Here is a 46,377-nt window from a genome sequence, read left to right as displayed (position 1 = left end):
GACTACGCACATCGCTGTGCGATTTATTTAAAACTTTGAATTAACAGGTACGTTTTGTCTTGTTTAGTTTTCAAAGAACTTTTCTCACTTCTCTCGAAGCGACCTCTTAATCATAACATTTTCAGTTTGCTAGGTCAATACTTTTTTAAAAAATATTTTCGCTAGGCTTGCCTTTCTATTAAAAAGACAACAAAAATGATTATATCAGCATCATCACTATGTGTCAAAGCTTTTTTTCATTTCTTTATATAGTAAAAGCGCAGCTGTAACAGGCTGCGCTTTTACGTTTATACTTCTTCCGTTTCTTCCGGCTCTTCTTCATTCTTTTCCACAAGCGCCACAGTGGCTACATGCTCTTGATCAGACATGCGGATCAGACGGACGCCTTGTGTTACGCGTCCCGTAGTGGAGATATCATTAATATCCATTCTGATTAACACGCCGCTTGCCGTAATAATCATTAAGTCCTCTTCGCCTTTTGTTGCTTTCACGGTTACTAACGGACCGTTGCTGTCAGTGATTTTACATGTTTTAAGGCCTTTTCCGCCCCGGCTTTGAACTCTGTATTCTGAAGCAGGTGTGCGTTTGCCGTAGCCGTTTTCTGTCACTATGAGGACGTGGGAGTCTTCTTCAAGAATCTCCATGCCTACAACGACATCATCGTCTGTCAGCGTGATGCCTTTAACACCCGCAGCTGTGCGTCCCATTTGTCTTACATCTTCTTCAGGGAAACGGATCAGCAAACCGTTCTTCGTTCCGATGATGATTTGTTTCTTGCCGTCAGTCAGGCGGACAGCCATCAGTTCATCGTCTTCCCGGAGACCTAGGGCGATCAGCCCGTTATTCCGTATATTCGCAAACTGGGACAGTGCCGTACGTTTCGACACCCCTTGTTTGGTCGTAAAGAAGAGATATTGCTCCTCATCAAACGTGCTGACCGGAATAATGGCATTAATCCATTCGCCTTTTTCAACTTCCAGAAGGTTAATAATCGGAATGCCTTTTGCCGTACGGCCGTATTCAGGGATTTCATATCCTTTAGAACGGTAGACCTTCCCTTTATTAGAGAAGAACAGGATCGTATCGTGCGTTGATGTGGAAATTAAGTGTTCCACAAAGTCATCTTCATTCGTTCCCATTCCCTGTACGCCTTTTCCGCCCCGTTTTTGGCTGCGGTATGTGGACGCCGGGAGACGTTTAACATAGCCGTTATGGGTCAGTGTGATGACGATATTTTCTCTCTCGATAAGATCTTCATCTTCAATTGTTTCAAGACCGGACGTCACGATTTCAGTGCGTCTCTCATCATTGAAACGCTCTTTGATTTCATTAAGTTCTTCACGGATGATCTCAAGAACTCTTTCTTCATTGGCTAAAATATCTTTCAGCTCGGCGATAAGCGCAACAAGTGATTGATATTCCTCTTCAATCTTTTCGCGCTCCAGGCCGGTTAATCGCTGAAGGCGCATATCCAGAATGGCTTGCGCTTGTTTTTCAGTCAGTGAGAATTGTTCGATCAAACCTGTTCTCGCAATTTCAGCCGTCTGGGAACTGCGGATAAGAGAAATAACAGCATCTAAATGATCGAGAGCGATTCTTAAACCTTCCAGAATGTGAGCTCTCGCTTCCGCTTTGCGAAGTTCGTACGCCGTTCTGCGCCGGATCACAATCTTTTGGTGATCAAGATAATGCTCCAGACATTGTTTCAGGCTCAGTACCTTCGGCTGTCCGTCAACGAGCGCCAGCAGGTTGATTCCGAAAGACGTCTGCAGGGCCGTTTGTTTGTACAGGTTATTCAAAATGACGTGAGCATTGGCGTCACGGCGGATCTCAATGACGATTCTCATTCCGTTACGGTCGGATTCGTCACGCAGATCGGTAATTCCTTCGATTTTTTTGTCCCGGACAAGATCTGCGATTTTTTCAATTAATCTCGCTTTGTTCACCTGATAAGGAAGTTCTGTGACAATAATTCTTTCTTTTCCCGATGATGTCTCTTCGATTTCAGCCTTAGCCCGGATCGTAATGGATCCCCGTCCGGATTCATATGCCTTGCGGATGCCGCTCCGGCCCAAAATCTGACCTGCAGTCGGAAAATCCGGGCCCGGGATGTATTCCATCAGCTCCTGGTTTGTAATTTCAGGATTCTCACTTACGGCAAGCACGCCTTCAATGACTTCCCCAAGCTGATGCGGAGGAATATTTGTCGCCATTCCGACCGCAATACCGGCAGCTCCGTTTACGAGCAGATTCGGAAATCTCGAAGGCATGACGACAGGTTCTCTTTCTGCGCCGTCATAGTTATCTTGATAATCAATCGTATCTTTCGTAATGTCCCGGAGGATTTCCATTGCGATTTTTGACATTCTCGCTTCTGTGTAACGCATCGCGGCCGCTGAGTCGCCGTCAACCGAACCGAAGTTGCCGTGTCCGTCAACAAGCATGTAGCGGTAGTTAAAATCCTGCGCCATTCTGACCATTGATTCGTAAACCGCTGAGTCACCGTGCGGGTGGTACTTACCGATAACTTCACCGACGATACGGGCAGATTTTTTATATGGTTTGTCACTGGTCATGCCTAAATCATTCATTGCGTACAAAATCCGTCTGTGAACCGGCTTCAGACCGTCACGCACATCCGGAAGCGCCCGGGATACGATAACGCTCATTGCATAGTCCAGGAAGGATGTCCGCATTTCCTGACTGATATTGACTTCACGTACTTGTGGTGTGTTTTGTTCACTCATTAAAAAAACCTCCCTGAAGTATCACATGAAATAATGTGGGAGTAGATTGTCCATTATGATCTTCAATACGATTTCACTATTCTCCATTATATCAATAAACTTGTGTTTATACACATTAATTTAGTAGAATATACGGGTTTTGCGGGTTTTCAGAGGCTTTAGAAGCCGCTTTGAGAAAAAAGCCTTATTTCTTAACGAAAATAAGGCTTTCTTGGTTAAATATCAAGATTTTTCACGTATCTGGCGTTTGCTTCTATGAAGTTTCTCCGCGGTTCTACTTTGTCACCCATCAGCATTTCAAAAGTTTCGTCAGCGTCCATTGCATCTTCAAGATTGACTTGCAGAAGCGTTCTGGTCGCAGGGTCCATTGTCGTTTCCCAAAGCTGAGTCGCGTTCATTTCTCCAAGACCTTTATAACGCTGGAGGCCGGGCTTAGGTGATTGCGGAAGTTCTTTTAACAGCTCATCAAGCTGCTTATCATTATAAGCGTATTCCACCCGTTTTCCCTGCTGCACTTTATAAAGCGGCGGCTGGGCAATGTAGACATAGCCGTTTTCGATGATTTCCCGCATGTATCTGTAGAAGAACGTTAATAAAAGCGTTCTGATGTGGGCGCCGTCAACATCGGCATCCGTCATGATGACCACTTTATGATAACGCGCTTTTTCAAGATTAAAATCTTCTCCGATTCCTGTTCCGAGGGCCGTGATCATTGATCTGACCTCATTGTTTGAGAGAATCTTATCAAGTCTGGCTTTCTCAACGTTCAGAATCTTACCGCGCAGCGGCAGAATGGCTTGGAAATGACGGTCCCGTCCCTGTTTCGCTGATCCGCCCGCAGAGTCACCCTCTACGATATACAGCTCGGAAATGCTCGGATCTTTAGAAGAACAGTCCGCCAGTTTGCCCGGCAGATTGGAAATCTCAAGCGCACTTTTGCGGCGGGTCAATTCCCGCGCTTTTTTCGCTGCCATCCGCGCTCTTGCGGCCATTAAACCTTTTTCAACGATTTTGCGGGCTGAGTCCGGATTTTCAAGAAGGAATGTTTCCAGCGCAGAAGAAAACAGCGTATCAGTGATCGTTCTCGCTTCGGAGTTGCCGAGCTTCGTTTTCGTCTGCCCTTCGAATTGCGGATCAGGGTGCTTAATTGAAATAATGGCAGTCAGCCCTTCTCTCACATCATCCCCGCTTAAATTCGGGTCATTTTCTTTGAAAATCCCTTTTCTTCTTGCATAGTCGTTTATGACACGGGTCAGACCGGTTTTAAATCCGGCTTCGTGCGTGCCGCCTTCGTATGTGTTGATATTGTTTGTGAAAGAATAAATATTGCTTGTATAGCTGTCGTTGTATTGCAATGCAACTTCAACCGTTATGCCGTCTTTCTCGCCTTCGATATAAATCGGCTCTTCATGAACGACTTCTTTGGAACGGTTTAAGTACTCAACATAGCTTTTGATTCCGCCTTCGTAGTGGTACTCGTTTTTCCGTTCTTGTCCTTCACGTTTGTCTTCAATCGTGATGTTTACGCCTTTTGTCAGGAAGGCCAATTCCCGGACACGGTTTGAAAGCAGATCATAGTCGTATTCGGTTGTTTCTTTGAAAATTTCCGGATCCGGAACGAAGTGCGTAATCGTTCCGGTCTTATCAGTATCACCGATCACTTCAAGATCGGCCACAGGTACACCGCGCTCGTACGCCTGATAGTGGATTTTTCCGTCACGATGAACCGTAACGTCAAGAGTGGTCGACAAGGCGTTTACGACAGACGCCCCTACACCGTGAAGACCGCCGGATACTTTATATCCGCTTCCGTCAAATTTACCGCCGGCGTGGAGAACGGTCATGATGACTTCAACCGCAGGGCGGCCCATCTTCTCCTGGATACCGACCGGAATTCCGCGTCCGTTGTCCTTAACGGTAATGCTGTTATCTTTTTCAATCTCGATGTTAATATCTGTACAATAACCGGCCAGGGCTTCGTCAATACTGTTGTCGACGATTTCCCACACCAAGTGGTGAAGGCCTTTGCTGTTAGTTGATCCGATGTACATCCCCGGTCTCTTTCGAACAGCTTCCAAACCTTCTAATACCTGTATCTGATTCTCATCATAACTATTTTGCTGCTGTTCCATAGCCATGCACATTCACCTACACTTTTCTTAAACGATATATTCATTGTAAAGATCCGCTAAGAATCTATTTCTAACATAAATTGCGCACGTTTCTTCAGTGTGCCGGAAGATAAGGGAGAGTAATATATATTCTCAGTCGTGACTACGATAGACTTTGGCGTGCCGTTTACGGACGGCACTACTTTTTCTTTCTGTCTGTCCAGAAATTCTTCAACGATCGGCGATACATTGACCTTGCAGTCAAAAATGCCGACGATATCGCGTGTTGAAACGACAAAGTCGTCACCTAAATGAATATACAATCGCTCACCTCATTTCTTCACTTCACTAACGTACCGTTTTCCACACGGAACATTCCTGCTTGATGTAAGGTATCGTGGTCAATGCCATCCACGCTTGTCGTGGTGACAAATGTCTGCACACGGCCTTGGATCGTATGAAGCAAATGGGACTGTCGGTAATCATCCAGCTCGCTTAGTACATCATCCAAAAGTAAAATGGGGTATTCTCCGATTTCTTCATGAATCAAATCTATTTCGGCCAGCTTCAAAGACAAAGCCGTCGTACGCTGCTGTCCCTGTGAACCGTACGTCTGCACATCGCGTCCGTTCACATAAAAAAGGACATCATCCCGATGCGGTCCGAATAATGTGACGCCTCGTTCTATTTCTTTTTCTTTTAATTTCGAAAAAGACTCCTGGTAGCTGTTACCTATTTTCGACAAATCTTTGGGATCTGATACATCAAGCGCCGTGTGATACTTAAGCGTCAGTTCTTCAAGTCCCCGGGAAATGCCGGAATGGATCGGCTGCGCCCATTTTTCAAGCTGCGCCGTAAACTGCAGACGTTTGGCGACAACTTTTGCGGCTGCTTCAATCAGCTGATCAGTGAGAACGTCAAGCATAGTCCGGTCAGTCTGTTTCCGGCTTTGCAGCTGTTTCAGAAAATGATTCCGCTGTGAAAGGATTTTTTGATAAAGAGATAAATCATACAGATAAACGGCAGAAACCTGCCCGATCTCCATATCGAGAAATCTCCTCCTCACCTGAGGGCTTCCTTTGACGAGATTTAAATCCTCAGGGGCAAACATAATGGTGTTCAGCGCTCCGACATACTGACTGAGTTTTTGCTGCTCTATATGATTGACCTTGCCCTTTTTACCTTTTTTGGAGATGACAAGCTGCATCGGGATGTCCCCGTTACGCTTCATCACTCTTCCTTCTATTTTAGCATAGTCTTCGTCCCACCGTATAAGTTCTTTGTCATTTGAGGTGCGGTGTGACTTTGCCATCGAAAGGACATAGATGGCTTCCATCAGATTGGTTTTGCCTTGGGCATTTTCCCCGATGATCACATTCACCTTGTTTTCGAATTGAAGCTCAGCGCGCTCATAATTACGGTAGGATGTTAACTCTAAATTTTGGATATACAACCGCTGTCACCCGCTTTAATTGACGACTTGAAATGAACCAAATCCTTCAATCGCGACCACGTCTCCAACGTAAAGCTTTCTGCCGCGGCGATTGTCAGGTTCATTATTGACAGTCACCTCATGCTCGCTCAGAAACCACTTCGCCATGCCGCCGGACTGAATCACATCGGCTAATTTTAAAAACTGGCCAAGCGTAATCATTTCTGTATCAATCGAAATCGGATTTGCCATATTATCGACCTCTTTCAAATATCACTAATATCTAATTGTACTAAAAAATCCTGAAATAAGGAAAGGGAAAACTTGAGGGAGCGGCTGATGAATAGAAAAGCTGCCGAACTAAGCCGGCAGCACATTCTGTTTGATTAATACGTTCTGACCGGAAGGATGAGCTGAACGATGGTTTCATCATTCGGCGTACGGATAAGAAACGGTCTCATCGCTCCCGTAAAGCTGATACGGATGTCCGCTCCTTCAAGTACTTTCAGTGCGTCCATCATATATTTTGGACTGAATGAAATATTTAATTCCTCGCCGTCAATCTGGTCAGCCAGCACAGCTTCGACCACTTTCCCGATTTCCGGAGAATTTGATGAAATCTCCAGCGAATCCGCCGGTTTGGCAGAAAGCTTTACAACGTTGTTTCGGCCTTCTCTCGCCAATAAAGAAGCACGGTCTATCGCCTGTAAAAATTCCTTCGTGTTCACGACGATTTCCGTTTTGCTTTCCTGCGGAATTAAGCTGGTCGTGTCCGGATAGTTTCCGTCAAGCAATCTTGAGAAGAACAATACGTTTTTCGCTTTGAACAGAACTTGGGTTTCTGTAATGACGATATCAACCAGTTCTTGGTTGTCATCAAGAATTTTGCTCAGCTCGGTTAAGCTTTTCCCGGGAATGACCACGTTATAAGAGCTGTCTTCCGGAATATCAAGCTTCGCCTTTCTTAAAGCGAGTCGATGGCTATCCGTGGCAGTGCATAATAATTCACCGTTTTCGACTTTCCAGTTTACACCTGTCAAGATAGGGCGTGTTTCTGAGGCGGACACAGCGAACACGGTTTGGCGGATCAGGTTTTTCAAAAGATCCGTCGGAATCTGAATGGCGTGATGCTCTTCGATTTGCGGTAGATGCGGATATTCATCTGCATCAAGGCCGTTTAAATTAAATTCGGCTTTTCCGGAACGGATAATCGTTAAATATTGATTTTGAACTTCGATTTCAACAGTCGCCATCGGCAGTTTTTTAACGATTTCACTGAAGAAACGCGCTTGCAGCACGATACTTCCCGGCTGATCGATCGTCACGATTTCTTTATCATCATCTTCTTTCGGAATGAATGACTCGATTGAAATATCAGAGTCACTTCCTGTGAAAGATACTCCTTCATCTGAGGCGACGATCTTAATACCGGTGAGAATGGGAATTGTGGTTCTGGATGAAACGGCTTTTAGAACGTCTTGTACACTTTCGACTAAACGATCTTTTTGAATCGTAAATTTCATGTTTATCCTCCTAACGGATAATATAATTATATATTTTAAAAATAGCAGTAGTAATAGTAGGGCCTGTGGATTTGTGGATAAGTTGTGAAAAAGACAGGAAACACAGCCTATCCACATGTGGACAGACTGTGTATGGCTATGAAAAAGTTATTCACACTTTCCCCGATTCATCCGAGGACACTATTATTTAAGAAGTTCTTTTATTTCTTTCACCTGCTGCTGAAGCTGCTCGTCATCAATCAGCAGCTTTGAAATCTTTTCATGAGCGTGAATGACGGTTGTATGGTCTCTGCCGCCAAATTCTTCCCCGATTTTAGGCAAAGAAGAATCCGTCATTTCTCTTGAAAGATACATCGCAATTTGTCTTGGGAACGCCACGGATTTCGTACGCTTTTTCGCTTTGAAATCTTCAAGCTTAATGTTGAACTGCTGTCCGACAATCCGCTGAATCTCTTTTATCGTAATGACCTTCGGCTTAGAAGACGGAATAATATCTTTCAATGCTTCTGCAGCCAGGTCTGCGTTAATGTCTTTATTGATTAAGGATGAATAGGCGACAACCCGGATTAATGCCCCTTCCAGTTCGCGGATGTTGCTGTCAATCTGATTCGCGATGTAAAGCATGACCTCGTTCGGAATATCAAGGCCTTCCGCCTTCGCTTTCTTTCTAAGGATGGCAATCCGCGTTTCCAGATCCGGCGGTGTGATATCCGTAATCAATCCCCATTCGAACCGCGAACGCAGGCGGTCTTCAAGGGTCGGGATCTCTTTCGGCGGTCTGTCGCTGGAAATCACGATTTGTTTGCTTTCTTCATGAAGCGTGTTGAATGTATGGAAAAACTCTTCCTGTGTTTGTTCTTTTCCGGCTAAAAATTGAATATCATCTATCAAAAGTACATCAACGTTCCGGTAGCGGTTGCGGAAATCAACGGCTTTATTATCGCGGATTGAGTTGATGAATTCATTTGTGAATTTTTCAGAAGACAGGTACACCACTTTGGCTGAAGGATTATGATCAATGACATAATGGCCGATCGCGTGCATTAAGTGGGTTTTTCCTAAGCCGACTCCCCCGTATATAAATAAAGGGTTGTACGCTTTAGCGGGTGCCTCCGCCACAGCCAGTGATGCTGCATGGGCGAATCGGTTTCCCGATCCGATGACGAATGTGTCGAATGTATATTTCGGGTTGAGCATGCTTTGGGGAAAATCAGACGGTTCCTCTTTTGCCGCTTTTTTCACTTGCGGTTTCGGTAGAAAGTTTTCTTCGTCCTGATTTTGAGGAATGACAAATTTGACGCTCAATTCTTCCCCGGTTAATTCGTATATGGTATCTGCAATGAGATGTAAGTACCTGGACTCCAGCCAGTCTCTGGCAAATTCATTGGGAGCGGTGATGGTTAAGGTATCCCCTTGCAGCGAATGGGCTTTCGTCGACTTCATCCAAGTTTCGAAACTCGGTTTGCTTAGCTTTTTCTCAATTTGAGCTAGAGCTTGATTCCAAAGATCTAATATATTCTCCATTATCCGGCACAGCCCTCCTTTTCTTTAAAAATCAGCGCCCTTTCCCTGTTATAGAACACAAAAAAAGAGCATATGGCTCTGACCATTCGTACACACGAAATGTTGAAAACATATAGTATAGTAGAAAAACAGCTTTTCGACAAATTCCACAAGTTGTGGACAACAATCTACACAAGCTGTGTGAAAACAATCCACAACTTATCCACAGTTTGTGGATAAAGAGAATGGGCTGGATAAGTAATTAAGAGTTAAAACACAAATATAATATCAAATTAAGCGAGGACTTGCAATGGTTCTCGTAATCTTATCCACAAACCTGACAACTTGTTGAAAAATCTTTGTCCACAGGGGTTAGCAATGTGAAAATGTTGTCGATAACGACTGTGGATATTAAAAAAAGGCCAAAAAATTATCCACATGTCGTTTTTTCGGGGGAGCGCGGCTTTTTTTTGCGTTAAAAAAAGGAATATGAAAAATAAGGTTTCTAAACTGGTTAAGGTATGTTATCCTATTATGGTTGTAAGAAATAAAAGCACTGCTGAAGTTGACAATGAATAGGCAGCACAAATATAATAAGTAAGACTGTCTTTAACAGCTATTCCTCGAGGGAGGTGTCATAAATGAAAAGAACATTCCAACCGAATAACCGTAAACGCAGTAAAGTTCATGGCTTCAGAAGCCGTATGAGTTCAAAAAACGGTCGTCTAGTATTAGCACGCCGTCGCCGCAAAGGCAGAAAAGTATTATCAGCTTAGGCCACTGAATAATGTCAGTGGTCTTTTTTCACATTAAGAGAAAAGTGATGTCATGCGTCGCCCGGTACTGGAGAAATTTCTTCAGTATTCCGGCGGCCCGTTTTTTTTAGATAGAAATAAAAGTTTCTGCGAGTGAATATCGGAGTGAATTAAAGTGAAGAAGCGAAATCGGTTAAAGAAAAATGAAGATTTTCAAAAAGTGTTTAAACGCGGAACGTCTATGGCAAACCGCCAGTTCGTGCTGTATACGCTTGATCAGCCGAAACAGGAAGAGCTCCGGGTAGGGCTTTCTGTCAGTAAAAAAATCGGCAATGCCGTCGTGCGCAATCGGGTGAAGCGGTTAATCAGACAGGCTGTTCAGGAGGAAAAAGAGCTGCTCAAGCCGAAAGATTTTATTATTATCGCAAGAAAACCCGCCGGCGACCTCAGTTTTGAAGAAACGAAAAAGAGTCTGCAGCACTTATTCAGAAAAACCTCATTATATAAGAAATCTTCGTCAAAATAGCTCATATTTTGTTTTCTTCACGTTTTTAAAAGCGCTTCCTTTTATTTGGCGAAAAATGAACGCCATTTGAAACTGAAAGATGCTAAAATACATACAAGGTTCATAAAGATTGGTATAGGAGGAAACGTTCTTGAAAAGGAGAATATGGTTACTACTGAGTATGGTCGGTATGCTCGTGCTGCTGGCCGGGTGCTCGAGTGTGAAAGAGCCGATTACGGCGAATAGTCCGCATTTCTGGGACAAATATGTTGTGTATCCATTGTCAGAAGTCATTACGTACGTAGCGAAACTGACGGGCGATAACTATGGTTTATCGATCATCATCGTTACGATTTTAATTCGTCTGCTGATTCTGCCGCTGATGATCAAGCAGCTTCGAAGCTCAAAAGCAATGCAGGCGCTGCAGCCTGAAATGCAGAAGCTCAGAGAAAAATACAGCTCTAAAGATCAAAAAACGCAGCAGAAGCTTCAGCAGGAAACGATGGCCCTGTTTTCAAAGCACGGGGTAAACCCGCTGGCGGGATGTTTCCCGATCCTGATTCAAATGCCGATTTTGATCGGATTCTACCACGCCATTATGCGTACGCAAGCCATTTCACAGCACAGCTTTTTATGGTTTGACCTAGGAGAGAAGGATCCTTACTATATTCTTCCTATTGTTGCCGGTGTGGCCACTTTTGTCCAGCAGAAGCTGATGATGGCCGGAAATCCGACTCAGAATCCTCAAATGGCAATGATGGTATGGATTATGCCGATTATGATTATCGTATTTGCGATCAACTTCCCGAGCGCGCTTTCTCTGTATTGGGTAGTCGGAAACCTGTTTATGATTGCTCAGACATTCCTTATTAAAGGACCTGACATTAAACACGATCCGGAAACGCAGAAAGCGGGAGGAAAGAAAAAGTGAAGAAGGTGACTGCTGCGGGACGGAATGTCGAAGAAGCAGTTCAATCAGGCCTTCAGGAACTTCAACTGACGAAAGATCAAGTAGAAATAACGGTGGTGCAAGAAGAATATAAAGGGTTTTTGGGTATTTTCGGGAAAAAGAATGCGATCGTAGAACTGGAAGAGAAAAGAAATCCTGTTCAGGAAGCGAAAGCGTATTTGGAAGAAATCATCCATTCCATTGCCGGGCCTTCTGAGATTGTTACGGAAGAAAACAAGAAAACAGTCTGTTTTCACATTAAAGGTGAAAAAGCGGCGCTGCTTATTGGCAAAAGAGGACAAACACTCAATGCCCTGGAAACATTGACGCAGCTTGTTTTGAACCGCGGCTCCGGCCAGTATCGCCAAGCTGTTGTCGACGCTGAGAATTATCGGCGGAAAAGAAGAGAAATTCTGGATCAGCTGGCAAACAGGCTGGCCAAGCAAGTGTCGAAAACGAAAAAAGATGTGCATTTAGAACCGATGCCGTCAGGTGAAAGAAAAATCATCCATGACGCGCTGTCAAAGCATCCAAATATCAAAACATTTTCTACCGGTGAAGGCCGGTACCGCCATCTCGTTATTTCCCATAAAGATAGCAGAAAACCGAAGTCCGGGTAAAATCGGAACTTCGGTTTTTTTATTGGTAAAAATGGCTCTATTCCTAAGCAGAATCGCATTTTTTGCGTTTAAGTTTTTTCTTTTTCGGTCTATGCTGTTGATAAAAAAGGTTTTAGGAAATAAAATTAATTGTTATTCACATGTGGATAAGTTAAAGTAATAAGGGATGAATTTCTGCCTTTGTGGATAACGTATCTTCCACTTCAAACCAAACTATGTTATCTTTTAATTTTGGCGTAAATAAAATTTTTTATATAGATGGAAACAGAGATAAAGAGAGGTGAACAGCATGGATACAATTGCAGCGATTTCAACTCCGATGGGTGAAGGCGCGATCGCGATCGTTCGGCTGAGCGGCCCGGAAGCCGTAAAGATCGCCGACAAAATGTACAAGGGTCCGAAAGGCAAAACGCTCAGTTCGGCAGAATCGCATACCATTCATTACGGGCATATCGCGGACAGCACGACGGGACGGATTATTGAGGAAGTCATGGTGTCTGTTTTAAGAGCGCCCAGAACATTCACAAGGGAAGATGTCATTGAAATCAATTGTCACGGAGGTATTGTGACGGTTAATCAGGTGCTCCAGCTTGCTTTAAGAGAAGGTGCGAGACTGGCAGAACCCGGTGAGTTTACGAAGCGCGCATTTTTAAACGGACGGATTGACCTATCACAGGCGGAAGCGGTGATGGATCTGATCAGGGCCAAAACGGACCGTGCCATGAATGTCGCCATGAACCAGATGGAAGGACGGCTTTCCGCGCTTGTCCGCCGTCTGCGTGATGAGTTGTTAGAAACACTTGCCCATGTTGAGGTTAATATAGATTATCCGGAATATGATGACGTCGAAGAAATGACGCATCAGCTTTTAGTGGAGAAGGCAAGCGGCGTGAAGAAAGAAATCGAGGCGCTGCTCCGTACGTCTGAGCAGGGGAAAATTCTGCGTGAGGGACTGTCTACCGTGATCATCGGCCGTCCGAACGTCGGAAAATCCTCTCTGCTTAACAGCCTTGTCCATGAAACGAAGGCGATCGTAACCGATATTCCGGGAACGACGCGTGATGTGATTGAGGAATATGTCAACGTGCGAGGCGTGCCGCTTCGGCTTGTCGATACCGCGGGAATCCGTGAGACAGAAGACATCGTCGAAAGAATCGGTGTGGAACGGTCACGGCAGGTTCTGAAGGAAGCGGATCTCATTTTGCTTGTGCTTAACCACAGCGAAGAGCTTTCTGAAGAAGATGTGAAATTGTTTGAAGCGGTTGAGGGAATGGACGTCATTGTGATTATGAATAAGACGGACCTTGAGGCTAAGATTGACGCTGAGCGCGTCAAGGAACTGGCGAAAGGCCGGCCTGTCGTCACGACCTCATTGCTGAAAGAAGAAGGCATTCAAGATTTAGAGGAAGCGATTCAGTCGCTATTTTATACAGGAGCGATCGAAAGCGGAGATCTCACCTATGTCAGCAACACCCGTCATATCTCGATTCTGCATCAGGCAAAGCAAGCGATTGATGATGCGCTGAACGGAATTGAACAGGATGTTCCGATTGATATGGTCCAAATTGATTTGACAAGGTGCTGGGAACTGCTGGGCGAAATCATCGGTGATGCCGTCCACGAAAGCTTAATTGATCAGCTCTTTTCACAATTTTGTTTAGGTAAATAAAAGGGAGGAAAAAACCATGGGGTATGAAGCAGGCCAATACGACGTGATTGTCATCGGCGCCGGGCATGCCGGTGTTGAGGCTGCCCTCGCATCCGCGCGCCAGGGAGCCAAAACGCTTGTTTTGACGATTAATCTTGATATGGTTGCGTTTATGCCATGTAATCCGTCTGTCGGCGGCCCCGCGAAAGGGATTGTCGTCCGCGAAATTGACGCGCTCGGCGGAGAAATGGCTAGAAATATAGATAAAACTCATATTCAAATGAGAATGCTGAATACAGGAAAAGGTCCGGCCGTACGGGCGCTGCGTGCGCAGGCGGATAAATTCCAATATCAGCACGAAATGAAGCATACGCTGGAAAAAACACCGAATTTGACACTTCTTCAAGGGATTGCCGAGCGTTTAATCATTGAAGACGGAGAGTGCCGCGGTGTCATTACGCAAACCGGTGCTGAATACAAGGCAAAAACGGTCGTGCTGACAACCGGAACGTATTTAAGAGGGCGGATCATTCTCGGTGATCTGTCTTACTCAAGCGGCCCGAATAACCAGCAGCCGTCTATTAAACTTTCTGAGCACTTAGAGGAGCTCGGTTTTGATCTCGTCCGTTTTAAAACGGGCACGCCTCCTCGTGTCTCAAGCGATTCCATTGATTACAGCAAAACAGAAATCCAGCCGGGGGACCCGGTTCCGCGCGCTTTCTCATATGAAACGGTTGAATACATTACCGATCAGCTGCCTTGCTGGCTGACTTACACGAGTCCTGAGACTCATGAGATCATCGACAGCAACCTGCATCGTTCGCCAATGTATTCCGGTATGATTAAAGGAACGGGACCGAGATACTGCCCTTCGATTGAAGATAAAGTCGTTCGGTTTAATGATAAACCGCGTCATCAGATTTTCCTTGAGCCGGAAGGCAGAAATACGCAGGAAGTATACGTTCAAGGTTTATCCACGAGTCTTCCTGAGGACGTGCAGCAGCGGATGCTGGCGACCATTCCGGGACTGGAAAAGGTGCAGATGATGAGAGCCGGATACGCGATTGAGTATGACGCAATTGTACCGACACAGCTCTGGCCTACACTGGAGACGAAAAAAATCCCTAACCTGTACACAGCCGGTCAAATTAACGGTACATCAGGTTATGAGGAAGCAGCCGGGCAAGGAATTATGGCAGGGATCAACGCAGGCCGCAAAGCGCTTGGAAAAGAAGAAGTGATCCTCAGCCGTTCCGATGCTTATATCGGTGTATTGATTGATGATTTGGTAACGAAAGGAACCAATGAACCGTACCGTCTGCTGACTTCACGGGCGGAATACAGACTGCTGCTCCGTCACGACAACGCGGATCTTCGTCTGACGGAAATCGGCCACGATATCGGCTTAATTTCTGATGAGCGCTATGAAGCGTTTGAGAAGAAAAAAGCGGCGATCGAGGCAGAGAAAAAACGTCTCTGGTCTGTTATTATCAAGCCGTCTCCTGAGAATCAGGAATATATCCGTTCACTCGGCGGAAGCGAGCTGAAAGACGGAGTGCGCGGCACAGATTTAATGAAACGTCCGGAAATGAACTATGAAACAGTGACAAAACTTGCGCCTGCAGATTCTCCGGTTCCGCAAGATGTGGCGGAACAAGTGGAAATTCAGGTGAAATATGAAGGATATATCGAAAAATCCTTGCAGCAAGTGGAAAAGCTGAAGAAAATGGAAAACAAAAAAATCCCTGATCGGATTGATTATGACGCCATTAAAGGAATTGCTACTGAAGCCCGTCAAAAGCTGAAAGAAGTGCGTCCTTTATCAGTTGCTCAAGCGTCCCGTATTTCCGGCGTCAATCCGGCAGACATTTCAATCCTGCTGGTATACCTGGAGCAGGGCCGTATTGCCAAGGTAGCTGAATAGAAAGGATGACGGCATGAATATAGAGGAATTTACATCCAGTTTAGCGGAGAAAGGGATTTCCCTTTCTGACCGCCAGCTGGAGCAATTCGAGTTGTATTACCGGATGCTTGTGGAATGGAACGAAAAAATGAATCTGACATCCATCACTGAGAAAAAGGAAGTTTATCTCAAGCATTTTTATGATTCGATAACGGCGGCATTTTATATTGATTTTGAAAAGGTCACCACTCTTTGTGATGTCGGCGCCGGCGCCGGTTTTCCAAGCCTGCCCATCAAAATCTGCTTCCCGCATCTGCATGTCACCATCGTCGATTCACTGAATAAGCGGATTACGTTTTTGGAAACTCTCTCTGATGCTTTACAATTAGAGCATACGACATTTGTCCATGACAGAGCGGAGACATTCGGACAGCGGAAAGACGTCCGGGAAAGCTTCGATCTCGTGACGGCCCGTGCGGTGGCGCGTCTGTCGGTCCTGAGTGAGCTTTGTCTGCCGCTGGCCAAGAAAAACGGCGTATTTGCGGCACTAAAAGCAGCAGCAGCTGATGAAGAGCTGAAAGCGGGGCAAAAGGCGATTAAAGTATTGGGAGGAGAGCTTGAACAAGTTCATTCCTTTACACTTCCTGTTGAAGAAAGTGAACGGAACATTATGATCATTCGCAAGACGAAAAGCACTCCGAAAAAATATCCGAGAAAACCGGGTACTCCAAATAAATCGCCAATTGAAGGGTAATTTAGACAGCCTGATGTGACAATTCCATCATATTTTCTGCAAAATTGATGAAGATACAGCAGGAAAAACCATGAGAAAATAGAATTATAAAAATGGCAGTTTTTAAAGGTGGTGTAGGTACATGAAGCATTCATTCTCTCGTTTCTTCGGGTTTGGTGAGAAGGAAGAGGAACCGGAGATAGCTGAGCATGATACAAACAAAGAAGAGATACTCGAAATACCGGTACATGCTATCGTTCCCAACCGTTTTCAGCCACGCACCATTTTCTCAGATGAAAAAATCAAAGAGTTAGCAATGACTATCCATACACACGGCATCATTCAGCCGATTGTTGTCAGACATACAGAAGATGAAGGACAATATGAGCTCATTGCGGGTGAAAGGCGCTGGAGAGCGGTACAGACGCTTGAATGGGAGAAGATTCCCGCAATTATTAAAGATTTTTCTGATACGGAAACAGCATCTGTCGCTTTGATTGAAAACCTGCAAAGGGAAGAATTGTCCTCCATTGAGGAAGCTCATGCGTACGCAAGGCTGTTAGAACTTCATGATTTAACACAGGAAGCCTTGGCGCAGCGCTTAGGAAAAGGCCAGTCAACGATTGCGAACAAGCTCCGATTGTTAAAGCTCCCGGAACAGGTCCAGGATGCGATTATGGAGAAAAAAATTACGGAACGTCATGCAAGAGCACTGATTCCGCTCAAACAGCCGGAGCTTCAGGTCACATTGCTTGCGGAAATCATTGAGAAAAGCTTAAACGTTAAGCAGACGGAAGACAGAGTGGTGAAAATGCTTGAACAGAATAAGCAGAAACCAAAGCCGAGACGCAAAGCGTTCAGCAGGGATACAAGAATTGCGATGAATACGATTCGTCAGTCACTGTCTATGGTAGAAGACAGCGGAGTCAGACTGAATACTGAAGAAGAAGAATTCGAAGAGTACATCCAGCTTACCATTCGGATACCTAAATAAAAACTCTCCTGATCAGCAGGGGAGTTTTTATTTTAATCAAAAAACTATTTTGAGATAATGATAGATTTATTGTGCACTATACATTGTATATGTAAAATTTTATCTTTTTGTGTCGTGAATTGTCTTTTTACAGTCAAAAAAGTCACTTTATCGGAGAACTTATATTAGAAAGTGTCTTTTTCGTTTACATTTTTTTCACTTGCTGATAAACAAATTATGAAAAAAATAAAACGCTTTACTCTTTTTTTGATAAGATAGAAACAAGACAGTACATGTTCATGTGAAGGTAGGTGACATCGTGGGAAAAATCATAGCAATTACGAACCAAAAAGGCGGAGTCGGGAAGACAACGACTTCTGTTAATCTGGGGGCTTGCTTGGCTTACATAGGTAAAAGGGTTCTTCTTGTTGATATTGATCCGCAGGGCAATGCAACGAGCGGATTAGGGATTGAAAAAGCCGATGTGGATCATTGTGTGTACGACATTTTAGTAGATGATGCAGATGTTACAGATATTATTAAACCGACTTCAGTAGAGAACTTAGATGTCATTCCGGCCACGATCCAGCTTGCGGGAGCGGAAATCGAATTGGTTCCGACGATCTCACGGGAGGTCAGGCTGAAAAGAGCATTAGAATCTGTGAAACAAAATTACGATTACATGATTATTGATTGTCCTCCGTCTCTCGGGTTATTAACGATTAATGCGCTTACCGCTTCAGATTCAGTCGTTATCCCGGTTCAGTGCGAATACTACGCTCTTGAAGGATTGAGTCAATTATTAAATACAGTTCGGCTTGTGCAAAAACATTTAAATACCGACTTAATGATAGAAGGAGTGCTTCTGACGATGCTTGATGCCAGAACGAATCTCGGCATTCAAGTGATAGAAGAGGTAAAGAAATACTTTAGAGATAAAGTGTATCAAACCATTATCCCTCGCAATGTCCGTTTAAGTGAGGCGCCGAGTCACGGCAAGCCGATCATATTATACGATCCGCGTTCGAGAGGTGCGGAAGTATATTTAGATTTAGCAAAGGAAGTGGCAGCGAATGGCTAAAGGCGGGCTCGGAAAAGGGATTAACGCGTTGTTTAATCAGGTTGATTTGTCTGAAGAGACAGTGGAAGAGATTAAAATCAGTGATTTACGTCCCAATCCTTATCAGCCAAGAAAACAATTTGATGATGAGTCATTAGCTGAACTGAAGGAATCCATCATTCAGCATGGCATTCTTCAGCCCATTATCGTGAGAAAATCATTGAAGGGCTATGATATTGTAGCCGGCGAACGCCGTTACCGCGCCGCAAAACTTGCCGGTAAAGAGACAGTGCCGGCTATCGTGCGGGATTTATCTGAATCGCTGATGCGGGAAATCGCTCTTTTGGAAAACCTTCAGCGTGAAGACTTATCACCGCTTGAAGAAGCTCTGGCATATGACTCACTGCTGAAGCATTTGGATTTAACCCAGGAACAGCTCGCTAAACGGCTCGGGAAAAGCAGGCCTCATATTGCCAACCATTTAAGACTGCTGACGCTGCCGGAAAGCATCCAGAACCTCATTGCAGAAGGTACGTTATCCATGGGACACGGCAGAACCTTGCTTGGTCTTAAAAATAAAAACAAGCTTGAACCCCTTGTGAAGAAAGTGGTTGAAGAACAGCTGAACGTCCGTCAGCTTGAGCAGCTGATTCAGCAGTTAAACAGCAATGTTCCACGTGAAACAAAGAAAAAAGAACCTGTTCAAGATGTTGTGTTAAAAGAGCGGGAATCGTATTTGCAAAATTACTTCGGAACAACAGTAAATATTAAGAGACAAAAGAAAAAAGGGAAGATTGAGATTGAGTTTTTCTCAAATGAAGATCTTGAACGTATTCTGGAACTATTGTCTGAAAGAGAAGCGTAAAAACCATCTTTTTATAAAAAGATGGTTTTTTATATACGTCTTGTCAGCTTATGAAACGGACTGAGCCGTTCCTGCCGGCCTTCTGATTTATCTGTCAGCTGTAACCCCTCTGCTAAAACATTTGCCATGCTCATAACAAGATGAAGCCTCGTATTCTGCAGGACAAAATATTCCATAAACCCGCTGACATTGACGATTCCATTGATATGGACGTCACCGATTTCAGGAAGGTCTTTTTGAACACCTGCTCCGGGCTTCAGCGGCCCATCGCCGATTTGAAATGACCCTACGCTTTTGACGCGGCCTAAACAAGCATCAACCGCTATAATAAACGGATTTTTATGTAGATGTTGAATATCTTTCAGCTTGTCTTTCATATTGACGGCGTGAACAGGATCTGACAGCGTGCCGTAAACGTGCAATCTGCCTAAATTCATTTTTTCTAACTTTGTTCCTACGAGCGGACCTAATGAATCTCCGGTCGACCGATCTGTACCGATACACACGGTGACTAACGGTCTGCCGGCTGCTTTACGTAAAGATGAAGTAAGGATCGCTTGTATTTGATTCGCAGCAGAAGAATCCGTATGAGAAACATATTGTTTTGCCCGTTCTTGAGAAAAAAGCCCGCCTTTTCGATTCATAAGGTTCACTTCCTTGTCATGTCATACGAGTAATACATTGTTGTTTTTGGTGTTGTATGGTTGTTTACAGTATATCCAGCGCTGCCTTTTTTTATGCTTATGTCATGATGAGCATGCCGGTTGTTTGAAAAGAGCGGGATAGAAAAAAGAACTCAGAGCAGTTATTCTCTAAGTTCATGAAAGAAATAAGACCATTTGATCTACGTCGACATATTGCTGATGATCTAATTTCAGCGCTCTTTTTTCTGTAGAGAAGGGGATAAATCCTAACTGAGCGTAGAGTTTTTTTGCGGGTTCATTTGTTGAAGTAACAGAGAGATGGAGCTGTTCTGTGTCTTTCATCTTTTTTGCCCGGCTGATGGCTTCCGTCAATATTGCTTTTCCCGTGCCTGACCCTCGGTGTTTGGGAGAAATATACATAGAACCGATAACCGCAATGTGTCTTAGTTTAAACAGCGGATGCTTGGAGATCTTGAGGATTCCTATCAGTCTGTCTTGTTCAAAGGCGCCAAGCACGATGGCATTGCCGGCTTCAAGCCTGGCTTTGAATTTTTCGGACGGCCATTCTTTCTCCTCCTCATAGCTGACGGCGAATGCGTCGGGGTGATCTTTTAAAGCTTTGAGTCTGATATCGGAGTAAGGCTGGGTATCACTTGCGGTTAAACGCCTGATGTACATGATTTGAGCTCCTTATATAAATAAAATTTTCTGAATAGTTAATCGTCGTTATCATACCATATTTGTCCCATTTGTATGAATGTTTGCCGCTGTCACTCAATATAGTAGCAATATGCAGAGATGATCAGAAATTTTATGAGGTGATGAGGGTGTGGAGAGCCGGGATGAAGTGGATGCTGCTCATATTAAGCAGCCAGATTGGGGCTGGATATGCAAGCGGGCAGGAAATATGGCAGTTCTTCGGTGTCGAAAGCGGACTGGCTATTGTATTGTTTACAGTCATGTTTACGATTTCGGCTTATATTGTGTTGAAGATCAGCTATCGGGTTCAATCAACGCACTTTTTACCTGTGCTTGAGCATCTGATGGGGCCGGCTCTTGCTAAAGTCTATGATGTGCTTATTATGTTTTATTTGTTTTCAATGACGATGGTTATGATTGCCGGCGGCGGTGTGACGCTGCAAATGTACAAGCTGCCGTTTTGGATCGGTATTTTTCTTCTTTGCATTGTGACCGTCGGTTTATTCTTTTGGGATATAAAAGGAGTATTATCTCTGAATAGTATTTTGATACCGATTCTTGTAGCGGGACTGTTATATGCATTGGTCTTTTTTCAGACAACCCATCATTACACGTGGACGATAGATTTGACCCGCCAGTATAATTGGCCGGCAAGCATTACCTTCACGTCCTTAAACATCCTTTCTGTTGTCGCTGTTCTTTCTTCAATCGGGAAAGATATGAAGGGACTGGGAGAAGCGAAAATCGCAAGCGTTGCAAGCGGACTGATTTTCGGTATGATTTCATTTGTTTACAATGAAACGCTTGTACAGCTTGCGGGCAGTCTTACACAATATGAGATTCCTCTTTTCGCCGTTCTTGAAGGCGCTCCTTATCCGTTATTTCTTTGTATGGCCGCCGTGCTTTTTTTAGCCATCTATACGACAACCGTGACCGGTTTGTTCGGGCTGTCCAGCCGCATGCTTGCATTTGTGAAATTGCCGAGATGGACGCTCGTATCTCTTCTTTTAGCTGTGATGGTGCCTTTTACGACAATCGGTTTTTCAGATTTGATCGCGATTTTATATCCCATTTACGGGCTTTTAAGTCTTTATTTGCTGGTATGTCTTCTTCTTTACCCTATTTTAGGGAGATGGAAAAAAGTATAATGCTCATTTTGAGTGCGGCCGTTGCTCTTATCCTGTCTTTTTTTGTACAATAAATAAAGCAGTCTATGGAGAGAGGTGAAGGGTCTTGGCGGATAAAGACTTTGGCCTGAATGATATTGTTGAAATGAAGAAACCGCATCCTTGCGGTGAAAACAGGTGGAAAATCATTCGGATGGGAATGGATATTCGGATCAAATGCACGGGTTGTTCCCACAGTGTCATGATTCCGAGAAGAGATTTTGAGAGAAAGCTGAAAAAAGTACTCGTCAAGCATGAGGAGCCTACATCATAAGGGCTGGCGCTCATGCTTTTTCATATAGAGGAGAGGAAGAGGCCCGATGAGCAAAGTGCATCAGTCAGCGTGCCCGCTGAATTGCTGGGACAGCTGCGGCTTTTTGGTGACAGTTGAGGATGGAAAGGTGACGAAAGTAGACGGAGACCTGAATCATCCCATTACAGAAGGGAAAATTTGCGGCCGGGGCAGAATGCTGGAGACGAAAACGAATGCGCCGGAACGGCTTCGTTTTCCTTTAAAAAAGAAAGACGGCGAATTTGTCCGCATTTCTTGGGAGCAGGCGTTAGATGAAATCGCGGAAAAAATGGCGGTGATTAAGGAGACGTTGGGCACTGCCGCAGTGCTGCACAGTCATGATTACGCCAATAACGGTCTTTTGAAGGCGCTCGACCAGCGTTTTTTCAATGGATACGGCGGTGTGACGGAGATTGCAGGCAGCATTTGCTGGGGTTCCGGCATTGAAGCGCAGCGCTGGGATTTCGGGCGTTCTTACGGACATGGACCGCTTGATATTTATCACAGCAAGCATGTGATCGTATGGGGCAGAAACGTGTCCCGGACGAATATGCACCTCTATCATCATCTGCAGCAGGTGAAGAAAAAAGGAGCGACACTGACGGTCATTGATCCTATTTTTAACCCGACTGCAAAGCTTGCCGATCGGTATATATCCGTCAAACCCGGCATGGATGGCTGGCTTGCGGCGGGTGTTTTAAAAATATTATGCCAAACCGGCAGAACCGATTCTGATTTCATTCAAAGGCATTCGGTCGGTTTTGAAGAAATAGAAAAGCTTCTGCAGACGATTTCTTTTGAAGAGATCGTTGAGAAAACAGAAACGTCTTTAGAAGTGCTAGAATATCTTGCTGATTTATATGCTGACGGTCCCGCCTCCACTTTTATGGGTCTTGGGATGCAGAGATATAAAAACGGGGGCGGGACGATACGGTGGATTGACGCTTTAGCTGCGGCGAGCGGAAATGTCGGTATCAAAGGCGGCGGCGCAAACTTCGGAAATGTGCAAGTCGGTGAAAGCTTTGCAAAGGCCGAGCTCACCCGTCCTGATCTGAAGAAAAGTTCGAGAACGTTTTCGATGATGACTCAAGCCGAAGAGGCGCTGAATGCAGCCGATCCGCCGATTGAGATGATCATCGTGACGTGCGGCAATCCGCTGACACAGGTGCCGAATACAAAAAAAGTGAAGGAAGCGTTTGAAAAGACACCGGTCACAGTGGCCGTTGATTCGGTCATGACCGATACGGCGAAGCTCTGTGACTATGTGCTGCCGACGGCCGTTGTTTTCGAAGAGGAAGATATTTATTATTCCAGCATGTATCATCACTATGTTCAATATGGCAAGAAGCTTGCGGAACCGCAGGGAGAGGCAAAATCAGACCGCTGGATCTGGACGGAACTCGCAAAGCGTCTCGGATTCGGGGAGCTCTTTGATTACAGTACGGAAGATTTCTTAAAAATGGGGCTCTCTTCTTTGGAGAAAGAAGGAATCACCCTTGAGCAATTAAAGGAAAAAGGACATATGCCGCTTCCGGTCAAACAGGTTCCGTGGAGTGATTTTCAATTTTTAACCCCGAGCGGAAAATTTGAATTCGTCTCGTCACTGGCAGAAGAGAAAGGATACAGCGGCCTCCCTCAATTGGAAGTGCCGGAGGAGTCTGTTTATCATGACGCCGGACTGGCCGGGAAATATCCGTATACGCTGCTGTCCATTCACCCGCAGCGCTCCAATCATTCACAGCACGTGCCGTTTATTGAAAAGCTTCAGCAGATTCAGGTGGATCTGTCGCCGGATATCGCCGAGGAGCTTTCACTTCAAGACGGAGATACGGCAGAGGTATACAATGACCGCGGCCGTCTGCGCGGCAGGGTGAAAATCATGAAGCAGGCTCACCCGAAGACGGTGAATATAGATGAGGGCATGTGGGCGGCATTCGGAGGCTCCGTCAACATGCTCACAAAGGATTCAAATTCCGATAATGGAATGGGAAGTACGCTTTTTGACTGTCTGGTAGCGGTTAAAAAAGGATAATCTAAGGAGAGAGAGGGCGGGAAAGGCTTTTTTCTCAGCTTGTCTTTTCCTATGAACCTCCTTATAATTGCTCTAGGTTTACAATACGTTTATACGATGATGGTTTGATATAGAGGAGATGAAAGAATGGCTTTAACTGCTGGAATTGTCGGTTTGCCGAATGTCGGAAAATCGACGTTATTTAATGCAATTACCCAGGCTGGTGCCGAATCAGCCAACTACCCGTTCTGTACAATTGATCCGAACGTGGGAATCGTGGAAGTGCCGGATGAACGTCTGCAAAAGCTGACTGAATTGGTGAACCCGAAAAAAACGGTGCCGACTGCGTTTGAATTCACTGATATCGCGGGGATCGTAAAAGGCGCATCTAAAGGTGAAGGACTCGGAAATAAGTTTCTTTCTCATATCCGTCAGGTTGATGCGATCTGTCACGTTGTACGCGCGTTCGCTGATGACAATATTACGCACGTGTCAGGGAAAGTCGATCCGATTGACGATATTGAAACGATCAATCTTGAATTGATTCTTGCCGACATGGAGACAGTCGAAAAACGCATCACGCGTGTAAGCAAGCTTGCTAAGCAAAAAGACAAAGAAGCGGTTTTTGAATTTGACATTCTGTCTAAACTAAAAGAAGCTTTCGAACAAGAAAAGCCTGCCCGTTCCGTTGAATTTACGGAAGAACAGCAAAAGCTTGTGAAGCAGCTTCATTTGCTTACGTCAAAACCCGTGCTTTATGTGGCAAATGTAAGCGAGGATGAAGTGGCTGATCCTTCAGATAATGAATATGTTGCGAAAATCCGGGAGTACGCCGCGGGTGAAAACGCCGAGGTTATCGTCGTCTGCGCGAAAATTGAGTCTGAAATTGCTGAATTGGAAGGCGAAGAAAAACAAATGTTCCTTGAGGAGCTCGGCATCGAAGAATCAGGTCTTGATCAGCTGATTAAAGCGTCATACTCTCTTCTCGGCCTTGCGACATACTTTACGGCGGGCGAACAGGAAGTGCGCGCATGGACATTCAGAAAAGGCATGAAAGCTCCTGAGTGTGCGGGTATCATCCACACTGACTTTGAACGCGGCTTTATCCGCGCTGAAACGGTTGCTTATGAAGACCTTTTGGCAGGCGGCGGAATGTCCGGCGCGAAAGAAGCCGGAAAAGTGCGTCTGGAAGGTAAGGAATATGTAGTCCAAGACGGAGATGTCATTCATTTCCGATTTAATGTATAGGACACAGTTGTAAAGGGACAAGAGCTTTGGTATAATATAAACTTGTGAGTAATAGAATTATTGCTCCTTGCCCATTATAGGGCCGCTTAGACCAAAAGGAGGTGCAAACAGATGAAAAAGTACGAAGTTATGTACATTATCCGTCCGAACATTGACGAAGAGTCAAAGAAGGCAGTTATCGAGCGTTTCAACAACGTATTAACTTCTAACGGAGCGGAGATCACTGGAACAAAAGATTGGGGTAAACGTCGTCTTGCTTACGAAATCAACGATTTCCGTGACGGTTTCTACCAAATCTTAAACGTTCAGTCTGAAGCTGCAGCGGTTGCTGAATTCGACCGTTTAGCTAAGATCAGTGACGATATCATTCGCCACATCGTTGTTAAAGAAGAAGAATAAGCAATTTGAAATATATAATGTTAAAAGGTGGTCTTTCATATGCTTAACCGAGTTGTATTAGTCGGAAGACTGACAAAAGACCCAGAGCTTCGTTATACGCCAAGCGGTGCGGCTGTCGCCACGTTTACTCTTGCTGTGAATCGTACATTCACGAACCAGTCCGGAGAACGTGAAGCCGATTTCATTAATTGTGTCACTTGGAGAAGACAAGCCGAAAACGTTGCAAACTTTCTTAAAAAAGGAAGCCTTGCCGGCGTAGACGGCCGACTCCAGACAAGAAATTATGAAAACCAGCAGGGACAGCGTGTCTTCGTGACAGAAGTCCAAGCTGAAAGTGTTCAATTTCTTGAGCCTAAAAACAACGGCGGTTCTGGATCAGGCGGATACAACGAAGGAAACAGCGGCGGAGGCCAATACTTTGGCGGAGGCCAAAATGATAATCCGTTCGGCGGAAATCAGAACAACCAGAGACGAAATCAAGGGAACAGCTTTAATGATGATCCATTTGCCAACGACGGCAAGCCGATTGACATCTCGGATGATGATCTTCCGTTCTAATAGATTATCGCTATATTCATAACGAGAAAGGTGGGAAATGACAATGGCAGGAGGACGCAGAGGCGGTCGTGCGAAACGCCGTAAGGTTTGTTACTTCACTTCTAACGGCATTACGCACATCGATTACAAAGATGTAGATCTTCTTAGAAAGTTTGTTTCTGAGCGTGGTAAAATCTTACCTCGCCGTGTAACTGGAACACACGCGAAATACCAACGTAAATTGACTATCGCGATCAAACGCGCACGTCAAATGGCTTTACTTCCATACGTAACTGGCGAGTAAGCCGAAAGAAAAGAGCAAGAGCCTGCGGGCTCCTGCTCTTTTTTTATATCAGTCCCCCTCCATCCTGCCGAAATGTTTCACATGAAACATGGAAGTGCTTCTTACACCTTTGTTATCTTGCTCCTCTATTCAAAAACGCGTACTTATGCAATGAATTTGTTTATACTGAAAAACAGGGGGTGGCTGAGATGGAGACAGACAGAAATATCCTGACTGATGAAAAGTGGTGCGCAATCATACGCAATGATGCTTCTTATGACGGAGTATTTTATTATGCAGTAAAAACGACGGGGATTTTCTGCCGGCCTTCTTGTAAATCGAGAGTTCCGAATAAAGAAAACGTACTGGTGTTTGATACGGCTGATGCAGCGCTCGATAAACATTTTCGTCCCTGTAAAAGGTGCCGGCCGAACGGTCTTCGTCTTCCTGATGAAGAATGGGTTGCTCAAATCATTGAATACATTGAACGCCATTATCACGAATCCCTGACTCTGAGTGTACTGGCCGAAATGTGTCACGGCAGCCCCTATCATTTACAGCGGACATTTAAAAAAATCAGGGGAATATCCCCGATTGAGTATATACAGAAAATAAGATTGTCGAAGGCGGAACACCTTTTAAAGCATACTGATATGACAGTCATGGGGATCGCTCTGACTGTCGGAATTCCAAACACAGCGCATTTCGCGACTCTTTTTAAAAAGAGAACCGGGAGTTCGCCCACAGAATACCGAAAAACCGCCAAAATGGGACAGGGAGGTTTAATATGAGTAAAGAGCCTATGATCTATTGGACACTCTTCACACGGAATGATTGGAGCCTGTATACAGCCGCCACATCTAAGGGGCTTTGCTTTATAGGCTCAAATTATGGAAGCTTTGAAGAGTTTGAGCAGTGGGCAAAAAACTCACTGCCGCAATACCGATTGGCACGTGATGATGAAAAGCTGGCACCTTACACGGCAGAGCTGTTCGAGTACATTGAAAATGGCAGATCAGCTTTTTCAGTGCCGGTGGATCTTTACGGGACAGAATTTCAGCTTGCTGTATGGAAAGCGCTTATGGACATACCGTACGGCGAGACATACTCCTATTCGGATATAGCAGAAATGATTCAGAAACCGGCAGCCGTAAGAGCCGTGGGCGCAGCGATTGGAAAAAATCCGGTATTGATTACGGTTCCGTGCCATCGCGTCATCGGAAAAAACGGGAAACTGACCGGATTCAGAGGCGGTTCAGAAATGAAAAAGCAGCTGCTGGCGTTAGAGGGCGGAAACATTGAAACACTGGAATACCGGCTGAGCCGGACAGGAGGGATCACATGAAACTGATTTCTTGGAATGTAAACGGCTTGCGTGCCGTGATGAAAAAGATAGATATCAATACTTACGTTCAGGAAACGGAAGCCGATATTCTATGTCTGCAAGAAACAAAAGTACAGGACGGACAAGTAACATTACAGCCTGAAGGATATCACGCCTATTGGAACTATGCGGTGAAAAAAGGCTACTCAGGCACGGCTGTTTTTTCGAAAGAAAAGCCGCTGCACGTGCTCTATGGACTGGGGATTGACGATCATGATCAAGAAGGACGGGTGATCACGCTTGAATTTGAGAACGTGTTTGTCGTCAACTGTTACACGCCGAATGCCAAACGCGGATTAGAGCGAATTGATTACCGTCTTCAATGGGAAGCCGATTTTAAGGATTATCTGCAGAAGCTTGACCGGAAGAAGCCCGTGATCTTATGCGGCGATCTGAATGTCGCACACAGGGAGATAGACTTAAAAAATCCGAAAGCCAACCGGAAGAACGCCGGTTTCTCGGAGCAGGAGCGGGAAGCGTTCAGCGCCCTGCTGAACGCGGGATTTACCGACTCATTCCGCTACTTATATCCTGATCGGGAAGGCGCCTATTCCTGGTGGTCTTACAGGACGAACGCACGTGAGAAAAACATCGGCTGGCGGCTTGATTACGTCATTGTTTCAGACAGACTGAAGCTGCGGATCAGCGAAGCGGCCATTTGTGCCGATATCATGGGTTCTGACCATTGCCCTGTTGAAATGACAGTGGATTTATGATGAGATAGCAGTAAGAGAAATCCACTCTTGCTGCTTTTTTATCACCGAAAATGGAGGAGCACATGGCAAATATAAAAGAGATTGCGAAACTGGCGAATGTGTCGGTGGCTACCGTATCACGCGTATTAAACCGACACCCGTACGTATCTGAGGAGAAAAGGCGTCTTGTGAATCAAGTGATGAAGGAGCTGGATTATACCCCTAATCGAACCGCCATTGATCTGATTCGTGGAAAGACCAATACAATCGGCGTGATTTTGCCGTACAGCGACCATCCCTGCTTTGACAAAATTGTAAACGGTATCACGAAGGAAGCGTTTGCCCATGATTACGTGACAACCCTTCTCCCCACCAACTATGACCCCGCTATAGAGATGACCTATTTCGAACTGCTGAAAATGAAAAAGATTGACGGACTGATTGTCACGTCCCGCGCGAATGAATGGGAAACCGCCGTGCCTTACCTGGAATACGGCCCCATTGTCGCTTGTGAATATACACAGCATCAAGAGATTCCCTGCGCTTATAATGACAGGCAGGCAGCATACAGAGAAAGCTTTTTGTATTTGAAAAACCGCGGACATCATGACGTTGCTTTTACATGTGTGCGGGAAGCTGAAAAAAGCCCGAGTACGGCCGACAAGGTAACCGCATATAAGGCCGTTTTCGGCTCTCTTGATGAAACCCGCATTCTGGTCGGATGCCATGATATGGACGACGGAAAGCGGGCGGGTGAGCACTTCTGGGGTTTCGACAAGGCGCCGACGGCCATCTATGCGCACAGTGATGATGTGGCTGCCGGCTTGTACCAGTTTGCGAAAGAACAGAAATGGGACGCGGAGATCATCGGCGAGGGAAATCTGAGCGTCAGCCGGGCATTGAATATTCCATCCCTGGAACTTCATTTGGAACGGGTCGGAAAGGAAGCATTTTTATTGTTTTTTCACGAAGAAACGGCTAAAAAACAAATTATGCATCAATTTCAGCGGAAAAAGTCTTGAGCTGAAATGGGTTTCATGCTTTATAAATAGATTGAGAAAAAAAGGGAGGCGGACATATGCGAATTGAACATGCAGCGATATGGGTGAAAGATTTAGAACGAATGAAAGAATTTTATGAGAAGTACTTCGGCGCCAAGGCCAATGACCTTTATCATAATGAGAAAAAAGATTTCAAATCGTATTTTCTGACATTTGACTCCGGATGCAGGCTGGAACTTATGAAAAAAGGCGGCATTGATGAAGTTCCGTCACAGAATATGACCGGATGGGCGCATCTCGCATTTTCTACAGGCAGCAAGGAGCGGGTGAATGAATTGACGGAAACGTTTAAAAACGATGGATTTCAGGTTGTAAGCGGCCCGCGCGTGACGGGTGACGGATATTATGAGAGCGTGATAGAGGATGGGGAAGGCAATTTGATAGAAATCACAGTGTAACAGTGCGGGGGAACCCGCACTGTTTTATTGATTAAATTTGCTGTGCATTTGTTTTCGGACCGAAGAGGATTAACAGAACGGAACATAGAAGCCAGCAGCCGCCAATGAACAAAAAGACGCTGATGTAGCCGAGTTTAACTGCAATAAATCCGACGAGCAGGGAGCCGAATATATTGGAAAAACGGCCGAGCCCGTACGCCAGCCCGCTCCCTGCCGAGCGATATTCCGTAGGATACGGCTCCGATGTATATGCGTATAAGTTTGAGGTGAAGATCCGTTCCGTGACGTTAACGACAAATCCAAACACAATAATCATGACGGGAATAAACGTCATGCCGTATAACAGTCCGGCAATGGCAGTCAGAAAAGCGCTTGCGGCCAGAATCCATTTCCTTTGGAACGTCTCGGATATCATGGAACCGAGCAATGCGCCAAGCGGTGCGCCGACAGAGTGAAGCACATTATACCACAGCGTTTTTTCCATGGTGATGCCGTTGCTTTTCAGCAGGCTGGGCACCCATGAAGCAAAGCCGTAAAATCCAAAGGTTTCCAGAATCCATACCGCTGACAGGATGATGGTGATCTTTAAATTCCTGCCCTGAAACAGCCCTAAGTAGCCTGCGTGCTTCACTGTATGTACTTCTGCCGCCTCTTTTGGCGCGGGAAGCGGGCCTTTTTCTTTCTCTGCACGTGCTTCAAGACGGTTCATAATGGCGTTTGCCTGATCATATGCGCCCCGATTTTCGTGCCAGCGCGGCGATTCCTCAAGCCGGCGGATAAAAAAGAAATAAATGAGACCGGCCGCCCCCCATACGAATACGAGCCGCCACCCCCATGAGCCTAAAGGAATGACAAAAGCGGAAACAATGTTTGTGACGGGAACGCCGATCAGCCCGATCATGGCGCAAAGGGAGATGTATTTTCCCCGTACGGAGGATGGAAAAAATTCCGCCAAATAGCTGTTCGTCACAATCATGGCGGCCGCGACGCCGAGCCCGGTCAAGAATCGGAAAATCATTAAGGACGGAATGTCCCATGCCAGCGCATTCAGAAAAGATGAGATCGAAAAGACAAGGACAAAACAATTCAGCGCTTTTTTCCTGCCGATCCGATCGGACAGCCTTCCGCCGATGGATGCGCCTAAAAACATGCCCAGGAAGGATGCGGCCGTGATGTCGGCAATGGTGGACAGCTTCACGCCCCAATGCTCAATCAGCGCCGGAGCCACGTTGCTGAGCGTAAACAGATCAGCGAGATCAAAAAAATAGATGATTCCGAGAGCGGTTAATACTTGATAGTGCACACGTGAAATGGGGAGACGGTCTAATCGGTTCGCTACATTTGAGAATGTCTGATGTTTCATAAAAAACCCCCTGACTTTGCAATTGTAATCAGAAAATACTGTTAATTTATCTGACGAATACATTATAAAGGTCTTTTTTTGGCAAAAACAGAGTGTAAATAACCAGAGCCAAAGGAAACGGCATAGCGCTTTCTTCTTAAAATATATAACATTTCCTATATCTGTTTTTGTTTATATTGTAAAATGTTGAAGGAAAGGAAGTTGATGCATAAATATGAATACGTTTGTACGGCCCGCAGAGGGAAGAAATAGCGTATGGAGATATCTTCTTTCTCTGTTGGTCATTGTGGGTTTGTTCTTTTTCGGAAGCATACTGACCGTGTTTTATATGTTTCTCACGTCCGCTTTCAATCCTTCACTGACGATAAATTGGGATGAGGGGGCATTAAGTGACCCGCTGGCGGATATTTATTTACAGCATATCGTCTATTTCATAGCGATCCCGGGCATTTGGATAGCGGTTCGTTTCATTATGAAACGGCGGTTTTTATCCATCATCACACCGAATCAATCGCTGAACTGGAAGAGAATTTTCTTTGGATTCGGCACATATGTTGTGCTGATGTTTATCGCGGGGCTGATTGATTTTACAATTCATCCGGATCGTTTCTCGCTTCAGGAATTCCATGCTTCACGTTTTCTGCTCCTGTTAGCGGCGGCCGTCTTATTGGTGCCGATTCAAACCTCTGCGGAGGAATTTCTCTTTCGCGGTTTTCTGCTTCAGTTCGCCGGAAAATTGACGGCAAACGCGGTGGTTCTGACAGTCATTATCGGCGGATTATTCGGCGCACTTCATTTCGGAAATCCGGAGATGGAAAATGGAGCTCTCTGGGCGGGAATCGGATATGTCACCATCGGCATGATCTGGACCTTTATCACGATTAAAACGGGCAGTCTGGAGATGTCTCTTGGCGGTCACGCTGCCAATAATATGTTTTTATTTATCTTTCTCACAGAAGATCATTCGGTGTACGGCGGCATTCCGTCGGTATTTACAACAGCAGCCGGCGGCTATGAAATATATGATTGCATATCGACTCTGGTGATCAATATCATCTTCGTATGGCTCGCGTTCCGTTTTATGAAAAAAGAAAAGCAGCAGGCCGCCTAGGCTCTGCTGCTGATTTGTAAGGTGTTCATCGCTTCATCAATATCCGTCGTCGGCCTCCGGCAGGCGAAATTCTCACAAATGTAGACCGTTGTCTTCCCATCAATCATTTGATAACCCGCGGCAAAGTCAGAAATGCCAACAAGCTCATCCGGATGTTCTGCGGCGAGAATCGTATAGGCGGGAGTGAAATGCTCCTGAAGCGCCTCAATGAAACGTTTTCTGTCCGGGTCATCTTTCCTTCCGAAAACAACAATTTCTTTTTGGGGCATTGTATGTGCCAGTACGCTTTGCATGAAGAAAGCGTTGCTGCTCGGATAGGCCTCTATTTCCCGTTTGAACACGGAAAACATCGCTTCGGCTTTTTCAATCAGTGATATATCACCCGTCAGGCGGCCGAGACGAAGCAGCTGTACGGCAGCCGCGCTGTTTCCGGAAGGCACGGCCCCGTCATAAACCTCTTTTTCCCTGACAAGAAGGGTCTCAGCATCATTCCCCGTAAAGAAGAAACCTCCGTGCCGTTCATCCCAGAACAGCTCCAGCATGCTTGTACATAACGTTTTCGCTTTCTGCAGATAAGACGGATGAAAACCCGCCTCATACAATTCAAGGTAAGCCCAGATGAGAAAAGCGTAATCATCGATAAACCCTTTGTTTTTCACTTCGCCCTCGCGATAGCGGACCATGACGCGCCCGTCCGGCATGAGGTACCGTTCGAGAAAGCGGATGGCTGTTTCCGCCATGCTGAGAAAGTCAGGCTCGTGAAATACCTTTGCGGCTTTAGCCAGCCCGGCAATCATGAGCGCGTTCCATGAGGTCAGCACTTTGTCATCTGTATGCGGATAGCTTCTGTTTTCACGCGCTTCCAGCAATTTTGTTCTTGCCTCTTCAAGGCGTTCGGCCAGCTCATGTCCGGTGAGGCCGGTCTCTTCGAGGATGGCCTCGCGCCGCGTGAAAATGAGGTGCGGGATGTTTTCGCCTTCAAAATTGCCTTGATCTGTGATGTTATACACCTTGCAATAAAGCGGGCCGAGTTCATCACCGAGAAGATTCATGATTTCTTTTTTGGACCATATGTAATATTTCCCCTCACGGCCTTCGGTATCAGCATCTAAAGCTGAGAAAAAGCTGCCGTCTTCATGCATCATTTCCCGCTGAATAAACGTTACGATCTGCATCGCAATCTGTTTGTAGCGCTCATTACCCGTGACTTGATAGGCTTCCGTATAGGCAGTCAGGAGAAGGGCGTTGTCATACAGCATTTTCTCAAAATGCGGCACGAGCCATTCATTATCAGTCGAGTAGCGGGCGAATCCGAACCCGATGTGGTCAAAAATTCCGCCGTTCGCCATGCCGTCGAGTGTCTTGGTTACGCCGGCCAAAGCCTGTTCCTTGCCCGTATAGCTGTAGTAGCGAAGCAGAAACATGAGCATATGCGGCATCGGAAATTTCGGAGCCTGGCCGAACCCGCCGTACACCGTATCAAACCCGCCGGCCAGCTGGCGATACGTGTCATGAACCGCCTGTTCGCCAAGCATGCCCTCAGCCGGGTGAACCTTGACTTCAAGATGAGCGGCGGCGTTTTCAGCGATATCCTCGACATGCTGCCGGTCATTCGCAAATGTTTCGGACAGATGTTCAAGCACATCGATAAAGCCCGGACGGTTAAATTTGCTCGTCTTCGGAAAATACGTCCCCGCATAAAACGGCTTCTGATCTGGTGTGACGAACACGTTCAGCGGCCACCCGCCCTGCCCCGTCATCAGCTGGCAGATTCTCATATACACGGAATCCACATCAGGGCGCTCCTCACGATCAACCTTGATGGCTATGAATTTATCGTTTAACATACCGGCGATCTCTTCGTCCTCAAAAGATTCGTGGGCCATTACGTGGCACCAATGACAAGTCGAATAGCCGATGCTGACAAGAACCGGCTTGTTTTCGCGTTTCGCTTTTTCGAAGGCTTCTTCTCCCCAAGGGTGCCAGTTTACTGGATTGTGGGCGTGTTGAAGTAAGTACGGTGACTTCTCCGTGATTAAACTGTTGGGTTTGCTATTGTTTGGCATGGGCTCACCTTCTTTCAAGAAATATGATTAATAACATCTTGTTTAATCTATCCACTATTCAAAGGAAAAAGTCACATTTTTAAAATTATACTGTGGATAGTTATTTGACAAATGAATTTATAAACGCATCACACTTAATAAGTGCTTCACAAATAACAACTTTATAATAATTAGCCCCAAAAAGTTTACGGAATTTAAGGGATTCAGCGATTAGTTCATTTTTTATTTCCTCTCTATCGATAAACGAGGAGTGTATTATCGACGTCTCAATTTCTGAAATATATTCATTTGACTTTTTAATATAGCGTGTGAAAAGGCCGAGATTATAATAGTGATTATTAATTATCCTATACAATTTCGCATTAAAATTTAAAGGTCTTTCAATAAAAAAACTTATGGATGCTTCCTCCCCGTTATATTCAATATTTGCGTGTAAGAATCTAATGTTACGAGGGATATAATCAAAATATAAGTTCACAAATTGTCTTTCCTTTTCAACAAGCCATTTTGATCCCTTTTTTGTATTACATACTGGACAGCAAGGTACTAAATTCAATGGAAAAACACAAAACTCTGGAAAAGACTCTTTAGGTATATAGTGATCGCTTGTATTAGGTTCCCCAATCCCGCAGTATTGACATGTTGCTCCAAATTCCTTTGGTTGCATAGTGGAGATTTTTTCTGTAATTTCATTTAATGGTTTAGTGCTATTATTATATGAATGAAGAAGTGCAGCAATTTCTTGATCCGCGAATTCTCTTTTTTCGATTTCTTCTAAATTACCTAGAAGTTCTAAATATCTCTGATAGGATTTTGATATCTTATTTTTTAAAGAGAGCAACGTGTCTTTATTTGTGTTTCTCTTGCTATTTGCAATACTAATGTATCTATCAAGGTAGTTTTCATGTATTGATACTAAGTTACGCATACTAGGTGCAACTCCTATTTATCCTGCTGTCTTCTATAAAGACTTTTTAAATAAAATCTGGCATTTAGACTGAGCTTATGATCAAACATCTCATTCACTTGATTAAAACTTAATTCATTCGAGAGTTTATCCATGATATCTTTGTACAAAAACTTATCTTCTTCTACACTAAATACTTCATTTGTAATTACCGTTAGATTTTCTCCGAAGCTTTCTATTTGCAACTGATCAATTGTTGTTCGGTTATCAATTCTTCTAAAAACCCTTACATATCTAGATGGGATCTCTTGTATTATTTTAGGAGAGTGAGTTGCTATTACAGCGTACGAGTTAAACTCTTCTAATATACGATAAATCATTTTAATTAGACCTGAGATAGCGTTTGGATGAAGGTATAATTCAGGTTCATCAAACAGTATTAGGGTATTATCTTGAATGAAAGAAACAATATTTGTAATAACTAATAGCATCATTGTCTGTCCGGAACTCAATTTATTTTCATCATCAACAGTTGAGGATAAAAACTTTTTATAAATATCAATTGTTTGGCTATCAACTGTTTCCGAAAGTATTTCTTTCCATATTGCTTCTCTATTTAAACTTTTTAGATCCAAATAAGATCTAGTTAACCTTTTTCTCATATCATCTAAATTTATGTTGCCTTCCCTATCTCTAATTCCACAATATTTATAGCTTGTATATTTAGAGGAAATTACTCTATTAAAATGGTCAAATGAACTCATTGAAACTGTAATAACTCTACTGAATAACGGTCCTACCTCATAATTTATTGATCCGTCCTTATTAATTATGTTTAAGACTCCTTCTTCTTCACGATCATTATAGTTTCTACTTATTGTATTTGCTAGATGGGCTAATACTTCTGTTTTTCCTGTTCCATTTTTGCCTATCAAAGCATTTATTCTATAGGGCAAAAATTTATGTTTCTCAAAATCAAATACAATTTTATGAGATGTTTCAGCATTGGGAAGCTGACACTCAAAAAACACCTTACCTATTTCGGGATATTCTATATCCTCATTAGTTAAAATACTAGTTGCCTTATTCAAAACTAGCCTTGCTTCAGAGTTCCTTAATAGTGAGTTTTCAAATCCTTCTAATTCTCTGAATTGATCTAGAGTATGGGGCTTCTTAATAACATCATTTAGAGCGTTTAAAATTTCCTCGCCTTTTTCCAAAGCATTTATTTTACGATAATATTCCATTGTCTGACCCAAGGAGGTATAGCGGTCGTCTAACTTTGTAAAGTTGGAAGGTATCTTAGTTGTTGTAGAGTCATCAATTTCAAGAATTTTTACAATGCCTAATGAAAGTTCAGTACCATTTTCGTCATAATACGTAATATAAAAACTTGTTTGATAACCATAATCGTTCCAGTTATCACTTTTTAGATGTATACAAGGGTACTCAGGGTTATCCGGGATATAGTAACTATTATAAAACTGCATATGTTCTCCTTTTAAATTAAATCTTCTAATTATCTAAATAGAACTGAAAGCATTTCATAAGAAGTCAAACCTTACTCTTCGTGCGCTACTTCTTTTGTTTGCTAAAGATTTAAAAGAGGTTTGGGGATTATGAATACTTCTTGATATTTAAACTTTACACTTTCTTGTATTGTTTAAGGGTGCCACGGTCTAATTGATATTGATAAGTATCAAATAAAAAACTGACAACTGTCTTAGCTGAATTTACGGCTAGTACAGCATGGTGCTTGCTTGGATTCTTTGTTCGAGTGTGTCCATCACCACTAATATTTCTAATTTCATTAATTCCTTGAACGACTTTATTTAGGCCAGAAGCTACTTCCTTTAGTGATTTTTCAAGGGTCTGTTTTTGGGGGACTAAACCTAAATGTTCTTTAACTTTTTTAAACAATTCCGGGAATTTCAAATTTTTATCAGCTTCTGTACCTTCTATTATATAAAATAACTCTTTGCAAACCCCTTCTAATAGTGATTTTGCAGATGTAATAGCACCAGAGTAATCACCATCATCAATTCTATTTTCACACTTTTTTATATCCTCTATGATTGAATCGTAATTTAGCCTATCAGGAACGTTACATTGTACTTCAACAATTTGTACTTCTATGCTTTTTAGCTCCACATAATCTATTAAGGTGTTAAATTCAGAAGTTATAAACCCTAAATTTTCCATGTATTCTGTAGAACCGTATGTATCTAGCTCTAAAAATTGAATGAACTCTTCAATAGTTCTACATTTTTTAAATATAGGTGGAACTGCAACATTCATTTCATCATAAATTTTTAGAATGCTGATCCTAGCTTTCTTAAATTCATCATTGGTAAAATATTTTTCAAAGTCAAATTGTGATGTCTCTTCGTAGAATTTTTCAAATGTTTTTCTCAAACCTTCTTTGCAGCGTTCTAATAAATAAAGAGTATTATTTCTCAAAAAAATCCCCCCGCCTAGTTTCTTGAATGCCATTTTTTTCTTCTGGTTATTACTCTACCACAATTTTAGTGATGGTTGAGCTTAGCACTGTCAAGTCTCAAAAGTATTGCTATCCCCGCAAATAACACGCAAGTAGATAGCCTAAATGTACCCTTTTACATTAAGAATTGTAAATGGCTTTATTGATCTAACATAATGAAATTAATGTAAATGTTTGAATAATATCGTAAAGCTGCGAGGTGAGATTTTCTTGGATCATACATCTATAAAAAAAGAAAGGATTCCGTATGAAATTTTAATATCTAAGTTGAATTCATGGTATACCACCATAAAGAAAAAAATCCTTCCTCTAATTGTATTTGAAGCATTTTCAGTGCTTTTTCAACTTTCTTCATCCGTTCATCAATCATTTGTATTTTGATTGCCTTAGAATCTAAAGGCGTTCAGCAATTATTTCTTCCCGCCTAAGGTTATTATGAGATCCATCATAGAATTATAATTTAAGCCTCTGTTATAGCAACTGTTGCCTGGGTCTTTCCTATTGCAAGATTTAAGTTCCTTTTTCTGTTTTCGATCTTTTCTAATGGTCACTGAGTGAGTTCTTCAGCATAATGCACATTTAATCAAACTTGATAAACCGTGTCTTCGTTGGGCAAGGCTTTGTCTCTGGGTCAATTTTTCATTGGCTAAGTCCCACATTTTTTCATCAATAACGCAAGGTTTTATTGCATCCTTAACAATAATCCATTGTTCTTTAGATCTTATTTTCCCTTGGTGAGTATTCCTTCCTTTTAATCAGTTGGACACTATCTATCATTTGTAAATTTCAGAACGGACCATTCTTTCAATGCTTTTTCCACTAAATAAATTCCCTCTTTTAGTTCGATAACCTAACTGGTTTAGATTTATAGCAATATTATCGACACCCATTCCATCTAAAACTAACTGAAAAGCCAACTTGACACCCTTTGCCATATCCTTTTTTCCTTTCCTTAGCTGCGCCTTTATATTTTCATACTCCCAGTTATTTACGAACCCAGTGCACTTTAACGCTTGCCAATCTTCTTGTCTTAATAAACTCATAAATTTAGGTGTTTCAGCATCATCTCTAGTAACATGTGTAAGGTTAACAGATAAAACAGCATCAAAAAGGTTTTCTTTAATTTCGCAGATCATTTTTTGATACTCTGATCGATTTTCATCCATTGAACTTCCGACTTCTTGAAATAATTTGCTCTCCCAGTTGTTTTTTTCTGCAATATCTAACAAGCATTTTCTGTGTTTTGCTAGCGTTTTTTCAGTTTCTTCGCCTTCGTTATTGCGCGATTTTCTGAGGTATATGGCGACTCGTTTTATTTTGTCTTTCAGTTCCATATTAACCCATCCTTGAATTGTTAATATGATTTTTATAATAACAGAAGTATCATGATAATTACGTTTGTGAAGTTTTATTGGATAACTGCTAACTTATAAATTTTTGGAGGAAGTAATGGAAAAGGAAAAGTTGAAGGCAGATTGTGCTTTTTCAGTAAAAAAAGGAATATTGAAAAATGATACTATTTTTTAAAGTGTGGGTAATTATCATACAATGACTATTATATTTCTTAACTCATTTTTAATTTAATTTTCTTATTATTTAATGATTATTACTATTTTCTTTTAACTCTTTTATATATTTAGGTATAAGGTCAAACCAATTCTTTCCCAAGTTCTCATCAAGGAAATGAAGTAATTCTTGTCCTCCTATTAATTCCACACTTGGATTTTCCTTTGCAAAATTTATAGTCCCTCTAGTAAAACCCTTAGCACCAATCAAAACGCCTTTTGTTGCTTTTGCATGTGTTATAGACCCCAATAAAGCTCTTGCCTTGTCTACACGTACATTCGTTTTGTATCTTTTACATTCAATAAATAGTCTTTCCTTTCTACCAATCTCTTGATTTTTAGCAATAACATCCTTCCCCCCATCGTTAGAAGATGGAGTAAGTTGTACATCATATCCTAAAGATTTGTATAGCTTAGCAATTAAATACTCGAATTCACGAGGACTAAGGCTTAGTAAAGTGTCAACACTATAATCATTTCGAAGATATCTGGCTCTAATTAATACTTGTGCATCATAAAGTCCATTCATGGCCATATCTGGTAATGTCATGAAATGCGCTTTTTGATAAGCTTCTATAACTTCAAGGGCTGTTTTAGGTGAAAAATGTAATAACAAATCTAGTATCCATGTTATTCCTTCATAAGCATAGCCAGTTTCATAATAGCGACGATAAAACTCATTTGGATATTCTTTCATTTTTTTCACACCATAAACCATCGCATTATAATTATCTATTCCGTAGTTCCCTGAATGAACAAGTAGCATTCTGAGTAAGTTCTTAAATTCTTGAATACTATAATGATCAATTTTATTTATGTATTGGTTTAAATAATCATCAGAAGGGAAACAATTATTTGGAAATATTCTGTCTCCTTTATCAGAATTCATTAACTCAATCCATTTCTCTAGCGTCATTTTACCTTCTTTAATTAAATGAGGTATAAATATTACATTACTCACTAAAAATCCCCCCGATAACTTGCAATTTATTATTTTTTATCATGCATACTACCAATGAATATTAAAGTAGTCTATTATTCAACAATAAAAAGAAATAGAGCTCAAACAAAGAGAGCTCTATTCTTATAATAATATGGAATAACATGTGATGGAAGAGGATTGTCTATTAGGGGTTATATTCACTACACTTTTGGATATTCTAATAGACATGGCACCAGTGACACGTCGAATAGCCGATGCTGACAAGAACCGGCTTGTTTTCGCGTTTTGCTTTTTCGAAGGCTTCTTCTCCCCAAGGGTGCCAGTTGACTGGATTGTGGGCGTGTTGAAGTAAGTACGGTGACTTCTCTGTGATTAAGCTGTTGGGTTTGCTATTGTTTGGCATGGGCTCACCTGCTTTCTATTCATATTTGTACGTTTAACATACCACAATCCTCTAAAAAAATTCAGACACTCAACTTTGTGAACCACACCCAAGTCATTAAAAAGGAGAACTGCTTATGACTCTATTTTCAGGGTTAAACTTCATCTTTCCTTATTGCTTTTTAGATAAGAAGTAAGGATTTAAAATCTTTATCATTTTATTTACTGTTAGATAAGTGAAACACACCCCGGCGACTGTAACCATCCCGCCTGTCAGTGCAATAAACGTGGGTACTTCACCTAACCACACCCAAGAAATGACCAAGGCTATAGCGGGTGTTAAATAAAGTGAAATGGTTGCTTCTGAAGCACCGACGAGTGAAGTGACATACGCAAGTGCAAAGTAAGGCACAACCGTTGGTAATAAGCCTAAGTAAACGATAGACAATGTTGAGTTCATTGAAGCGTTCAAAAACTCTTCCCCTAAGCCAGGCAGAAATACAAGCATAGGTATTGTCGCGCCCCAAATAGTGAATGTAACGAATGGAATAAAACCATACTTTTTTATATAGCGAGTTTGAAAGACAAAATAGATACTCTCTGAAAAAGCAGCCAGCAGAATGAAAAGAATGCCTTTTGCTGAATGAGTATAGTTTCCTGCCCCAAATGAAATGATCGACACACCCAATAAACTTATGATAGAGCCAATCCATTTATAAAGCCCAAAATGTTCACCAAAAAAAAGACGAGATAACATTGCAGAAAAAATAGGTGTCATGGTCACGAGTAAGCTTGCTACCCCTGCGCTGACTGTTTTTTCTCCGATATTCAGCAAAATGTGATATAGTGCAAAACCTAAAAATCCTAAAGATAAAATAGCAGGGATATCCTTCATGTCAGGTAAACGCATATGAGTCAAAACAGCAAAAACCACCAGTGCCATTGACCCAATCAACAAGCGAAACAAAGCGAGGTGTTCCGGTGTGTAACTCTCCAAACCCGCGCGAATTCCCGGGAAAGCTGATGCCCACAACCCAATCATCAGACTGTAAGATATGCCGATTCGAACTGTTTTCTTTCGCATCCTTCTCACTCCTCTTTACAAAAACCAACCAGTTATTTAATGTGTTCTATATTAATAAAGATTTGATGATATGACTTCAACCAGTTAAATAGATTTTGATCCAACCACTTTAAGGAGGATACTTTTTATGAGCGCTCCAGAAGAAAAAAAGATGAAAAAGCTTCCTAAGTACATACAAATCATTCAATTTATAAAAGAGAAAATAGGAAATGGAGAATGGCCGATTGGAAGTAAGATTCCAAGCCAGCGCACGCTTGCCAAACACTTTGAGGTGAATAGGAGCACAGTCATTACAGCTTTAGAGGAATTGATGGCGGATGGATTAATCGAAGGCAGAATGGGCAAAGGGACAGTTGTTACGAACAATACATGGACACTTTTGGCTAAGAATTCCGCCCCTGATTGGGATCAGTATGTAACCTCCGGAATCCAGCAGCCAAGCCAAAAAATCGTTCAAGAGATCAATAAATCAGAATCAAATTCTGATCTTATACAGCTCAGTAAAGGAGAACTTTCACATGAGATTTTTCCTTTAGCTGCTATGAAAAAGATGATGGGAAAAGTATCTCAAAACATAGAGGCATTCGGATATGAGGAACCAAAAGGATATTTACCTTTGAGAGAGGCATTAAGCGGCTATTTAAGAACAATCGGCATTCAAGCTTCTCCTTCTTCCATTCTTATTGTTTCGGGCGCACTGCAAGCCATACAGCTTATATCAATGGGGCTTTTACAAAGGGGATCGACCGTATTTCTCGATCAGCCGTCTTATCTTTATTCGCTGCATGTATTTCAGTCAGCCGGGATGAAGCTGACTGGAGTTCCTATGGATAATGATGGACTTTTGCCTGAACATATCCACATGGCAAGGGGGGAGCGGGGGAGGGCTATCTTATATACAAATCCTTGTTTTCATAACCCGACAGGTATTTTAATGTCAGAACGGCGACGAGAAGAAATCCTTGCGGCAAGTGAGAATGCACAGCTTCCCATTATTGAAGATGACATTTATCGTGAGTTATGGATAGATGAGATTCCTCCAGATCCTATTAAAACAATTGATAAAAATGGGCATGTGCTTTACATAGGCAGTTTATCGAAAACATTAAGTCCGGGTTTGAGGATTGGATGGATCGTCGGTCCGGAACCAGTGATTGAACGTTTATCCGACATAAAAATGCAAACAGATTACGGCTCCAGTTCGTTATCCCAGAGAGTAGCGGCAGAGTGGTTTACATCCGGTGAATACCAGCAACATCTAGAACAGGTGAGAAGGCAATTAAAGGTGAGAAGACAATTGGTCATGAGTCTTTTAGAAACCAATTTGAAGAATGTCGCTGCATGGAATATGCCGAAGGGAGGATTCTTTGTCTGGGTAAAAATATTGCCTCCACTATCTATGAAATTACTTTATACAAAAGCTTTGACAAAAGGGATACTTCTCAATCTCGGCAGTATCTATGCTCAAGAAAAAGGGAATTATATTCGCTTATCATATGCTTATGCATCTCTTGAAGACCTTCAAAAGGGAATTTATGAATTGGGTTTGATGATTAAAGAATTGGCAAGCAGATAAATATATAATGATTACTTTAATAGAAAGAGACATGCTATCAATGACAAGAATCGGCTTGTTTTCGCGTTTCGCTTTTTCAAATGCTTCTTCTTCCCAAGGGTGCCAGTTTATGGGGGTGTGGGCGTGTTGGAGTAGATAGGGGGACTTCTCCGTGGTTAAACTGTTGGGTTTACTATTGTTTGGCATGGGGTCACCTGCTTTCATTCGCATTTTGTTGATATAGATTTACTGTACCATAATGCTGTTTAGTTATTCTTTCTTGTCTTTTTTTAAAGATGGAAAGGAGTAGTTGGTAACATGCTCTCATGAAGAAGAAAGTTATATCGATACTGAAGATGATAAAGAAATACAAAGAATATTGAGCATACCAGGATTAAAAGTGCATTTTGAAAAATGAAATTAAAATTATTCAATTGGGATTTTTTGTTTATTTCTTGACTAATACATATTGTTTATCTTCCAAATAGAATATATGACTAAGGTGATTTATATCTTTAAACTTTATATGTTTTCCAAATTGTGAATTATTTAAATTGATAACGACATCCATACTTTCATCTTTATCTTCATCTTCATATCCGTCTAAGCAGGAATATATTTCAATTGATTCACCTTTTGACAAGTGTTTTTCGATGAAAAGAAAAAGTGATTTAATAGATTTACGTTGGCCAGGTGTATTGTTGGCGTGTAAGTACCCTTGTAATTCATATATATAAGGATGTGTGAATTTGTTTCTGACTGCTTCATATTCAGGATCTAAATGAACAATATCAATTCCGTATGCATCTTCCTCTGTGTCATAAACCTTTACAAGTGAATTTTCGCTGTTCTTTCGATTTTTTTTAACTTGAGAGCATTTGTTGACATCAATTCCTTTTATTTTTAGTTCAGAAATGGGCTTAAGTGTAGGATTCCTGCCATACTCACCAATAGGAAGTTCTTTGTCAGCCCCAATAAAATGATGTAAAGTCAATCTATTTCCTCCTTTATCTTATACAACTAAAAATACTCAATCTGACTTTGGATAATGAGATCTTTTTTGGTGTGTTTTACTATGATACCCCGTGTTTGCTTGCCTCATCAAGGCTTGATAATGTTTGGAGGCTGAAGATGGATGATGTGACTGATTTTTAGGCACAAGTTTTTCTTTAGGGAGAGAGGAACCGAATTGAATTAATTTAATTTAATTGTTATATTGTCGACGCATACTCCATCAATGTCCATTTAGATTGTATGTTTACAGCTGCAGCTTTTTCTTCGACTATTTCTAACGTTCTTTCAATTTGATTATATATGTATCCGGAAAATTAAGTATACCGTTTGACCAATTCCGCGTTATGAAGATTTCGTTGCCAGAATACCAACAATTGAAGAAAAATTGAAGCAGAATAGCATTAAATCTACTCTGCCGGATGCTCATGCTGCTAAGATGAAAAGGGCGGGCGCATTATGGGGAGAGGGGAATCTTACACACTTATCTGCAGCTTCACCGACATACTTTGTAAAAGAACCCCAACAACTTCTTCGCATTCTGCAAGACAACAACTATTCCGCTGCTTTTTAACATTCTCACATTAAAGGATTCAGGATAAAAAAGCCGCCAACAAAGCGGCTTTTCTTAAGTTAAGATGCAAAATGTAAAAAAAGGTTAATTTCTGCTCTCCTTGTTTTTATTCAAACTTCAATCTGTATGGCTATGTCTCTCCTAGAAGAACAGCGGCTTGGTTCTTTAAGAGTAAATCATTTAATCCAAAGCGCTATGACTCCTGCAGATGAAATTCAGATTATTGGGCTGTATAACCGCCGTCCATTACGACTGCCTGCCCTGTAACTCCTTTAGTTTTGTCACTGGCGAGGAATACTGCGTAATCAGCGATTTCTTGCACGGTTAACAAACGTTTTTGAGGAACCAAGGGGTAAATGACTTCTTCAAACACCTTTTCTATAGAAATGCCTCTAGTCTCTGCAATATCTTGTAACTGGTTTTGCACCAATGGAGTGTCGATATATCCCGGACACAAGGCGTTGACAGTAATTCCGTATTCCGCTCCTTCTAATGCTGATACTTTAGTTAAACCGATCAAACCGTGTTTAGCGCTGCAATAAGCTGCTTTCCCTGCAAAACCAATTAAACCATTTATGGAAGCCATATTGATGATGCGGCCAAATTTTTGTTTTTTCATCAAAGGGAACGCTCTTTTTGTCGCACTAAAAGGAGCAGTAAGCATTAATTTCAGCATAAATTCAAATTTATCAGTCGGGAAGTTTTCTATATCCGACACATGCTGAATCCCCGCATTGTTTACCAGAATATCCAATCGCCCAAAGGTTTCAAGTGTCTTAGAGAAACTTTTTTCAACTTGTTCTTCGTTTGTTACATCACAAACTGCAGAGAGGACTTCGTATCCTTGTCCCTTAAGTTCCTCAGCTGCATGATGCACGGCTTTTTCGTTCAAATCGGAAATTACCACTTTTGCGCCTTCTTTAGCGAATTCACGTGCAATTTCTAAACCAATTCCGCTAGCCGCGCCTGTAACAAGAGCAACTTTACTTTCTAATAATTTACTCATAGTAACCCCTCCAGGAAACATTTTGGTCTCCTAAAAGTTTACACCCGGCAATTGTATAAGTAAAATGAATAAAAGGAATATAATGTATTCGTTAAACTTATGGAATGGAGATCATACGATGGATATACGCCAAATCACTTACTTTCTTGAAGTTGCTAAATCCAACA

Annotated in this window: 44 protein-coding genes and 2 pseudogenes (1 of these 46 only partly in view); 25 read left to right on the top strand and 21 right to left on the bottom strand. The window is 42.8% G+C overall.

What is annotated here, in order from left to right; translation table 11 throughout:
* Positions 1 to 287 precede the first annotated feature (287 nt).
* The 7 genes from gyrA to dnaA all read right to left on the bottom strand — a co-directional run bounded on the left by gyrA (position 288) and on the right by dnaA (position 9,337).
* Positions 288 to 2,747, bottom strand: a complete 2,460-nt coding sequence (gene gyrA, locus SB847_RS16225) for a DNA gyrase subunit A (RefSeq protein WP_032875298.1) — start codon at positions 2,745 to 2,747, stop codon at positions 288 to 290.
* Between the two features lie 215 nt (positions 2,748 to 2,962).
* Entirely contained in the window at positions 2,963 to 4,879 is a 1,917-nt protein-coding gene (gyrB, locus tag SB847_RS16220; protein ID WP_007409911.1) for a DNA topoisomerase (ATP-hydrolyzing) subunit B, read from the bottom strand.
* Positions 4,880 to 4,935: 56 nt separating this feature from the next.
* Positions 4,936 to 5,181, bottom strand: a complete 246-nt coding sequence (gene remB / locus SB847_RS16215; protein ID WP_004392908.1) for an extracellular matrix regulator RemB — start codon at positions 5,179 to 5,181, stop codon at positions 4,936 to 4,938.
* Between the two features lie 17 nt (positions 5,182 to 5,198).
* Positions 5,199 to 6,311, bottom strand: coding sequence for a DNA replication/repair protein RecF (gene recF, locus SB847_RS16210; RefSeq protein WP_007409910.1), 1,113 nt, complete (start codon positions 6,309 to 6,311; stop codon positions 5,199 to 5,201).
* 15 nt (positions 6,312 to 6,326) lie between these two features.
* Entirely contained in the window at positions 6,327 to 6,542 is a 216-nt protein-coding gene (rlbA, locus tag SB847_RS16205; RefSeq protein WP_004392910.1) for a ribosome maturation protein RlbA, read from the bottom strand.
* Positions 6,543 to 6,676: 134 nt separating this feature from the next.
* Positions 6,677 to 7,813 carry a DNA polymerase III subunit beta gene (dnaN, locus tag SB847_RS16200; RefSeq protein WP_007409909.1) on the bottom strand — a complete coding sequence of 379 codons (1,137 nt, stop codon included), beginning with the start codon at positions 7,811 to 7,813 and terminating at the stop codon, positions 6,677 to 6,679.
* 183 nt (positions 7,814 to 7,996) lie between these two features.
* On the bottom strand, positions 7,997 to 9,337 hold the full coding sequence (dnaA, locus tag SB847_RS16195) for a chromosomal replication initiator protein DnaA (RefSeq protein ID WP_007409908.1): 1,341 nt from the start codon (positions 9,335 to 9,337) through the stop codon (positions 7,997 to 7,999).
* Positions 9,338 to 9,957: 620 nt separating this feature from the next.
* Between dnaA and rpmH the strand changes: the two genes are divergently transcribed.
* The 10 genes from rpmH (at position 9,958) to SB847_RS16145 (ending at position 19,327) form a co-directional block, all read left to right on the top strand.
* A complete protein-coding gene (gene rpmH / locus SB847_RS16190) occupies positions 9,958 to 10,092 on the top strand; it encodes a 50S ribosomal protein L34 (protein ID WP_003178075.1) in 135 nt (44 codons plus the stop codon).
* A gap of 154 nt (positions 10,093 to 10,246) precedes the next feature.
* Positions 10,247 to 10,597 carry a ribonuclease P protein component gene (gene rnpA, locus SB847_RS16185; protein WP_004392944.1) on the top strand — a complete coding sequence of 117 codons (351 nt, stop codon included), beginning with the start codon at positions 10,247 to 10,249 and terminating at the stop codon, positions 10,595 to 10,597.
* Positions 10,598 to 10,757: 160 nt separating this feature from the next.
* Positions 10,758 to 11,507 carry a YidC family membrane integrase SpoIIIJ gene (gene spoIIIJ / locus SB847_RS16180; RefSeq protein ID WP_007409906.1) on the top strand — a complete coding sequence of 250 codons (750 nt, stop codon included), beginning with the start codon at positions 10,758 to 10,760 and terminating at the stop codon, positions 11,505 to 11,507.
* On the top strand, positions 11,504 to 12,145 hold the full coding sequence (jag, locus tag SB847_RS16175; protein WP_017418434.1) for an RNA-binding cell elongation regulator Jag/EloR: 642 nt from the start codon (positions 11,504 to 11,506) through the stop codon (positions 12,143 to 12,145). The genes spoIIIJ and jag overlap by 4 nt, the downstream gene beginning before the upstream one ends.
* 289 nt (positions 12,146 to 12,434) lie before the next feature.
* A complete protein-coding gene (mnmE, locus tag SB847_RS16170) occupies positions 12,435 to 13,814 on the top strand; it encodes a tRNA uridine-5-carboxymethylaminomethyl(34) synthesis GTPase MnmE (RefSeq protein ID WP_007409903.1) in 1,380 nt (459 codons plus the stop codon).
* 16 nt (positions 13,815 to 13,830) lie between these two features.
* Positions 13,831 to 15,717 (top strand): tRNA uridine-5-carboxymethylaminomethyl(34) synthesis enzyme MnmG, encoded by a 1,887-nt coding sequence (gene mnmG / locus SB847_RS16165; protein WP_007615086.1) that lies wholly within the window; start codon positions 13,831 to 13,833, stop codon positions 15,715 to 15,717.
* 13 nt (positions 15,718 to 15,730) lie between these two features.
* Positions 15,731 to 16,450, top strand: coding sequence for a 16S rRNA (guanine(527)-N(7))-methyltransferase RsmG (gene rsmG / locus SB847_RS16160; protein WP_007409901.1), 720 nt, complete (start codon positions 15,731 to 15,733; stop codon positions 16,448 to 16,450).
* Between the two features lie 121 nt (positions 16,451 to 16,571).
* The gene (noc, locus tag SB847_RS16155) at positions 16,572 to 17,423 is read left to right on the top strand and encodes a nucleoid occlusion protein (protein ID WP_410578021.1); all 852 of its coding nucleotides are present in this window, start codon (positions 16,572 to 16,574) and stop codon (positions 17,421 to 17,423) included.
* 298 nt (positions 17,424 to 17,721) lie between these two features.
* The gene (gene soj / locus SB847_RS16150; protein ID WP_007409899.1) at positions 17,722 to 18,483 is read left to right on the top strand and encodes a sporulation initiation inhibitor protein Soj; all 762 of its coding nucleotides are present in this window, start codon (positions 17,722 to 17,724) and stop codon (positions 18,481 to 18,483) included.
* On the top strand, positions 18,476 to 19,327 hold the full coding sequence (locus SB847_RS16145) for a ParB/RepB/Spo0J family partition protein (protein WP_032875307.1): 852 nt from the start codon (positions 18,476 to 18,478) through the stop codon (positions 19,325 to 19,327). The genes soj and SB847_RS16145 overlap by 8 nt, the downstream gene beginning before the upstream one ends.
* 29 nt (positions 19,328 to 19,356) lie before the next feature.
* On the opposite strand, the gene yyaC is transcribed toward SB847_RS16145, so the two are convergent.
* Together yyaC and SB847_RS16135 are read right to left on the bottom strand one after the other, a co-directional pair.
* Positions 19,357 to 19,971 carry a spore protease YyaC gene (gene yyaC / locus SB847_RS16140; protein WP_004392969.1) on the bottom strand — a complete coding sequence of 205 codons (615 nt, stop codon included), beginning with the start codon at positions 19,969 to 19,971 and terminating at the stop codon, positions 19,357 to 19,359.
* A 174-nt stretch (positions 19,972 to 20,145) separates the two neighbouring features.
* Positions 20,146 to 20,649 (bottom strand): GNAT family N-acetyltransferase, encoded by a 504-nt coding sequence (locus tag SB847_RS16135; RefSeq protein ID WP_410564395.1) that lies wholly within the window; start codon positions 20,647 to 20,649, stop codon positions 20,146 to 20,148.
* Between the two features lie 143 nt (positions 20,650 to 20,792).
* Here SB847_RS16135 and SB847_RS16130 point away from each other — a divergent pair, with 143 nt between their 5' ends.
* From SB847_RS16130 to SB847_RS16075, 12 genes are all read left to right on the top strand, one after another.
* On the top strand, positions 20,793 to 21,818 hold the full coding sequence (locus SB847_RS16130) for a YkvI family membrane protein (RefSeq protein ID WP_410564440.1): 1,026 nt from the start codon (positions 20,793 to 20,795) through the stop codon (positions 21,816 to 21,818).
* Positions 21,819 to 21,903: 85 nt separating this feature from the next.
* A complete protein-coding gene (locus SB847_RS16125; RefSeq protein ID WP_004392973.1) occupies positions 21,904 to 22,110 on the top strand; it encodes a DUF951 domain-containing protein in 207 nt (68 codons plus the stop codon).
* Between the two features lie 46 nt (positions 22,111 to 22,156).
* Positions 22,157 to 24,160 (top strand): molybdopterin-dependent oxidoreductase, encoded by a 2,004-nt coding sequence (locus SB847_RS16120; RefSeq protein ID WP_325084472.1) that lies wholly within the window; start codon positions 22,157 to 22,159, stop codon positions 24,158 to 24,160.
* A 126-nt stretch (positions 24,161 to 24,286) separates the two neighbouring features.
* On the top strand, positions 24,287 to 25,387 hold the full coding sequence (gene ychF, locus SB847_RS16115) for a redox-regulated ATPase YchF (RefSeq protein WP_004392975.1): 1,101 nt from the start codon (positions 24,287 to 24,289) through the stop codon (positions 25,385 to 25,387).
* A 111-nt stretch (positions 25,388 to 25,498) separates the two neighbouring features.
* Positions 25,499 to 25,786 (top strand): 30S ribosomal protein S6, encoded by a 288-nt coding sequence (gene rpsF, locus SB847_RS16110; protein ID WP_004392977.1) that lies wholly within the window; start codon positions 25,499 to 25,501, stop codon positions 25,784 to 25,786.
* A gap of 39 nt (positions 25,787 to 25,825) precedes the next feature.
* Positions 25,826 to 26,344: a single-stranded DNA-binding protein SsbA gene (ssbA, locus tag SB847_RS16105; protein ID WP_007615071.1), complete on the top strand. Its 519-nt coding sequence runs from the start codon at positions 25,826 to 25,828 to the stop codon at positions 26,342 to 26,344.
* Between the two features lie 43 nt (positions 26,345 to 26,387).
* On the top strand, positions 26,388 to 26,627 hold the full coding sequence (gene rpsR / locus SB847_RS16100) for a 30S ribosomal protein S18 (protein WP_029325793.1): 240 nt from the start codon (positions 26,388 to 26,390) through the stop codon (positions 26,625 to 26,627).
* Positions 26,628 to 26,815: 188 nt separating this feature from the next.
* A complete protein-coding gene (locus SB847_RS16095; protein WP_410578019.1) occupies positions 26,816 to 27,397 on the top strand; it encodes a bifunctional transcriptional activator/DNA repair enzyme AdaA in 582 nt (193 codons plus the stop codon).
* A complete protein-coding gene (locus SB847_RS16090; RefSeq protein WP_410578017.1) occupies positions 27,394 to 27,951 on the top strand; it encodes a methylated-DNA--[protein]-cysteine S-methyltransferase in 558 nt (185 codons plus the stop codon). Before SB847_RS16095 ends, SB847_RS16090 begins: the two co-directional genes overlap by 4 nt.
* Positions 27,948 to 28,706, top strand: a complete 759-nt coding sequence (xth, locus tag SB847_RS16085) for an exodeoxyribonuclease III (RefSeq protein WP_410564384.1) — start codon at positions 27,948 to 27,950, stop codon at positions 28,704 to 28,706. The genes SB847_RS16090 and xth overlap by 4 nt, the downstream gene beginning before the upstream one ends.
* Positions 28,707 to 28,768: 62 nt before the next feature.
* A complete protein-coding gene (locus SB847_RS16080) occupies positions 28,769 to 29,707 on the top strand; it encodes a LacI family DNA-binding transcriptional regulator (RefSeq protein WP_105938201.1) in 939 nt (312 codons plus the stop codon).
* 56 nt (positions 29,708 to 29,763) lie between these two features.
* Positions 29,764 to 30,144, top strand: coding sequence for a VOC family protein (locus SB847_RS16075; RefSeq protein WP_032875338.1), 381 nt, complete (start codon positions 29,764 to 29,766; stop codon positions 30,142 to 30,144).
* A gap of 31 nt (positions 30,145 to 30,175) precedes the next feature.
* Here the strand turns inward: SB847_RS16075 and SB847_RS16070 are convergent, their stop codons facing one another.
* Positions 30,176 to 31,507 carry an MFS transporter gene (locus tag SB847_RS16070; protein ID WP_044802271.1) on the bottom strand — a complete coding sequence of 444 codons (1,332 nt, stop codon included), beginning with the start codon at positions 31,505 to 31,507 and terminating at the stop codon, positions 30,176 to 30,178.
* A 214-nt stretch (positions 31,508 to 31,721) separates the two neighbouring features.
* Between SB847_RS16070 and SB847_RS16065 the strand changes: the two genes are divergently transcribed.
* A complete protein-coding gene (locus SB847_RS16065) occupies positions 31,722 to 32,618 on the top strand; it encodes a CPBP family intramembrane glutamic endopeptidase (protein WP_410564381.1) in 897 nt (298 codons plus the stop codon).
* Here the strand turns inward: SB847_RS16065 and SB847_RS16060 are convergent.
* From SB847_RS16060 to SB847_RS16025, 8 genes and pseudogenes are all read right to left on the bottom strand, one after another.
* On the bottom strand, positions 32,615 to 34,684 hold the full coding sequence (locus SB847_RS16060) for a thioredoxin domain-containing protein (protein WP_410564379.1): 2,070 nt from the start codon (positions 34,682 to 34,684) through the stop codon (positions 32,615 to 32,617). The two genes, SB847_RS16065 and SB847_RS16060, sit on opposite strands and share 4 nt — an antisense overlap.
* A 100-nt stretch (positions 34,685 to 34,784) precedes the next feature.
* On the bottom strand, positions 34,785 to 35,612 hold the full coding sequence (locus SB847_RS16055) for an HNH endonuclease (RefSeq protein ID WP_410564377.1): 828 nt from the start codon (positions 35,610 to 35,612) through the stop codon (positions 34,785 to 34,787).
* Positions 35,613 to 35,626: 14 nt separating this feature from the next.
* On the bottom strand, positions 35,627 to 37,081 hold the full coding sequence (locus SB847_RS16050; protein WP_410564375.1) for an AAA family ATPase: 1,455 nt from the start codon (positions 37,079 to 37,081) through the stop codon (positions 35,627 to 35,629).
* A gap of 154 nt (positions 37,082 to 37,235) precedes the next feature.
* The gene (locus SB847_RS16045) at positions 37,236 to 38,051 is read right to left on the bottom strand and encodes an abortive infection family protein (protein WP_410564373.1); all 816 of its coding nucleotides are present in this window, start codon (positions 38,049 to 38,051) and stop codon (positions 37,236 to 37,238) included.
* 813 nt (positions 38,052 to 38,864) lie between these two features.
* Positions 38,865 to 39,425, bottom strand: coding sequence for a recombinase family protein (locus tag SB847_RS16040; protein WP_410564371.1), 561 nt, complete (start codon positions 39,423 to 39,425; stop codon positions 38,865 to 38,867).
* Between the two features lie 262 nt (positions 39,426 to 39,687).
* Positions 39,688 to 40,617 (bottom strand): restriction endonuclease, encoded by a 930-nt coding sequence (locus SB847_RS16035; RefSeq protein WP_410564369.1) that lies wholly within the window; start codon positions 40,615 to 40,617, stop codon positions 39,688 to 39,690.
* Between the two features lie 205 nt (positions 40,618 to 40,822).
* Positions 40,823 to 41,002 (bottom strand): annotated as a pseudogene (locus SB847_RS16030) (DUF255 domain-containing protein); the annotation flags it as partial.
* 150 nt (positions 41,003 to 41,152) lie between these two features.
* Positions 41,153 to 42,064: a DMT family transporter gene (locus SB847_RS16025; protein WP_410564367.1), complete on the bottom strand. Its 912-nt coding sequence runs from the start codon at positions 42,062 to 42,064 to the stop codon at positions 41,153 to 41,155.
* A 127-nt stretch (positions 42,065 to 42,191) separates the two neighbouring features.
* Between SB847_RS16025 and pdxR the strand changes: the two genes are divergently transcribed.
* Complete coding sequence (pdxR, locus tag SB847_RS16020) at positions 42,192 to 43,640, top strand: MocR-like pyridoxine biosynthesis transcription factor PdxR (protein ID WP_410564365.1); 1,449 nt, start codon at positions 42,192 to 42,194, stop codon at positions 43,638 to 43,640.
* A gap of 42 nt (positions 43,641 to 43,682) precedes the next feature.
* Here the strand turns inward: pdxR and SB847_RS16015 are convergent.
* From SB847_RS16015 to SB847_RS16005, 3 genes and pseudogenes are all read right to left on the bottom strand, one after another.
* A pseudogene (locus SB847_RS16015) lies at positions 43,683 to 43,826 on the bottom strand (DUF255 domain-containing protein); the annotation flags it as partial.
* Positions 43,827 to 44,067: 241 nt separating this feature from the next.
* Positions 44,068 to 44,613 carry a hypothetical protein gene (locus tag SB847_RS16010; RefSeq protein WP_007615038.1) on the bottom strand — a complete coding sequence of 182 codons (546 nt, stop codon included), beginning with the start codon at positions 44,611 to 44,613 and terminating at the stop codon, positions 44,068 to 44,070.
* 811 nt (positions 44,614 to 45,424) lie between these two features.
* Positions 45,425 to 46,210, bottom strand: a complete 786-nt coding sequence (locus SB847_RS16005) for a 3-hydroxybutyrate dehydrogenase (RefSeq protein WP_410578015.1) — start codon at positions 46,208 to 46,210, stop codon at positions 45,425 to 45,427.
* Positions 46,211 to 46,328: 118 nt separating this feature from the next.
* Here SB847_RS16005 and SB847_RS16000 point away from each other — a divergent pair, with 118 nt between their 5' ends.
* On the top strand, positions 46,329 to 46,377 hold the start of the coding sequence (locus SB847_RS16000; protein WP_044802304.1) for a LysR family transcriptional regulator. The gene runs 860 nt beyond the window's last position; only the first 49 of its 909 coding nucleotides appear in the window; it begins with the start codon at positions 46,329 to 46,331; its stop codon lies beyond the right edge, outside the window.

The organism is Bacillus sp. SIMBA_026, assembly GCF_046535335.1.
In the GTDB taxonomy this organism is placed as follows: Bacteria; Bacillota; Bacilli; order Bacillales; family Bacillaceae; genus Bacillus; species Bacillus velezensis.
Note: the sequence above shows the minus strand (reverse complement) of the source record. Positions and strands in the feature narration are given on the sequence as shown.

What these genes read in the sequence shown, in the direction of transcription:
- xth (WP_410564384.1), top strand. Translation starts at nt 27,948, where the DNA reads ATGAAACTGATTTCTTGGAATGTAAACGGCTTGCGTGCCGTGATGAAA.
- ychF (WP_004392975.1), top strand. Translation starts at nt 24,287, where the DNA reads ATGGCTTTAACTGCTGGAATTGTCGGTTTGCCGAATGTCGGAAAATCG.
- SB847_RS16005 (WP_410578015.1), bottom strand. Translation starts at nt 46,210, where the DNA reads ATGAGTAAATTATTAGAAAGTAAAGTTGCTCTTGTTACAGGCGCGGCT.
- SB847_RS16095 (WP_410578019.1), top strand. Translation starts at nt 26,816, where the DNA reads ATGGAGACAGACAGAAATATCCTGACTGATGAAAAGTGGTGCGCAATC.
- yyaC (WP_004392969.1), bottom strand. Translation starts at nt 19,971, where the DNA reads ATGAATCGAAAAGGCGGGCTTTTTTCTCAAGAACGGGCAAAACAATAT.
- SB847_RS16075 (WP_032875338.1), top strand. Translation starts at nt 29,764, where the DNA reads ATGCGAATTGAACATGCAGCGATATGGGTGAAAGATTTAGAACGAATG.
- SB847_RS16070 (WP_044802271.1), bottom strand. Translation starts at nt 31,507, where the DNA reads ATGAAACATCAGACATTCTCAAATGTAGCGAACCGATTAGACCGTCTC.
- SB847_RS16060 (WP_410564379.1), bottom strand. Translation starts at nt 34,684, where the DNA reads ATGCCAAACAATAGCAAACCCAACAGTTTAATCACGGAGAAGTCACCG.
- mnmE (WP_007409903.1), top strand. Translation starts at nt 12,435, where the DNA reads ATGGATACAATTGCAGCGATTTCAACTCCGATGGGTGAAGGCGCGATC.
- gyrB (WP_007409911.1), bottom strand. Translation starts at nt 4,879, where the DNA reads ATGGAACAGCAGCAAAATAGTTATGATGAGAATCAGATACAGGTATTA.
- SB847_RS16145 (WP_032875307.1), top strand. Translation starts at nt 18,476, where the DNA reads ATGGCTAAAGGCGGGCTCGGAAAAGGGATTAACGCGTTGTTTAATCAG.
- SB847_RS16090 (WP_410578017.1), top strand. Translation starts at nt 27,394, where the DNA reads ATGAGTAAAGAGCCTATGATCTATTGGACACTCTTCACACGGAATGAT.
- SB847_RS16040 (WP_410564371.1), bottom strand. Translation starts at nt 39,425, where the DNA reads ATGGAACTGAAAGACAAAATAAAACGAGTCGCCATATACCTCAGAAAA.
- rlbA (WP_004392910.1), bottom strand. Translation starts at nt 6,542, where the DNA reads ATGGCAAATCCGATTTCGATTGATACAGAAATGATTACGCTTGGCCAG.
- SB847_RS16120 (WP_325084472.1), top strand. Translation starts at nt 22,157, where the DNA reads ATGAGCAAAGTGCATCAGTCAGCGTGCCCGCTGAATTGCTGGGACAGC.
- ssbA (WP_007615071.1), top strand. Translation starts at nt 25,826, where the DNA reads ATGCTTAACCGAGTTGTATTAGTCGGAAGACTGACAAAAGACCCAGAG.
- noc (WP_410578021.1), top strand. Translation starts at nt 16,572, where the DNA reads ATGAAGCATTCATTCTCTCGTTTCTTCGGGTTTGGTGAGAAGGAAGAG.
- dnaN (WP_007409909.1), bottom strand. Translation starts at nt 7,813, where the DNA reads ATGAAATTTACGATTCAAAAAGATCGTTTAGTCGAAAGTGTACAAGAC.
- SB847_RS16135 (WP_410564395.1), bottom strand. Translation starts at nt 20,649, where the DNA reads ATGTACATCAGGCGTTTAACCGCAAGTGATACCCAGCCTTACTCCGAT.
- SB847_RS16025 (WP_410564367.1), bottom strand. Translation starts at nt 42,064, where the DNA reads ATGCGAAAGAAAACAGTTCGAATCGGCATATCTTACAGTCTGATGATT.
- pdxR (WP_410564365.1), top strand. Translation starts at nt 42,192, where the DNA reads ATGAGCGCTCCAGAAGAAAAAAAGATGAAAAAGCTTCCTAAGTACATA.
- SB847_RS16065 (WP_410564381.1), top strand. Translation starts at nt 31,722, where the DNA reads ATGAATACGTTTGTACGGCCCGCAGAGGGAAGAAATAGCGTATGGAGA.
- dnaA (WP_007409908.1), bottom strand. Translation starts at nt 9,337, where the DNA reads ATGGAGAATATATTAGATCTTTGGAATCAAGCTCTAGCTCAAATTGAG.
- rpsF (WP_004392977.1), top strand. Translation starts at nt 25,499, where the DNA reads ATGAAAAAGTACGAAGTTATGTACATTATCCGTCCGAACATTGACGAA.
- SB847_RS16050 (WP_410564375.1), bottom strand. Translation starts at nt 37,081, where the DNA reads ATGCAGTTTTATAATAGTTACTATATCCCGGATAACCCTGAGTACCCT.
- gyrA (WP_032875298.1), bottom strand. Translation starts at nt 2,747, where the DNA reads ATGAGTGAACAAAACACACCACAAGTACGTGAAGTCAATATCAGTCAG.
- SB847_RS16080 (WP_105938201.1), top strand. Translation starts at nt 28,769, where the DNA reads ATGGCAAATATAAAAGAGATTGCGAAACTGGCGAATGTGTCGGTGGCT.
- SB847_RS16130 (WP_410564440.1), top strand. Translation starts at nt 20,793, where the DNA reads ATGAGGGTGTGGAGAGCCGGGATGAAGTGGATGCTGCTCATATTAAGC.
- rpmH (WP_003178075.1), top strand. Translation starts at nt 9,958, where the DNA reads ATGAAAAGAACATTCCAACCGAATAACCGTAAACGCAGTAAAGTTCAT.
- SB847_RS16055 (WP_410564377.1), bottom strand. Translation starts at nt 35,612, where the DNA reads ATGCGTAACTTAGTATCAATACATGAAAACTACCTTGATAGATACATT.
- spoIIIJ (WP_007409906.1), top strand. Translation starts at nt 10,758, where the DNA reads ATGGTCGGTATGCTCGTGCTGCTGGCCGGGTGCTCGAGTGTGAAAGAG.
- mnmG (WP_007615086.1), top strand. Translation starts at nt 13,831, where the DNA reads ATGGGGTATGAAGCAGGCCAATACGACGTGATTGTCATCGGCGCCGGG.
- rpsR (WP_029325793.1), top strand. Translation starts at nt 26,388, where the DNA reads ATGGCAGGAGGACGCAGAGGCGGTCGTGCGAAACGCCGTAAGGTTTGT.
- rsmG (WP_007409901.1), top strand. Translation starts at nt 15,731, where the DNA reads ATGAATATAGAGGAATTTACATCCAGTTTAGCGGAGAAAGGGATTTCC.